Below are 56,489 nucleotides of genomic sequence, written 5' to 3'. Positions count from 1 at the left end.
CGAGCACCGCCTGGCCTGTGATGAAATCATAGACTGGCGCGTTGAGGGTAATGATCTCCGGAGCGCCGAGCTGGGTGAGCGAGGGCGCGGCATCCTTCACGATATAGCTCGCCTGAAGATTGAGCCGCTCGGTCACGCCCCAGGTAAAACCTGTGCTCCAGTTGGTCAGCGTGCCGAAATCGGACAAGTGATTGACCCCGGCCGTCAAGTTGAGCGTGAAGTCGCCCAGGAACGACCAGACGTCCTCGCGCCGGCTGGCCAGCGGGATACCCAGCGTAATCCCGGCATTCAGATTGCCGCGAGTGACGTCTGTATCCAGACCCAGATTGCGCGTGTCCTCGCTCTGGATGCGGCTCCAGTCGTACCCAGCGTCGAGAGTGGCGGAAATCTCACCAGCGGGCAGCCGGATCGGCCGCCCGATCGCGGTTACTTTGAGCGTTGCGTTATCCGTTTTGCTGACAGCCTCGTCGAATCTAGCATCCGCGACGTCAGGCAAATCGCCGGTCAGGTCGAACAGGCCTGCTGCGGCACCTTCCAAGAGGTCGTCCGTATCGACCCGGCGATCGATCCGGTTGACCAGTCGTGCGTGGCTGGCGTCCACCGTTCCGGTCAGCTGCCAGTCCCCGGCGTAGGTGTTGAGTGTGGCGCCGGCGGCGAGCGTGTCGGTGCGGGCCCAGCGCTCCAGCGGATCGCCGAAGCTGCGCAACACTGCCACGTCCGGGGCATCAGGATCGATCAGCGAGACGGTATTCAGCCCTGACAACGCGAGGCTGTCGCTCCGTTCGATCGTGCCGTTGAGGCTGAGCGACCCGCCGCTTTCTCCGATAGACCGAGTCCAGTTCGCAGTCAGTTCGTAATCCGCACTGTCGGCAACGAGGCTGCGATAAGCCGCTGGATCGGGGTCGGTGATCACGGTCGGAACACTGCCTTCCGCCTGGACAACGCCCCGTTCGGCTTCCGTCAGCAAGCTGGAATCGCTCAGTTCCAGGTTCAGGTTCAGGCGGCTCGGCCCCGCGATCCGCAACAACGTGGCCTCGATTTCCTTGGTCGAGTAGCCGCCTTCCGCCGGCTGGCCGTACTCCAGCTCGATCTCCCGGCTGGCGTACTGGTCCTTCAGGATGAAGTTGATCACACGCTGGTCGGGCGGGAAGCCGTAGCGCTGCGCCACCGTTTCCGGCAGCACCTCCACGCGCCGGATCGCTTCCGGCGGGTAGGAGCGCATCTCCCGAAAGCTGGACACGCGCACGCCGTTGACCAGGAAAGCCGGAGGACCGCTGCCGCGCCCGCTTCCGCTTCCCGTCTGCGGCGCGAGCGCCGCCACGAGATCGGCGAGCGATCCCGCGCCGTACGAAGCGATCTGTTCTTCATCCAGCTCAAGGATCGGCGGTTCGGGCGCATCCACCTGCCCGCGCATCTTCTGCGCGATGACCACGATCTCGTTCAGAGTTTCGTCGGGTGCGGGCGCCTCGCTCCCTTCACCGGGGACGGGGGTCTCCGGCTCGGCATCCTGGGCATAGGCTGGCATCGCAAGGCCAAGGGCGAGCGCGGCAAGGCTGGTAAAACGATAAGGGCGCACGGTCATTCCTCGGTTTCTTCGGCTTGACCGGAGCTTTGCTACGGTGCGGCGACCGCGAGCAAGCCGCAGATGGTAACAAAGTGTCGCAAGTGTATCGGACATGTCGCCGCATACACTGCTAGGGGGACGACCAGTGCGGCTGCCTCGCGCGGGAGGCTTCCCTTTTTGTCCCGCCGCCGCTATGGCGCGCGGCAATGCAGAAATCGTCTCGGATATTGAACTAGATGGCCAAAGAAGAACTCCTCGAAATGCGCGGCAAGGTGGTCGAACTGCTGCCTAACGCTATGTTCCGGGTCGAGCTCGAAAACGGTCATGAAATCCTTGGCCATACTGCCGGGAAAATGCGGAAGAACCGCATTCGCGTGCTGGTGGGCGATGAAGTCCTCGTGGAACTCACGCCCTACGATCTGACAAAGGGCCGGATCACCTATCGCTTCATGCCAGGCCGGGGCGGCCCGGGTCCGTCCTGATCGGGTGGGCGTGACTACGCCCTCTCTCATCCTCGCTTCCGCGAGTCCCCGAAGGCGCGAACTCCTTGCGCGGCTGGGGATTGAGCCTGCGCGCATCATCGCGGCGGATATCGACGAAACCCCTCGCAAGGGTGAGCTGCCGCGCGCCTACGCCCAGCGCATGGCGCGTGAAAAGGCTGAGGCTGTCGCAGGCGGGGAAGCGCACGTTCTTGCCGGAGATACTGTCGTCGCGGTCGGCCGCCGCATCCTGCCCAAAGCGGAGGATGAAGCCACTGCGCGCCAGTGTCTCGAACTTCTATCGGGCCGCCGTCACAGGGTGTTTTCGGCCATCGCCCTGCGCGCGCCGGATGGAACGGTGCGCGAGCGCCTGAGCGAGACGCAGCTGCGGTTCAAGCGTTTGTCCGAAGAAGAGATCCACGCCTACCTTGCTTCCGGCGAATGGCACGGCAAGGCAGGCGGCTATGCGATCCAGGGCAGCGCCGAAGGCCTGATCGCCTGGTTGCAAGGCAGCCATTCCGGCGTCGTTGGCCTGCCCTTGTTCGAAACGCGTGCCCTTCTGAAAAGCGCGGGTTTCCCGATTGCCTGAGTGGCTGGTGGAACGCGGGATCGGCGAAGACCGCGCGATCCTGCTCGATGGCGAAACGATACTCGCCGCCCGGCTTGACTGGCCCGAGGGACTGAAGACCGGGCTGATTGAGGACGCGCGGCTTGTCTCGCGCACTGCCGGATCTCCCCGGGCAACCGCCCGCTTCGCCAGCGGGGAGGAGGCGCTGGTCAGTCGCCTGCCACGCACGGCCAGCGAAGGGGCGACGATCCGGCTCAAGGTTACGCGCCCGGCCGTGGCCGAAAGCGGCCGCATCAAGCTTGCCCATGCGCGCCCGACGGATGAGCCGGTGCGTCCTGCTCCCACCGTGGCGGAAAGCCTGCGGGCGGACGGGGCCGAGGCGCAAATTGTGCGCCGCTTTCCAGTGGCCGGTTGGGAAGACGTGCTGGCCGATGCTTTCACTCGGCAGACCGCCTTTGCCGGAGGATCGCTGCTGCTCAGCCCGACTCCGGCGATGACGCTGATCGACATCGACGGGGCGCTGCCACCAGCTGCGCTCGCGTCAGCGGCGGTCAGGCCGATTGCCGACTTGCTGCGGCGGCTGGACATCGGCGGTTCGATCGGGATCGATTTCCCCACTCTTCCCGCAAAAGCGGATCGGCGCGCAGTGGACGAGGCGCTGGAGGATGCGCTTACCGGCTGGCCGCACGAACGCACGGCGATGAACGGCTTCGGCTTCGTCCAGCTGGTCACCCGGCTTGAACGGGTATCGATTCTTCATCGGGTGGCACAAGCGCCGACCGGTGCGGCCGCTCGCCTGCTGCTGCGGCGCGCCGAAGCGTTGGAGGGCGCAGGCGCGATACTGCTGACCGCACATCCCGCGGTGCAGGCCAGGATCACGCCCGAATGGCAGGACGAACTTTCCCGCCGCACGGGCCGTGAGATTCGTTGGGCGACAGACCTCGGGCTTGCCATCGAGGCCGGGCACGCCCAACTGATCGAACGATGAGCAAGTCCCGCCCCTGCCCGATCTGCCGGAAACCCCGCAGTGAGGAATTCACCCCTTTCTGTTCCTCGCGCTGCCGCGACCGCGATCTCGCGCAGTGGTTCAACGAGGGATATGCGGTGCCCGGGCCCCCGGCGAGCGAAAGCGACCTTGCGCCCGAAGAATGATCGTGCGCCCGCAGCAATGATTAGGCCTTGCCAAGCGCGGCAGGCTTGGCCATAGGCGCATCCCAGCCGCTCACCGGACCTTTCGCAGGACCGGTTTCGATAGCGACGCCCGGGTAGCTCAGTTGGTAGAGCATGCGACTGAAAATCGCAGTGTCGGCGGTTCGAATCCGTCCCCGGGCACCATCTCCTTGGCCCCACACCCTTCCTCCGGTTGGCACAGGGCTGCAGCGGGTTGTATCACCGCCTGATGACCAAACCGGCTGCCTCCCCCATCGACAAGAGCTTCTGCCAGGCGTGCACCGTTCGGAAACGAGCGATCTGCGCCGATCTGGATGAGCAGGAGATCGCGGCGCTGAATTCCATCGGGCGGCAGCGCAAGCTTTCGGCCGGCGAACAGCTCTTGTGGGAAGGCGAGGACGCGGTCCTGGTCGCCAACGTGATCGACGGGGTGCTGAAGCTCTGGACCGGTACGGCCGACGGCCGGCAGCAGATCGTCGGCCTCGTCTACGCCTCGGATTTCATCGGCCGCCCGTTCGGCGCAACGACGCCGTACGGTGTCGAAGCGCTGAGCGAGGCGAACGTCTGCGTCTTTTCCCGCAAGGAATTCGACACCTTCGCCCGCGAGCATCCGCGGCTGGAGCACAAGCTGCTGGAACGCACGCTGGCCGAGCTGGACCGGACCCGCAAGTGGATGCTGCTGCTCGGCCGCAAGAACGCCGAGGAGAAGCTCGCCACGTTCCTGATCGACATGTCGGAGCGGCTGGTTGAGCCAGGCAGCAATCCGTTGTCGGGAGAGCCGCTGACGCAGTTCGAGCTGCCTTTCTCCCGTCAGCAGATTGCCGACGTGCTGGGCCTCACAATCGAGACGGTCAGCCGCAACTTCGCCCGGTTCAAGCGCGAAGGCGTGATCGACCTGCCTTCTCGCCGCGAGGTCCACATCCTGGACCGGGCGGCGCTGGAGGCGATGGCCGGCTGAACGGCCTCTGGCGTGAGTGCATCAGATCGGCCACCCCACTTCCCTGTGCTGCGCTTCTCGAGTTAGCCGGTAAGTTCAACCCGTTAGAAGTTTCCCTGACGGCATAATCGTGCCGCCTCCGTACTTTACCGGAGGCCGCCATTTGATCCCGGTCAATGTTTGCTGCGACGCAAAGTCGCACAGCGGTTCCATCGAGTTCCAAGGGAAGGGACACTCAATGGATACCGTAGTTTCGCGCGCGGGCCTGTGGCTCGCGTTGCTGCTGCTCGCGTTTGCGGGAGCAGCGCTAGCCCATGATGGCGGGTTCGCCGTCCACATGGGCATCGTTGCGTTTGCCGCCCTTGTCGGCTTGTGGTGGACGGTCGGCAGTGCCGACTACGCCGGCATTGCCCAGGGCATCCTGCGCACCCCCACCGATCCTTCGCGCTATGACGACGATCCGGTTCGCTGGGGAATGATCGCCACCGTCTTCTGGGCCGTCATCGGCTTGGTCGCCGGATTGCTCATCGCGCTGCAGCTCGCCTATCCGCTGCTCAACCTCGAGCCGTGGTTCAACTTCGGTCGCTTGCGGCCGCTGCATACGTCGGGCGTGATTTTCGCTTTCGGAGGCAATGTGCTGATCGCCACGTCGTTCTACGTGGTCCAGCGCACGTGCCGGGCGAGGCTTGCCTTCCCTGGCCTCGCCCGTTTCGTTTTCTGGGGCTACCAGATGTTCATCGTCCTGGCGGCGAGCGGATATCTTCTGGGGGTGACCCAGAGCCGGGAATACGCCGAGCCCGAATGGTACGTCGATCTCTGGCTGACAATCGTCTGGGTGGCTTACCTAGTCGTGTTCGTCGGCACCCTCGCCCGCCGGGCGGAACCGCACATCTACGTCGCCAACTGGTTCTACCTGTCCTTCATCCTGACGATCGCGATGCTGCACATCGTCAACAACCTTGCGGTGCCTGTGTCGATCGTCGGGTCGCAGTCCTATCCGGTGTTTGCCGGGGTGCAGGATGCGCTGACCCAGTGGTGGTACGGCCATAACGCGGTCGCGTTCTTCCTGACCGTGCCGTTCCTCGCAATGATGTACTACTTCGTGCCGAAGCAGGCTGAACGGCCGATCTACAGCTATCGCCTGTCGATCCTGCACTTCTGGTCGATCATCTTCCTCTACATCTGGGCCGGGCCGCACCACCTGCTCTACACCGCCCTGCCCGACTGGGCGCAGACGCTGGGCGTGGTGTTCTCCATCATGCTGTGGATGCCGAGCTGGGGCGGGATGATCAACGGCCTGATGACGCTGAACGGCGCATGGGACAAGGTCCGCACCGATCCGATCATCCGCCTGATGGTCATGGCGCTCGCGTTCTATGGCATGGCGACCTTCGAAGGTCCGATGCTGAGCATCAAGGCCGTCAATTCCCTGTCGCACTACACGGACTGGACCGTCGGCCACGTCCATGCAGGCGCCCTGGGCTGGAACGGGATGATCTCCTTCGCGGCGGTCTACTACCTCGTGCCCCGGCTGTGGCAGCGGGAACGGCTCTACAGCCTGCGCTGGGTGAACTGGCACTTCTGGCTCGCGACCGTGGGGATCGTCTTCTACGCCGCCGCAATGTGGGTCGCGGGCGTCATGCAGGGCCTGATGTGGCGCGAATACGGGCCTGACGGATACCTGGTGAACAGCTTCGTCGAAACGGTCGTCGCGCTTCACCCGCTCTATCTGCTGCGCGCCGTCGGCGGCTCGCTCTACCTGATCGGCGCTCTCTTCATGGTCGCCAACGTCTGGCTGACGATCCTTGGAAAACAGCGCGTCGAAGCGCCGATGAACGAAGCGGCTCACGACCCCGCGGCCGATCGCCCGATCGTCGCCGTCCCGGCCGAGTAGGAATTGCCATGAGCACCTTTACGGAAAACCACAAGAAGCTGGAGCGGAACGTCACGCTCCTCGGCATCGGCGCCTTCATCGCGGTTGCGATCGGCGGCGTGGTGGAAATCGCGCCCCTCTTCTGGATCGACAACACGATCGAGAAGGTGGAGGGGATGCGCCCCTACACCCCGCTGGAGCAAGTCGGGCGCGACATCTACGTGCGGGAAGGCTGCTATGCCTGCCACAGCCAGATGATCCGCCCATTCCGGGACGAAGTGGAACGGTACGGCCACTACAGTCTTGCCGCGGAATCGATGTACGACCACCCGTTCCAGTGGGGGTCGAAGCGCACCGGGCCGGACCTTGCCCGCGTGGGCCAGCGCTATTCCGACGAATGGCACGTCCAGCACTTGAAGGATCCCCGCTCCGTCGTCCCCGAAAGCGTAATGCCGCCCTACTCCTTCCTGGCGGATGCGGACATCGACGTGTCCCGGATCGGGGAAAAGCTGAAGGCGCTGCGTGCCGTCGGGGTGCCTTATTCGGAACGGGACATCGAGCGGGCGCTGATCGACATCAAGGCGCAGGCCAATCCCGAGGTCGATGCCGAGGACTTCGCGGAACGCTATCCGAAGGCGCAGATCCGCGACTTCGACGGCGATCCCAACCGCCTGACCGAAATGGACGCGATGGTCGCCTACATGCAGATGCTCGGCACCCTGGTCGATGTGAACAGCGTCGCCGCGCAGGAGGAACTGGCCGCGGAGAAAGGCCGGTGAGCGAGCACTCCACCTACGACATGCTGCGGCACATCGCGGACAGCTGGGGGCTGCTGGCGATGGTCATCGTGTTCCTGGTGCTGATCGCCTGGCCGTTCCGGCCGGGCGCCCACGACCACAACGACAATGCGGCCAACGTGATTTTCAAGGACGAGAACGATGGCGATTGAGCGCCCGAAGAAGCCGGCCGGTAAACGGATCGACGAGCCGACCGGCACCGAAACCGTCGGCCATGAGTGGGACGGGATCGAGGAACTCGACACCCCGATGCCGCGCTGGTGGCTGTGGACCTTCTACGCCACGATCGTCTTTTCCATCGGCTACGTCATCGCCTACCCGGCCTGGCCGATGATCCGCGAAGGCACGCACGGGGTGCTCGGCTGGACCAGTCGGGGGGAACTGGCGCGAGAGGTAGCGAGGGCCGAGGAGGAAAAGGGCCCGCTGCGCGACGCGATTTCCCCGCTTCCGATCGAAACCCTGCCCTCGCGTCCGGAACTGATGCGTGCGGCGGTGGCCGGCGGGCGGGCGGCGTTCAAGGTCAACTGCGTCCAGTGCCACGGAGCCGGAGCCGCGGGCAGCAGCGGCTACCCCAATCTGAATGACGACGAGTGGCTTTGGGGCGGAGACTTGCGGGCAATCGAGGTTACGCTGCTCAACGGCATTCGCCAGCCCGCGGACGACGCAACCCGGACCAGCCTGATGCCCGCGTTCGGCCGCGACGGCATTCTGACGCCGGCCCGGATCGATCAGGTCGCCGACCATGTGCTGAGCCTTTCCGGCAAAGCGCAGGGTGATGTGGCGGGCGCGCAGCTTTTCCTGGACAACTGCGCTGTCTGCCACGGGATGAACGGAGCTGGAAACCGGGAGTTCGGCGCGCCGAACCTTGCCGATGCCATCTGGCTTTTCGGCGGGACGAAGGAAGAAGTCGTCCAGCAGATCAGCACTCCGCGCCACGGTGTGATGCCGGCGTGGAGCCACCGTCTCGACCCGGTCACCATCAAGATGCTGGCCGCCTATGTCCACTCGCTTGGGGGAGGCGAGGACTTCGTGGAGGTCGCCGCGGACCCGGCGGTGCAAGTCGATGAACGACCTTAGCAAAGCCCGGCAGCCCCGTGCGGTGGACCGCATAGACACCCGCCCGCCCGCGCCCGCTTCCGCCACGTCGCGGGCAGCGGGAGCGCCGGGCGGCGGTCCGCAGCTGTTCGAGAAGCGCAAGGCCGTCCACCCGCAGAAGATCGACGGCCGGTTTCGCCGCTTCAAGTGGCTGATGATGCTCATCACGCTCGGCATCTACTACGCCACGCCGTGGATCCGGTGGGACCGCGGCCCCTACGCGCCTGACCAGGCGGTGCTGATCGATCTCGCCCATCGGCGGTTCTACATGTTCGGCATCGAGATCTGGCCGCACGAATTCTACTTCGTGGCCGGGCTTCTGGTGATGGCCGGCATTGGGCTGTTCCTGGTGACCAGCGCGGTCGGCCGCGCCTGGTGCGGCTATTCCTGCCCGCAGACCGTCTGGACCGACTTGTTTCAGCACGTCGACCGCTTCGTCGATGGAGACAGGAATGCGCAGATGCGGCTGGCGAAGGCGCCCTGGGGTCCGAAGAAGATCGCGAAAAGATCGCTCAAGTGGACGATCTATCTCGTGATCGCCTTCTGGACCGGCGGCGCCTGGATCATGTATTTCGCCGATGCGCCCACGCTGGTGCGCGATTTCTGGTCGGGGGAGGCCGCCGCTTCCGCCTACATCACCGTCGCGATCCTGACCGCCACGACCTTTACGCTGGGCGGCTTCATGCGGGAACAGGTGTGCATCTACATGTGCCCGTGGCCGCGCATCCAGTCGGCGATGATGGATGAGAAGTCGCTGACCGTCACCTACAAGGACTGGCGGGGCGAGCCCCGCGCCAGCCTGAAGAAATCGCAGGCGAAACCGGACTTGTTCGGTGCCTGCATCGATTGCAACCAGTGCGTGTCCGTATGCCCGACGGGCATCGATATCCGCGAAGGGCCGCAAGTCGGCTGCATTACCTGCGGCTTGTGCATCGATGCCTGCGACCGCGTGATGGACGAAGTCGGCCGTCCGCGCGGGTTGATCGACTACGCAACGCTGGAGGACTGCGACCGGGAGAAGACGGGCGCCGCGGCCCGGCCGCCGTGGAAGGCGCTGCTGCGCCCACGTACGGCGGTCTATTTCCTCGCATGGGGCGGTATTGGCTCCGGACTGCTGTTCGCGCTCGGCACCCGTTCGCATCTGGACATTTCGGTGGCTCAGGACCGCAATCCGCCCTTCATGCTGATGAGCGACGGATCGGTGCGCAATGCCTACACCATCAAGCTGCGCAACATGGAAAGCCGCCCGCGCGCGATGCGGATCGCGCTGGAAGGGCTCCCTTCCGCCACCATGTGGACCGACGAAATCGGACGCGAGGATGCCGCGCGCGCCCTCACCCGCACGATCCCCGCCGACAGGGCGCAGCCGCTGCGCGTCTACGTGATCGCCCCGCCTGAAACCCGCGAACAGGACTTTGCCTTCTCCGTCACATCACTGGACGAACAGGCAGAGGCCGACAGCAGCCAGGCGCGCTTCAATGCGCCGGAGGACTAACCATGGCCCAGCGTTCCCAACCTTTCACCGGACGGCACATGGCCGCTGTTCTGGTCACGTTTTTCGGCATCGTCATCGCGGTGAACTTCACCATGGCGCGTTTCGCCACCGCCACCTTCGGCGGGATCGTGGTCGAAAACTCCTACGTCGCGAGCCAGGAATTCAATCGCTGGCTCGATGAAGCGGAGGCCGAGCGTGCGCTTGGCTGGGACGCGCTGACCGCCTGGCGGCCGGACGGGCGGCTCGCCGTCGCCTTGTCCGGAGTTCCCGAAGGCGCCGAGGTGACCGGCGTCGCCCGCCACCCTCTGGGCCGCATGCCCGACCATGCCTTCACGTTCGTCTCCACCGGCAAGGACCAGGTCCTGTCGCGGGAAGTTCTGCCGGACGGACGCTGGCTGCTTCGCCTTGAAGTCGTCTCCGCAGGCAAGACCTGGCGGCGTGAGGAGGAACTGCGGTGAACGCGCTGACCAGCCCCCTCACCGACCAGACGGTCCGCACCGTGCTGCTGGTGCCGGGGATGCACTGCGCCGGATGCATGGGCAAGGTCGAGCGCGGCCTAGGCGCCGTCCCCGGCGTACTTGAGGCGCGGGTAAACTTGTCCGCCCGCACTGCCACCATCGGCCACTCGCCCGATCTCGATACCCGCGAGCTCGTGACGGCGCTGGAGAGTCTGGGGTTCGAAACGCAAGTCCGGCAGGACGAACTCGCGAAGCCGGTTTCCGCCGCTCGCCCGCTGCTCGCCCCTTTTGCGGTCGCCGGGTTCGCGGCGATGAACGTGATGCTGCTGTCGGTCAGCGTCTGGTCGGGGGCCGATGGTTCCACCCGGTCGCTGTTTCACTGGCTTTCCGCGCTGATCGGGGTTCCGGCGATCGCCTTTGCCGGTCAGCCGTTCTTCCGTTCGGCGTTGCAGGCCCTGCGCCGGAAACGGACGAACATGGACGTGCCGATTTCGATCGGCGTGATCGTCGCCACCGGACTCAGCCTCTACGAAACCGCGACCGGAGGGCATGACGCCTGGTTCGACGGCGCACTGATGCTGCTTACCTTCCTGCTTGCCGGGCGTGTGCTCGACGCCATGATGCGGGACCGCGCGCGGGCGGGCGTCGATGCACTGCTTAGCCAGGCGGCACAGGGCGCGACCGTGATCGGACTGGACGGCTCGCTGACCTGGCTAAAGGCCGGTGAGCTTGCCCCGGGAATGGTGATGCGCGTCGCCGCGGGGGAGCGGCTTGCGGCCGATGGGGAGATCATCGCCGGGCACAGCCGGTTCGACCAATCGCTGCTGACCGGCGAATCCGCGCCTGTAGCCATGGGTGCCGGAGACATGGCGCTCGCGGGGACGCTCAACCTCGATGCGCCGGTGGATGTGCGGGTATCCCACACTGGGCAGGATACCACCCTGGCTGAGATCGCCCGGCTGATGGAAGCGGCGAGCCAGAACCGCTCCCGCTATGTGCGGATAGCAGACCGGGCGGCGCGGCTTTACGCACCGGCAGTCCACACGCTTGCGGCCGTGACGGTGATCGGTTGGCTGCTGGCGGGGGCAAGCCTCTACCAGGCGCTGGTCATCGGCGTCGCGGTGCTGATCATCACGTGCCCCTGCGCGCTCGGCCTCGCCGTGCCGGTCGCCCAAGTGGTGGTGAGCGGCGCCCTGCTCCGCGCCGGGATCATGGTGAAGGACGGCTCCGCGCTGGAACGGCTGGCGATGATCGACCGCGCTTTGCTCGACAAGACGGGGACCCTGACGCTCGGCCGTCCGGTGCCGGACGAAGCCGCGCTGGCCGCGTTGAACCCTGACGAAGCGGGGATTGCCCTCGCCCTTGCATCCCACAGCCGCCATCCACTGTCTCGCGCGCTCGCCGATGCGCTGGCGCGGAAGGGACACCGCGCGGCCACGCTCAGCGGGGTGTCGGAGGAACCGGGAACCGGCGTGTTCGGGTGCTGGCGCGGCGTGGACGTTGCCCTGCGGCGGCCGGAAAGCGCCAACGGGATCGCAGTCGCGCTGACGATCGGCGGGCTGCCTACGCGCCTTATCTTGTATGTCGACCGCCTGCGGCAAGACGCTGGAGAAGCGCTGGCCCGCCTGCGTGCACTCAAGGTTGAGGCGACGATGCTGTCGGGCGACAATCCGGCGGCGGTGGCGGAAGTCGCCCGAACGCTGGGTCTGACCGCCCAGGCGAGCGCCACCCCCGCCGAAAAGCAGGACACGATCTTTCGCCTGCAAAAGGGCGGCCGCAAGGTGCTGATGGTGGGAGACGGGCTTAACGACGCCCCGGCGCTCGCTGCCGCCGATGCCTCGATCGCCCCCGGATCCGCGAGCGACGTAGGCATCCAGGCGGCGGACCTGGTGTTCGTGTCCGAATCGCTGCTTGCGCTCCCCCGGGCGGTTTCCGCCTCACGCGCCACGATGCGAGTCGTGCGGCAGAACTTCGGGCTTGCGATCGGATACAACCTGCTGGCCGTCCCGCTGGCGATGGCCGGGCTGGTGACGCCGCTGGTCGCCGCTGTCGCCATGTCGGTCAGTTCGCTGGTCGTGATCGCCAACTCCCTGCGACTGACGAGGGCCGCAAAATGAACGGCATCCTGTTCCTTATACCAGCCGCGCTCGGCCTGGGCCTGATTGGCCTCGCCGGGTTCTTCTGGGCCGTGCGCGATGGGCAATTCGACGATCCTGAAGGCGCAGCGAACCGTATCCTGATCGATGAGCAGGATCGATGAGCCCCGGCCTTGCCCTGATGGCCTCGGTCGCGCTGATCCCTGCGATGGCGGGTCCGTTACAGGCGCAAAGTCATGCGCTGACTCTGGCCTTGTGCGGTGGCGGTGTGATCCCGCTCGACCAGCCGGTGCCCGGCAGCGGCAATGCACCGTGCTGCGCGAAAGGCTGCCACACGAGCAGCAGCCGCAAGCGGTTTGACCGAACGCAATGATTTACCTCGCGAATCAAGCGAAGCAGCCTGTCATGTGGACCTATCACCCTGAACTGCTCGCCACACCGGTGCCGCGGTACACGAGCTTTCCCACCGCCGCGGAATTCCATTCCCGCATCGTTCCCGCCGATCTCGCCAACGCGATCGAGGCTGCCGAAGGCGACGTCTCGCTTTACCTGCATATCCCGTTCTGTGAGCGGATCTGCTGGTACTGCGGGTGTAACACCGGGGCCGCCAACCGGCACCAGCGGCTGAGCAGCTACCTCGATGCCCTGCATCGGGAAATCACATTGGTCGCGGAACGGCTTCCGGCCTCCGCACGGATCCGGCGGATCGCATTCGGCGGCGGCAGCCCGAACGCAATCGCTCCGCACGACTTTGTCCGCCTGTTCGATTCGCTGGTTCTGAACTTCGCGATCGACAACCCGACCGTCTCGATCGAGCTCGATCCCCGCACGCTATCAGGCGGGTGGGAGACGGTGATCGGCGCCGTCGGAGCGACGCACGCCAGCCTTGGCGTGCAAACCTTCTCGCAGCGCCTTCAGGAGGCGATTGGGCGCGTCCAGCCGATCGGCATGATCGAAAGCAGCGTCCAGCTGCTGCGCGAGGCGGGGATCACATCCTTGAACTTCGATCTGATGTACGGCTTGCCGGGACAGAGCGAAAATGATCTGGCGGAGACGCTCGACCGGGCAACCGCGTTCGGTGCGGATCGGATCGCCTTGTTCGGCTATGCCCACGTACCGCACCTGATACCGCGCCAGCGGCGGATCGACGCCACTGCCTTGCCCGACCAGCAGCAGCGGTTTGCCATGGCGGAACAGGGATACCGCCAGCTGGTGCAAGCAGAGTACCAGCCGATCGGCTTCGACCATTTCGCCCTGCCTCAAGACCCTCTGGCACAGGCGGCACAGACCGGACAGCTGCGCCGAAACTTCCAGGGCTTTACCGACGATCAGGCTCCGGTTCTGATTGGCCTCGGCGCATCAGCGATCAGCAAGTTTCCGGGCGTACTGGTGCAGAACGAGAAGAACTCCGGCCGCTACCGCATGCTGCTGTCCCAGGACATGCTGCCGGCTGCTCACGGGATCGAGCGCTCCGCGGACGACCAGCGCCGGGGCGAGGTGATCGAGCAGCTGCTGTGCCAGGGCCGCGCCCCGGTGAACGGCGATCTCCTGGCTCAGACAGCTGACCGGCTGGAGCCGTTCATGCGGGAAGGTTTGTGCAGAATAGAAGACGGGCAGCTTCAACTTGCCCCGTCTGCCGTGCCCTATGCGCGCAGCATCGCCGCGCAATTCGATCCTTATCGCCAGCACTCCCCGCGCCGTTTCAGCTCGGCTGTGTAGGCTCAACCGACAGGAAAACCACTCCTATGCCACTCTGGCTCTATGCCGCGCTGCTAGGCCTTTGCGCCGTTACCACATTGATCGCAGGAATCTGGCTGCTGCTCCACTTGCGCGACGTCGCACGAATGTTCCGGCGGCACGAGGAGATCACGCCGGGACCGGGCCCACGCCGCGCATCATCGGGCGCGGTGTGGGTCGCGCTGGCGTTGTTCAACGCCGGCTGGATCGGCGCCGTCGTGCTGTGGGTATTCTCGAACACCGAGCGCGCGCAGGGCGTGGTCCACGCGGCGGTCTGAAACGAGAAGGGCGGGATCACCCGATCCCGCCCTTCCGCATTTCAACTGTATGCGCGGATCAGAAGATCCGGGCCGCCACTTCCGCCGGCGCGTCGAGCATCTTTTCCAGCTCGTCGTCCAGCTTCAGCAGGGTCAGCGAGGCGCCGGCCATTTCAAGGCTGGTGCAGTATTCGCCGACATAGTTGCGGACGATGGTGTAGCCCGCTTCCTCGCAGCGCCGTGCCGCACGGTTGTACAGGACATACAGCTCGCTGATCGGCGTGCCGCCAAGGCCGTTGACCATCACAGCAACGCGGTCACCCTTGCTGAAGGGCCCGTCGCCGGAAACGGCTTCGAACATCTCGTCGAGGATCTCGTTCGCAGGCTTGGTCTTGTCGCGGCGGCGGCCCGGCTCACCATGAATGCCGACGCCGACTTCCATCTCGTCCACGGCGATGTCGAAGATCGGCGTGCCCTTGACCGGGGGAATGCACGAGCTGAGCGCCACGCCCATCGTGCGGACCTGACCGTTCACCTTCTTCGCCACTTCCAGCACTTCATCGAGGCTCTTGCCGAGGTCAGCCGCGGCGCCGCAGGCCTTGATGACGAAGAAGTTGCCGGCAACGCCCCGGCGGCCGATGGTGTAGGAGCTGTCCTTCACCGCAACGTCGTCATCGATGATGAACGACTTGACGTTGACGCCTTCAGCCTGGGCCATCTCCACGGCCATGTCCCAGTTCATCCGGTCGCCCTGATAGTTGTTGATCAGGACGAGCACGCCCGCGTCGGACGCCAGCTGCTTGATGCATTCGTAGCAGGCGTCGACCGGCGGGGCGGCGAAGACCGCGCCCTGCACCGCACCGTCGAGCATGCCCGGGCCGACGGCCATGGCGTGCGCGGGTTCGTGCCCGCTGCCCGAACCCTGAACGACCGACACCTTGCCGGCGACCGGGCGGTCCTTGCGCTTGATCAGCTGGAATTCGGGCTGGTGCTCCAGCAGGTTCGGGTTGGCGGCGGCGACGCCTGCCATCATTTCCGGCACGAAGTCGTTGGGGTTGTTGACGAACTTTCTCATTGGCTTGCCTCTCCGTTTCGCTTCAGACGCTGCGCTGCGTCAGTTCCTTGGCTTGCGGCGTACGCTCCACGCCGAATTGCTCGCACCAGTCCTGCAGGATGCAGGCAATCGCGACCATGCCCGGGTCGGGCGTGCCGGTCGCCCGCTCCCCGACGAAGGACTGGCGTCCCCGCCGCGGCTGGAGGGCCTTGGCTTCTTCCATCTTCCGTTCGGCAACCTCGGCCGCGTCCCGAAGCGCGACAGCCGGGCTGCTGCCCTTCTCCGCGTGTTCCTTCAGCTTCTCATGGATCGGGATCAGGGAGTCGAGCAGCGTCTTGTCGCCGAGATCGGCGCCGCCACGGGCCTTGATCCCTTCGATCGCCGCGCCGACCATCTGTTCAAGGTCGGCAAGGCCGATTTCCTGCTTTTCCTTGGTCAGCATCGCGGCGCGCATGAACCCGGTGCCCCAGATCGGGCCTGAGCATCCGCCAACATTCTTGGTGATGATCATGCTGATCTTCAGCAGCATGTTGCCGATCGAGCTCTTGTCGATTTCCGGCAAGTCGGCATCGATCAGGCGAAAGCCCGACGCCAGCGACGCGCCGAAATCGCCGTCCCCGGCAATGCCGTCGAGGTCGGAAAAGTACTGCTGGTTGGCCAGAACCGTGTCGGCGGTGGTCTTGATCGCCCGCTCCACGTTGCCGATGGTGATATCGCTCATGTGCTACTCCCTCAAGCGGCTTTCTTGCGCGCCGCGAGCTGTTCGAGATCTTGCAGGGTGACGGTGGCGTTCGGCTCGTCCCCCAGTTCGGGCACGACCTTTGCCGCCTCGCTGAAATCTTCGTCCTTGGTATAGGTGCTGGTGGTGATCAGGCACGGCAGCCCGGCCCCGGTCGCGGCGAGCAAGCCGTTGCGGCTGTCCTCGATCACGATGCACTCGTCCACCGGCAGGCCCAGCGACTGCTTGGCCAGTTCATAGATTTCAGGGTCGGGCTTCTTCTTCTTCACGACGTCGCCGGCGTGAACGAACTCGAACTTCGCCTTCCGCTCGCGCCCGAAAAGATCGAGCACAGCGTCGATGAACTTCGCGTTCGACGTGGTGCAGACGCCAAGCCGGACCCCCGCCGCACTCGCCTCGTCGATGATGCGGAGGATCCCCGGGCGCACCGGCAGTTCGCTGACGATGCCGGCGGTGATCGCCGTCTTGCGCTGGTGCAGCGCCGCGATCAGTTCGTCCCTCGTTTCGCTGCGTCCTTCGGGCCAGCCGTATTCATCGAAATACGCCCGCATGCGTTCCTTGCCGCCGGCGACCAGCAGCAGCTTGCCGTACAGCGGAACGTCCCATTCGGCATCGATTCCGAATTCCTCGAACGCGCGGTTGAATCCCACGCGGTGCGCGTCACGTTCCGTATCGACGAGCACGCCGTCGCAATCGAAAATGATGGCTTTCAGCATTCTTCGCGTCCCCCTCAGGCAGCCTTGGAAAGGTAGGCCGGGGCGCGGTTCTCGCCGCCGAACTTGGCGATGAAGCTGCTGAAGAGCAGCTTGCAGGCCTGATACTGGGCGTCGATCACACGCAGCGGTTCGAAGTCCTTCGGGTTTTCCATGTGGTACTTCACGAAGCTTTCAACGAACACGTGTTTGAGGTTCGTGGAGATGTTGATTTTCGCTGCCCCGCGCTCGATTGCCTTGCGGAACACTTCGTCCGACAGCCCGGTGCCGCCGTGCAGCGCCATCGGGGTCTTCGTCAGCTTGTTGATCGCCTCGATCCGGTCGAAATCGACCTTGGGGTCACCGTGGTAGAAGCCGTGCGCCGTGCCGACCGCGCAAGCGAACGCCGACAGGTCCAGCGCGTCGCAGAACTTCTGCGCATCCTCAGGATCGGTCAGGACCGATTCCTCTTCAGCCACGACCATGTCGTCCTCGACGCCCATGATCTGGCCCAGTTCGGCTTCCATGCCGACGCCGTACTTGTCGGCGATGTCGCGCACGCGCTTCGACATTTCGAGGTTCTCTTCGAAAGGAAGCTCGGACGCGTCGATCATGATCGAGGTCCAGCCCGCCTTGGCGCAAGCCTCGATCATCTCGAGATCCTTGCAGTGATCGAGATGGAGCACGACCGGCACCGGCGAATCCTCAGCCGCGGTACGAACCCAGCTGACGATTTCCTTGTGGCTGTAGAACTTGATGGTCTTGGCGCTGGTCTGGCAGATCACCGGCGCGTTCAGTTCCTCGGCCGCCTTCACCATGGCCTTGGTGGAACCGTAGTCCACGAGGTTGAACGCAGCGACAGCGTATCCGTTTTCCATCGCATCGCGCAGCAGCGGCTTCATGTTCACCAGGGGCATCGTGATAATCCTCCAGAATATTGGCGCGTCACGCGCGCTCTCGAATCGCCGTCGGGGGGCCTTATAGGTTGACTTTGCCCTGAATGTCTCGCCCCGAAGCGGAACCGTTTCCCCATGCTCCCAATCGGCAGATTTGGGAAGCCTGTCTCGTTGTTCAGGTTGCCAAACCCGACATTTTTCCGCTCCGGGCCGTGATTGCAGCTTCTGCCCGGACAAGATCAACCGGACGGTCGATGTCGATCAGCATCGGATCGGGTGCATCCAGGAGGACAAGCGCAGGATCGGCGGCGAGGACCGGCGCTGCCCCTCGCTCACCATCCAGGATCGCAAGCTCCGGGAACAGGCGACGCGGGATAAGCGCGGGAACCCCCGGGCCGCCGCCGGGGTACCGCGTTGCGGCGGGCGCCGGGCTTTCCGATACCTTCCGCAGGAACTCCGGGTCCAGCAGCGGCATATCAGCCAGCAGGACCAGCATGCCTTCGGCCCTGTTTGCGATGGCCGCGCGCGCGGCGAGCGAGAGAGAACTGCCAAGTCCCGCTTCCGGCGCCGGGTTGACGATCCGCTGCCATTCGGGATGTGCCACAAGGAACTGCGGGGCATCCGGACCGGTGACCGCCATTCCCGCAGGCAAGCCCGACTGCGCGACGGCGTCGATCACCCATTCTCCGACCCTGCGGCCGCCGCACATGGCGTCGAGCTTCCCTCCGCCGAACCGCCGGGCCTGGCCGGCAGCCAGCATTATGGTCAGGAGTGGTGCCATCGATTACCCTGTGTATTCGCCACGCAACTATTCACACATGAACTAATTGCCCCTTGACCCTTCTCTTGCTACGCATCGGGAAAGGGCGGCCAAGCCCTTACCACGTTGGAGGGGTTGAATGAGAGTCCGCATCGCCCTGACGCTTGGCGCCGCGATGATCGTTTCGGCGGCGCAGGCGCAGGATCCGATCGATCCGGCCGACTGGCCGCGTTATGCGCGGGACTTGTCCGGCACCCGCTATTCTCCGCTGACTGACATCACCCCGCAGAACGTCGACCAGCTGGAACAAGCCTGGTCGTTCCAGCTGCGGCCGGAAGGCGGTGCGGCGCTTCTGGGTGGCACGGTACCGATCGTGATCGCCGGGACGATGTACCTTCCGCTGGGCAACGCCGTCGTCGCGCTGGAAGCGCACAGCGGCAAGGAGATCTGGCGCCACCCGGTGACCGAAGGAGTCGTGCGGCGCGGCGTCTCCTGGTGGCCGGGCGACGAAGCCCATCCCCCGCGCATCTTCTACAACAACGGTTCCGTGCTGGTGGCGCTCGATTCCGCTACCGGCCAGCCAGTTGAGAGCTTCGGTGACAACGGCGCGCTGAAGTACGGCGGGACGCCCTACAACTATCCGCCGACCGTCTACCGCAACACACTGGTGATCGGGGCGAACACGCAGGAAATGCCGATCGGCGAGCCGGGCAACTCGCGCGCGTTCGACGCCGTCACCGGCAAGAAGCTGTGGGAGTTCAGCACCGTCCCGCAACCTGGCGAAACAGGGCACGAGACCTGGCTCGATGACGGGTGGAAGGGCCGGTCCGGCAACAACATGTGGATCTGGTACACCACGGCCGATCCGGAAACGAATACGCTCTACATGCCGATCGGCGGTCCCTCGCCGAACTATTACGGCGGTGACCGTCCCGGCGCGAACCTGTTTGGTAATTCGCTGGTGGCGGTGGACGCCGATACCGGCAAGCTGAAGTGGTACTTCCAGACGATCCACCACGATCTGTGGGATTGGGACCTGCCGCCCCCGCCTGTGCTGGTAGACATTCAGAAAGACGGCAAGACCATCCCCGCCTTGTCGCAGACCGGCAAGAACGGGCTGATGTACATTCTCAATCGCGAAACGGGAGAGCCGGTGTTCGGGGTCGAGGAACGCCCGGTGGCTGCCGCCGACGTTCCGGGGGAATGGTATTCGCCCACCCAGCCGTTCCCGGTGAAGCCGGAGCAGCTCTCCCGCGGGGTGTGGAACCGGGACGATGTTGTCAGCGCAAGCGACACCACGCCCGAACACGCGCAAGCCTGCCGCGATCTGCTCGCCTCCTATGGCGGCACGTTCTACAATGCCGGCTCGTTCACTCCGTTCTTCCTTCATGAGGAAGGCGACAAGCCGTTCGCGTCCATCAACATGCCGCACAACGGCGGATCGAACTGGGGCGGCAGCGCGGCCGACCCAGCGAAGGGCCTGGTGTTCGTCAACACCAGCGAAGGCGGTAGCATCGGCTGGATCGAGAAACGCGATCCGAAAGGGGACTACGGGCGCGGCACCACCAATTCCAACCAGTTGTACGATCGGGGCAGCCTGCAAGGACCGGGAGCCTATTCCTCCTTCAGCGCCAGCTACACCGAAAAGGATGGCCGCAAGGTCACCCTTCCCTGCATCAAGCCGCCATGGGGACGCCTGATCGCGGTAGATGCCAACACCGGGGAAATCGCCTGGGCTAGCACTCTGGGGATCACTCCGGAACTGCCGGAAGGCAAGCAGAAGACCGGCGCGCTCAACACCTTTGGCGGGCCGATGGTGACGGCTGGCGGGCTGGTCTTCATCGGGGCGACGGGGGACCAGCGGTTTCGCGCCTTCGATGCGGCGACAGGCAAGGAAGTCTGGACGAAAACGCTCGACAACAGCCCGCAGACGGTCCCGATCAGCTACCGCGGGAAGGATGGGCGGCAGTACATCGCGGTCGTTGCCGCCGGGTCCGGTTTCGGTCCTCCACGAAGGGGACCGGATGGCCGACCGATTCATGATGAGGCACTGATCGCCTTCGCACTGCCTGACTAACACCAACGGGAGAGATTATCATGCCGCGGACAGTACCCATCGGGCTCGGCATGGTCACGGCCGCCCTTGCAGGCTGCGCTGGGCCGGAGACCCCGGTCAGTTCCGCCGAAGGCGTCGTGCGGACGCCGGAGGGGGCGATAATGCAGGTCGACCACGATCTTGCATACAAGCCCGGCGAGCTGTCCCGGGAACAACTGACAAGCTCCACCCGCAGCCTCTTCACGCAAGATGCGGCCAATGTCTTCCGCCGGTTCCCGCGGGACAGGACCGAACCGATGGTGAAGTTCTACACCGAAGCGCTGGCGCTGCGGTCCCTAAGCCCGATCCAGCTGACTTCATCGCAGCAGATGCTTTTGACGGGGGTCGGCAAAGGTCAGATCAAGCTGTCCGCGGGGCAGCAGGGCAATCGCAAATACGATTTATCGGGCGGCGTGAAGAGCGGCACGGGTATTCGCTACTTCATGCTCAGCTATCCGGATCGGCAGACAGTGATCGACCGCTTCGCCGCGGCAGGCTTTCCTGCGCCGCGGTTCGTCGATCAGGGCGATGGAACCCAGGCTGCGCTGGTGACCGACCCGGGTGGTTTTCCGCTCCAGATCGTGATCCGGCCCGGCGCGAAGGACCATTCGGATGATGGGGTCGGGGTCGGGATCAACGCGTCCGACCTTGAGGAAAGCCGCGCCTTCTACCGCGAATTCGTGGGACTGGACGAACTTCCGCCCGTCACGGACCGGCTGCTGGGGATCACCAAGCATCCTTACCGGCACGGCGAAACGACGCTTTATCTCTACCACACCGGTGACACGCTGCCGGCGGATAACGGCAGCGCCGGGATCCAGTATGTCGTCAGCGACTCGCCGCTTGTGGATGCCAAGGCAAAGGCGCGGAACATTCCCGTGGAGACTCCGCTGAACAAACTTGGCGGGTTTGACCTGGTGACCGTCTGGCTGAACGATCCCGACGGGGTGACGAACTATTACGCCCAGGTCGGCCCGAACAGCCGCACGGCGCAAACCGCGCAGAACCAGCGCTAGACACGAAAAAGGGGCACGCCGGCGGCGCGCCCCTTCCTGTTGTCCGATAGGGATTACTTGTGCGCGGCGACGATGTAGTCGGCCAGCGCGGCAATCTCTTCTTCGCTCAGCTGCCCGCCGAAGCCGGGCATTGCGCCGGCACCGTTGGTGACGCGATCGATCACGAGATCGCGAGTGAGCGCGCTGTTGCCGTCGAGAGCCGGACCGACATGGCCTTGTGCGCCGGCATCCTCGAGGACGTGGCAGGCGTTGCACGACCAATCCTGGAACAGCTGGCGACCCGCTTCCATGTCGACTTCACCCGCGGGAGCTTCAGCCTTTGCCTGCTCAAGCTCAGGAGCCTGCGCCTGGGCAGCGAACTGGCTGAGCGGAACCGCTGACAAGGCGAGGCCAAGCGCCGCGATCCCGACCTTGGACATCTTGCCCGCGAAAACCTTCGAACCCTTGTTGCGCAAATCCATGTATCCACCCGTTTCCTGCGTTGCTGGTGCTCTTGTGCCCAGCGCCTAAACTGTCAACCCGCCTCGTTGACTTTTTCCGATCCGCCGTCTGGCGGCAAGCGGAACAAAGCCCGGTACGAAATGCACTTTGGGACAAACTCAATTTACGAGGGCTGAACGCACCGGCAACGCTCCAAAAATTGCGAGCAGCCGTCAGGCGCAGCGCACAGGAAAGCGGCCGGCTGCCCTCCCCCTGAGATCACCTCATCCCGTGCAAAAGTTCGCTCCGACGCCCACAAAAGCGGATTTTGTCAAATTCAGGCACATTTGCCCCTTGTTGTCGCCGCCCTTTACGGGATAGATTGCCCGCGCTGGCGAGACGGAGTCAACGAATGACCGTCCGCAGCCGGCAGGATCGTGTCCCTGGGGGAGAGTTAGTAGTGAATCAGTCGCCGCAATCCTATTGTGTTTCGCACCGGGCGAAAAGCCGCGGGCGATTCCGGCTTGCCGCGGCGGGCGTTGCGCTGGCCCTTTCCCTTTCCGCCTGTGCCCAGCAGCCAGGCACCCTCGCGTCGGCTTCTGCCGGTGCGGCCGATACCCTGGCGTTCGGCAACTACGACTTCAAGACCTGGGGCAGCTATCTCAGTGGCCCGGATTCCTCGCAGTATTCGTCGCTCGACCAGATCACCAAGGCGAACGTCTCGCAGCTGCAGCTCGCCTGGACCTTTCCGACCGGCGAAGGCCAGCCGCCTCATTTCAACCCGGTCGTCGTGCATGACACGATGTACCTCCTCAACAACAACGCGCTCGTCGCGCTCGATCCTGCCAGCGGCACTGTGCGCTGGCAGCGCAAGTACGAAGGTCGCACCGGACAGCGCGGCCTGAACTACTGGGAAAGCGAGGACGGCATCGACCGGCGGCTGTTCTTCATGATGGACGGCAAGCTGACCGCCGTGTCGGCCGTGACCGGGGAGCCGATCGCCACCTTTGGACAGGCCGGCGGGGTTGACCTGCGCAAGGGCCTGCCCGGCGACATCAGCAAGGTCCGCGCACTGCAGACGGATAACCCCGGCCGGATATTCGAAGACACGATCATCATGTCCCTGCCGGCCGGTGCCTATGACTACGCGTCTGCCCCGGCCAACATTCACGCTTACGACGTACGAACGGGCGCGCTGAAGTGGACGTTCAACACGGTCCCGCAGAAGGGCGAGTTCGGCTACGAAACCTGGCCGGAGACCGATCACGAGCAATTCGGCGGCGTCCACAACTGGTCGGAATCGACGGTCGACCCGGAGACGGGCATCATCTTCATCCCCACCGGTACGGCGCGGTACGACTTTTACGGCGGCAACCGTGCGGGGGACAACCTGTTCTCCAACACGCTGCTCGCGCTCGACGCGCGGACGGGCAAGCGCCTGTGGCACTTCCAGACGATCCACCACGATCTGTGGGACTTCGACATCCCGCAGGCGCCGAAGCTGCTGACGCTTCGCAAGGACGGCAAGATCATCCCGGTCGTGATCCAAGCAACCAAGCAGGGGTACATCTACGTGTTCGATCGCCGGACCGGCGCGCCGATCTGGCCGATCGAGGAACGGCCCGTGCCCGCGTCCGACGTGCCGGGCGAAAAGCCGTCTCCCACGCAGCCGATCCCGACTTGGCCGGAACCGTTCGCCCGCCAGACCTTCACCGAAGCCCAGATCAATCCTTACGTTTCCCCGGAAGATCAGGCGAAGCTGCGCGAGATCCTCAAGACAGCGCGCAACGACGGATTGTTCACCCCGCCAAGCCTGCAAGGCTCGATCTCCATGCCCGGCCACAACGGCGGCGCCAACTGGGGCAGCTCGGCGGTCGATCCTTTTCAGCAGCGGTTCTTCGTCGTTTCCAAGCAGATGCCGACGCTCGACACGCTGGTGCTGGACAAGCGGCCTGAAGCGCTCGCGGCGATGCCCAATGGCGGCGGCGACGTGCAGCCTTACAAGTCGGCGGTCAACTTCATGCTGCAGAGCAACGGCCTTCCGGCGATCAATCCGCCGTGGTCGCTGATCACGGCCTATGACATGAACACCGGCAAGAAGCTGTGGGAACTGCCCAACGGCGAAGTCACTGCACTGGTGGAAAAGGGCATCCGGAACACCGGCAGCACCGCGCCGCGCGGTGGTCCGGTTGCAACCGGCGGCGACTTGCTGTTCGTAGGCACTTCGTCGGATCGCAAGCTCCGCGCCCGTGATCAGGCCACCGGCGAAGTACTGTGGGAGTACGACCTTCCGGCCGCGTCGGAAGGCGTTCCCGCCGTATACGAGGCGAATGGCCGCCAGTACGTCGTTATCGCGGTCGGCGGCGACGGCCTGTTCGCCCCGCAACTCGGCCAGTCGAAGCCGGGGCCCAGCCAGTACATGGCCTTCGCCTTGCCGGAAGGCGCTGCGCTGGAAAGAGGACAACAGTGAGGGACCGCGAAAATCCGGCGGCGCTGCCGCCGGAAACGCAGGACACGGAAACCAGAGCATGGGCGGGCTGCATGTCCGCCACCACATCAGCGGGCCGGCACGTCCGCGCACAGGAGCACACGCAATGAAATCCCGTTCCAATACGCTCAGAACCATCGGCGCCTCGGCGCTTGCGCTCGCCGCAATGTGCGGCACCATCGGTCTGGCCCCCGCCAGCGCACAGGTCAGCCAGGATGTCCAGGCGAGCCAGGAGTTCCCCTACAGCGATCGGCTCGACTACCTCCCGCCGGTTCCGACCAATTTTGAGCCGAAAAAGACCGAGTGGGGCGATCCCGATTTCCGCGGCATGTGGCCGATCGACAGCATCGGCGGTCTGCCGCTGCAGCGGACCGAGGCCCAGGGCAACCGTGTCTGGCTGACGGACGAGGAATTCGCCGACCGCGAAGCTCGCATGGAGCGTTCGCGCGGCGCGGCGCAGGCCGAGACCGAGAACAACAAGCTGGGCCTCGGCAACTGGGTCGAGATGACCGGCGCCGGTCGCCGCACCTCCCTGCTGGTCAGCCCGCTGAACGGCCGCCTGCCGGAGCTAACGCCTGAGGGCAAGCGGCTCCAGGCGGCGGGTCGCTCAAGCTGGGTCGAAGGCCAGAGCTTTGACTGGGTCACCGACTTCGACAGCTGGGATCGCTGCATCAGCCGCGGTTTTCCCGCCTCGATGCTGCCGTTCCGCTACAACAACGGCATCCGCATCTGGCAGGCGCCCGGCTATTTCGTGCTCGACCTTGAGATGATCCACGATTCCCGGATCATTCCGATCGGCGACAAAGTGGCGCCGCTGCCCGACCAGGTTAAGAAGTGGATGGGCTCCAGCCGCGGCCACTGGGAAGGCAACACCTTCGTCATCGAAACGACCAACATCGTCGCCGGCGACAGTGCGAGCGACGACTACCTGAAGCGCGCTGCCTCCCCGCTCAACATGGCGACGATCGGCGCCCCGCCGAACAACACGATCCCGATGAGCGAGCAAGCCAAGGTGGTGGAGCGGCTGACCATGGTCGACGAGGACACGATCACCTACGAGATGACCTATTCCGATCCCGTGTACTGGACCGCGCCGTGGACCGTCCGCGCCGACTGGGAGCGTAATTCGGAATACGAGTTCTTCGAGTACGCCTGCAACGAAGGCAACGTGCAGCTGCGCAACTACGTCAACTCCTCGCGCGCCATGCGGGCGCAGGGTACCGAGGCGCAGCCGGCAGGCAGCGAGTAACCTCCTGTTTCATCGGATCGCGCGTGAACCCGCGCGATCCGGTAGAAGCGCAACAGGACGTGAAGGGGCAGTTCGGCACAAGACCGCGCGAACCGGGTCAACCTGACCGTAGGGGAATGCCAGCGAACGCGCGGTGGCCGGATAGAGGGAGCAGAGGATGAGATCGGGTCCCGGACTTCGGGCTGTCTGTATCTCCGCGCGTGCGCCTGCCGCACTGGCGACAAACCGGCCGAAGCTTCCTTCAATCGCCACTTGTACACAACGCGGGGCTCGCAGCGCATGCTGCGGGCCCCTTTCTTTCAGATGACCGCCGTTGCGGTCCGAAAGCGGGACACAGACGAACGATGAAACTCAAAACTCGCGCCCTTTGCGCTGCCCTTACCGCAACCCTGATCGCCACGGGCGCCTGCACGCCGCAGACGATCGCGAGCGCTCCCAACCCAGCATCTCTGCTGGACAACCCCGTCCGCACCGACAAGGGGCTGGTCTCCGGCGTTCCGGGAGCAGTCGACGGAGTGACCGTGTTCAAGGGCATTCCCTTCGCCGCGCCGCCTGTCGGCAACTTGCGGTGGAAGATGCCGCAGCCTGCCAGCGCCTGGCAGGGCGTTCGCCCGGGCGACACGTTCGGCAACGTCTGTATCCAGCCGCCTGGCGAAGGCCGGGTCAATCCGGCCACCGACTTCCCGGATTCTCCGTCGATGTCGGAGGATTGCCTCTATCTCAACGTCTGGACTCCGGCAGACAGCGGAAGCGAGAAGTTGCCGGTGATGGTCTGGCTCTATGGCGGGGCCTACAACGAAGGGGCCGGATCCTCGCCCTTCAGCTATGGCGACAACCTAGCCGCGAAGGATGTGGTCCTTGTCACCTTCAACTACCGGGTCGGCTCCCTTGGTTTCCTGTCGCATCCGGAGCTTAACGCAGAGTCGCCGCACAACGCCTCGGGCAACCAGGCCCTCGGCGATGCAGTCGCCGCGCTGCAGTGGGTGAAGAACAACATTGCTGCATTCGGCGGCGATCCGAACAACGTGACCATCTTCGGGGAATCCGCCGGGGCGGCGATGGATGCCGGACTGGTTGGGTCGCCTGTCGCCGACGGTTTGTTTGAGCGGGCCATTTCCGAAAGCGGCGGCTGGATGGGCCTTGGTATCGCCAAGATGGTCGCGCGCGAAGATGCCGAGAAGCGCACCCTTGAAGCTGCGCAGAAGATCGGCGCCACGTCTCTGGCTGAATTGCGTGCGCTTCCGGCGAAGGAAGTGTTCAACCAGATCCGCGGCCAAGGTATGATCGTCGACGGGTGGATCATCCCTGAGGACTTGTCCAAGACCTTCGCCGAAGGGCGGCAGAACAAGGTGGACGTCCTGGTTGGCTCAAATGCCGAAGAAGGTTCCTTCACCGCCGCCTTCGGTCCGCCGATGACGCTGGAAAACTGGACCAAGACGGCTGCGCAACGCTGGGGCGACCTGGCGGAACTCGGTCTGGCTGCTTATCCGGCGAACGATGATGCCGCTGCCAAACTGGTGGCGATGGAGCCGTTCTCCGACACGCTTGCCTGGCACATGCGCCTGTTCGCAGAAAGCCAGGCCCGGGTCGGACAGGATGCGTGGCTCTACTGGTTCAAGCACCGGCCGCCGTACGATCCCGGCGCACCCGATCTTGGCGCGGCGCACACGGCCGAAATCCCGTACGTGTTCGACAACCTCGCGGCCCCGCGCACCTTCCCCGGGCAGAGCTCGGTCAAGCTGATGGCCGGCAATCCACGGGAAGAGGCTCTGGCCGATCTCGTCTCTTCGTACTGGGTCAACTTCGCCCGGACCGGCAACCCGAACGGCGCGGGCTTGCCCGAATGGCCGCGGGTCGATGCTCTGGGGCCGACGGAGGTGATGGTCCTCGATGCCGATGGAAGGTCCGGCCGGGGCGAGTGGATCAGCCAGCCGCGGATCGATCTGTACAAGCGGATGTACCAGCGCGATGTGGCGGGACCGCTTTCGCTGGCGGGTCCCGGCGGGGCCAAGTAGCTTCCCCTTTCTCGAGACAAAAGAAAGGCCCCGTTCCGCGAAGGAACGGGGCCTTTTCGTTGGCACTGTCGTGCGCGTATCAGACGTAGAACATGCCCAGCGTGAAGCCGATCGCACGGCCGAAGAACACCACCAGAACCCAGAAGATCAGCGAGAGCAGTCCTGCAATCTTCCCGCCCAGCGGGACTGCGGTTTCGGAATCCCAGGTAGATACCGTCCGCCAGGTAAACACATGGAAAATAGCCATATTGAGCCCGGCCAAGACCAGCAGGATCATCTTGATCTGAAAATAGGGATTGATGACGTACGTGGTCGATTTGCTGACGAACAGCAGCCCGCCGGTGATCGCCGCGCCCACGAAGCCGACCCAGGTCCAGGGCAACGTGTCGCGCGACATTTCCGTGACCGCGGTCTGGTTGGACGCCAGGCCCAGCAACCGCAGGTCCATGATGGCCACTGTGCCGACAACCGTGACCAGAAAGATCACGTGCAGGGTTTCCAGCGTTGGAAACGCCCAGGAGTTGGTGGCGACGAATTCGCCGACGGCAGAGGTTTCAAGGCTCCGCCAGAGTGATTCGAGAATCATGATTTCCCCCTTAAACCGGCGCGTAAGCGATGAAGCGGCCGCAATAGATCACGAAGCACCACAGGATGAGCAAGGCGATCGCCCCGCCCTTCACCGCAGAGCTTGCAACCCAGGGCGAAGGCGCCGCAGCAGCGCTGCGGATCGTGCGCGTCTGAAACCAGATGCTGAGCACGATCAGCACGACGATGGCCACCATCTTGATCCAGAACCACGGATTGATCAGCTCGCGCACGGGTTCGCCGATGATCATGAGGATGCCGCTGATGGCCAGGAACAGAAGTCCCCACCAGGCCCATGGCAGGTATCGCCTGCTGTTCTGCGCAATGGTGCGCGATCCGCCGGCGATGCCGAAGATGCGCAGGCTGAACATGAACGTCGCGCTGAACGCTGCCGCGATTGAAAGAATGTGGATCGTCTGGAAGATCGGGATCGACCAGAAGTTAGTAACGATCCAGAAGCTGAGCGACGTGTCTGAAATCGAGAGCGCAAACTCCGTCAGCCATGTACCGCGCAACCACTCGGTAAAATTGTACAGCAAGTCGGATAGCGACATCGCAAGTGATCCCTTCATTTTGGGCGCTGCGCCTTGGCGCGCCCTCCCCGTTTCTTAGCGTTCGTGTTCGCTTCGAACCCCGCTACTCCTCCCGCTTTGAGCAGCCAAGTGGCGGTTCCGTCTCGAAGCGGATCAAACGCTCAAATTCTTTGTTCCCCAAGTCCAACAGTCAAAAGTCCGCGCCGGCAGAGCGGCCCTGCCCCTGCGCTCCACGGGCGCGCGAACAGACGAGTCGCACGCGCCGGACAACGCAGCCGGTAGCCGGCGCGAACGGCGGAACAGTGCCGGTCTGAAGCCGAACAGCCTCCCCCGCAGCGTCCTGTCCCACGAGCCGCGCCTTGCGCAGGCAACTAAACATTGCCAAAACTACGGCCCCTGTCTAGGACAGAATCAATCTGTGTCTAGGACAGAATCAACAAGAGGCTTACCCGCGGTGCGGCGGGCCTTGAGAAAACGGGTGGGGATAGAGGATGCGGGCAGCTGCACGGCTTGGATTTCCGGCAATCATGGCTATCGCCGTGGGGGCCTGCGCCAGCACGCAGACTGCGCCTCTCGGAGTGCTGCCTGAAGCTTCGGTACCGGCGCTCGCTGCGGCCGCCGTCCTGCCGGAAGGCGACTGGCGGACTATCAATCGCGACCTTGCGGCCACTCGCTATTCTCCGCTGAACGAGATCAACCGTGCCAATGTCGCGGGCTTGCAGCAGGTCTGGGCCTACCCGATGAGGGGGTACAACACCGCGGTTCCACTGGTGATCGACGGCGTGATGTACTTCCCTGCCGGGAACCGCGTGATCGCTTTGGACGCGGCAAGTGGCCAGGAAATCTGGACGTTCGAGCAGCCGCGCGATGCGGACAATCCGCGCAACACCATCTCGGGCCGCGGCGTCGGATACTGGCCGGGCGACGCGCAGCACGCGCCGCGCATCGTGGTGATGATCGGGTCGGGCCTGCTCCAGCTTGACGCCGCCACCGGGCAGCCGGTGCAGGCGTTCGGCGAAGGCGGGTACATTGACGTGGGCGTACCCTACGGCGGAACCCCGACGATCTACGACAACGTGGCAATCATTGGCGCGGCGACGATGGAAAACCCGATCGGCCCACCGGGCAATCCGCGCGCGTTCGATCTCCTTACCGGCGCGAAGCTGTGGGAATTCCAGACAGTCCCGCAGGAAGGCCAGCCCTACAACGAAACATGGGGCAATGGGTGGAAAGGCCGGTCGGGGGCCAACATGTGGGCCTTCATGGCTCCGGTGGATACCCAGCGCGGGATCGCCTATCTTCCGATCAGCAGTGCTGCCCCCAACTACTGGCGCGGCGATGCGCCGGGTTCGAACCTGTTCAGCAACTCGCTGGTCGCGGTCGATGCCAAGACGGGCAAGTACTTGTGGCACTTCCAGACCGTGCACCACGATTTGTGGGATGCGGACATGCCCAGCGCCGGATCGCTGATCAACGTGACGATCGATGGCGAAACGAAGCCGATCATCGCCCACGTCGGCAAGACCAGCTACTTCTTCGAACTGAACCGCGTCACTGGGGAACCGGTGCTGCCGGTGGAGGAGCGTCCTGTCCCCCGAGGTGACGTCCCGGGTGAATACTACCATCCGACGCAGCCCTTCCCGGTCAAGACGCCGCCGCTCAGCCGCGTGTCGATGACGAAGGCGGATATGGTGACTGCCCAGGATACCACGGCCGAGCATGCCGCCGCCTGCCAGGCGATGTGGGACAAAGCGGGTGGGTTCTACAACGTCGGCCCGTTCACGCCCTTCCTGTTTCAGGAGCGGGGCGCTCCGCCTCGTTCCACGATCCAGTTGCCAGGCGGCATCGGCGGCGTGAACTGGGGCGGCCCGGCCGCCGATCCGACCACGGGCATGGTCTATGTCAACGCGCACGACACGTCGCTTGTCGGCTGGGTCGAAAAGGTTGAGCCCGGCGTCCAGTACAGCTTCGATGCGACGGAAACGGCCGAGTACGACCGGGCGAGCGTCGACGGAAAGGGACCGTTCTTCTCCTTCTCCGCGCCGATCAGCGGGAAGTACGATGAAAAGGCTCGCCCGGTCGGACCGACGGCTCCATGCTACAAGGGCCCCTGGGCGCGCCTTACCGCAGTCGATGCCAATACGGGCGAGATCAAGTGGGCCGTGCCGCTCGGGCTGGTGGAAGGCTTGCCGGAAGACCGCCAGCTTCAGGGGGACACCGGCAGCGCCGGGCCGACCGTGACAGCGGGTGGCCTCGTGTTCGTGGGCGCGACCAACGACAAGCGGTTCCGCGCCTTTGACGCGACCACGGGCAAACAGCTGTGGGAAGCCCGGCTGGACAACAGCGCCAACGCCAACCCGATGAGCTATCGGGCGCGCAGCGGAAAACAGTATGTCGCCATCAATGCCGGCGGCACCATGATAGCCTATGCGCTTCCTGGACAGGGAAGCTAACGAGGAGGGATGCGGGGAATGAACAGGTTTTTGACAGCTGCCGCGGGTGTGGCTTTTCTTTTGACGGGCACTTCAGCCATGGCGCAGCAGGCGGGGAATGCTCCGGCTGCCACGCAACAACCGCAGCGGCCGGATCGCATTGCCGGCCGCCCGAACATCAACGGGATCTGGCAGGTAATGAACACTGCCAACTACGATCTTGAGCCGCATTCCGCGCAGACGGCACCTTCGCCGGGTGCGGAACGCGAAATGGGCGCGATTGCAGCGATCCCGGCCGGGCGAGGTGTCGTGGAAGGCGGTCTCATCCCCTACCTTCCCGAAGCACGGGAGCGGCGCGAAGAAAACCGTACCCGGGCACCGCAGTACGATCCCGAAGCGGCTTGCTACCTGCCTGGTATTCCCCGGGCCACTTACATGGATTATCCTTTCCAGATCATCCAGGGCGGCAACGACGACATTCTGATGGCCTATGAATATCACGGTGCGAACCGTGCCATTCAGATGGGAGACATCGGGATTCCGGCAATAGATACCTGGATGGGTACTTCGTACGGTACCTGGGAAGGAGACACTCTGGTGGTCACCACCTTGTCGCAGAGTCCCGGAGACATGATCGCCCCTGGTGGCGGCACTTACCCGGGCGTGACTTGGCTGGACCGCACGGGCAACTACCTGACCAACACGGCTACGGTGGTTGAACGGTTCACCCCGATCGGCAACGCCCACATGCAGTACGAAGCAACGATCAGCGATCCGTCGGTGTATTCAAGGCCCTGGAAGATGTCGATGGTTCTCTATCGGCACATCGAACCGAACGCGGAACTGATGGAATTCAACTGCGTACCGTTCGCCGACATGCTGCTCTACGGAGATCTTCTGGACAGCCGGCCTACACCACAACAATGAATGCGGAATACCGCATCGTTACAAGAACTGCACAAGGAGTAACTACCATGCGTATGAAAACCTGGCGTACTGCCGTGATCGGCGCCGTTCTGGCGACAACGGGCGCGGGTGCGGCTTACGCCCACCACTCGTTCGCCGCCGAATTCGATCGCAACAAGCAGGTCCTGATCGAAGGCAAGGTCGTGAAGTTCGAATGGGTAAATCCCCATTCCTGGATTCACATCGACCGCGTGAACCCGCGCACCGGCAAGCACGAGATCTGGCGCGTTGAAGGCGGTGCACCGAGCGCGCTGCTCCGCCGTGGCTGGAACCGGAACTCGCTGCCGCCGGGCACCGACATCGCTGTGCAGGCCTTCGCCGCACGCGACGGCGATACCCGCGCCAGCGCCGCTGAGATCAGCTTCCCGAACGGCCAGAAGCTCTCGCTCGGCAATCCAACGACCGAAGCGGTCGCCGCAGCGGCTGCGCGCGCAAAGCGGCAGTAAGAACTTCATCCCGGCAGGCCAGCCTGCCGGGATGACAAGCTTAAAAGGCCGCTTTCGAGCGGCCTTTTTTGTGCCCGGCACATGGACGGATAACGGGGCCGCAGCATCTGGACCGGCGGATTCTGGTCCACACGATTTACCCTTGCCCTCCCTTCGCCTCCCGGCATTCTCCTGACAGGGAGAAAAACAGGAATGCACGAGAGAGCGCAGGTTTCGGGCGCGCGCAGCTGGTGGGCGGTTGCCGTCTTCACCGTCGCGCTAATGTTCAATTATCTCGACCGGCAGATATTGACCCTGCTGGTGACTCCAATCAAGGCGGATCTTGGAGTCAGCGACACCCAGATCAGCCTGCTGGTCGGCTTCGCCTTCGTCGTGTTCTACGTGCTGGCGGGCATTCCAATTGCGCGGCTGGTGGACCGGGGCCCGCGCAAATGGATCGTGGGTTTTGGAATCGCGCTCTGGAGCCTGATGACCGCAGCCTGCGGGTTGGCGCAGAATTTCACTCAGCTCGTGATGGCCCGGATGGCGGTCGGCATCGGAGAAAGCTGCAACGCGCCCGCGACGTATTCGATGACATCGGACTTGTTTCCGCGGGACAAACTTGCCCAGCCAATCTCGGTTATCGGCATCGGGACGGTAGCGGGGAGCGGCGTCGCGCTGCTGGTGGGCGGGTGGTTGATCGGCTGGCTGACGGAAATTGGCCCGCAGACGTTTCCCCTTCTGGGCACCCTGCGCCCCTGGCAGATGACTTTCCTGATCGTGGGCCTCCCGGGCGTGCTGTGGGCCCTGGTGCTGGTCGCCACCGTGCCGGAACCGCCGCGACGCGAAGCTCCCGGCGCGAAGACGCCCAGCTTCCTTGACGTGATCGCCTTTCTCTGGGGCCTTCGCGCCACCTACGTCCCGATGTTCATCGCCAACGGGGTGAAGGCGATGCTGAGCTTCGGCATCACCGTCTGGTCACCCGCGTTCTTCGAACGGGAGTTTGGCTACGCCCCGGGCGAACCAGGACCGACGCTGGGCATCATCTCCCTGATCGTCTCCCCGATCGGGCTGGTGCTGGGCGGGTGGCTGGCGACCCGGATGGCGCGCAAGGGGATCAAGGACGCGAACATGCGGATCGTCTTCCTGGTCACGATTCCGCTGATCCCGATTGCGGTAGTTTACCCGCTCCTACCCAAGGCCTGGATGGCTTTCACGTTCGTAGGCCTGGCCCTGTTCCTCGGCTCGCTCGGCTCGGGCCCGGCAAACGCAGCGATCCAGTCAGTTACGCCGGGCCGCATGCGTGGGACGACCACCGCGATCTACATCGCGATCTACAACGTGCTCGGCTACGGGCTTGGGCCGCTCGTCGTCGCCTTGTTCAGCGACAACATCTATGGGCCGCAGCAGCTGGGGCTGGCGATGGCCACGTCCTTCATCATTCTAGGCCCACTGGGCCTGCTGTTCGCGTGGCTGGCGCTGAAGCCCTACCATCACGCCGTCGAGGCGGCCGAAGCCAGGGGAGAGTGAACGCGCAGGCAAGGAACTGCCGCGCCTCCGGAGGCTTGTGAAAGAAACCCCAGCGGAAAGGACACCCATGGCTCGCATCCTCGTGCTCTACTATTCCTCCTATGGCCATATTGCAGCAATGGCCGAAGCCGTCGCTGAAGGGGTACGCGAAGCGGGGCACGATTGCGAAATCCGGCATGTTCCTGAAACCGCTCCGAAGGAAGTCGCCGAAGCAGCGGGCTTCCGCAAAATGGAAGGGCACCGGCAAATCGACGGGCCGGAAGAACTGGCCGACTTTGACGGAATCGTTGTCGGCGCCCCGACCCGCTTCGGCCGGATGCCGAGCCAGATGGCTGCTTTCTGGGACCGCGCCGGCGGCTTGTGGGCCAGCGGCAAGCTGATCGGAAAGGTTGGCGCAGCCTTCACCTCCACCGCTGCGCAGCACGGCGGGCAGGAGACGACCTTGTTCTCCATCCTCACGAACCTGCTGCACATGGGCATGACCATCGTCGGGCTGGACTACGGCTATGGCGAGCAGAACGGCGTGGATGAGGTCAAGGGCGGCGCGCCTTATGGCGCGACTACCATCGCCGGCGGCGACGGATCGAGAATGCCGAGCGAAGCCGATCTCGGCGGTGCGCGGTACCTGGGGCGCCGGGTGGCGGAAACCGCGGCGCGTCTGGCCGGCTGACCGCCGCGCCATCCATCCCCTGCGCCAGCTTCAGAAGGCCTGGCTCACCCCCACTTTCGCCGTAAAGCCAAGTGGGCTGGCTGTCAGCGGGTCGTAGTTCTGGTCCAGCCGCGCGAACGGCGGATCGGTGTCGAACAGGTTGGTCAGGGCAACCGACAGGATCGTGCGGGTCGGCAGCGACCAGCGCCAGCTTGCGTCAAGCGTAGTGAAGCTGCCGACCTGCTTTCCACCGGTTACCGCGGCGCAGGCGAGCACCGCGCAGTTCGGCCCGAACACGTCCGCGCCGCGCTGATCCGTAGTGCCGTCGATGTAGTTCACCTGCAGGCGCAGGGCGTGCGGTCCGAACAGGCCCTGCACCCATCCGTAACCCTTCCACTGCGGCAGTGGGTAAGCAGTCGTCTGGTAATTCAGCTTGCCGACCGCATCGAAGGCGGGCTGGACCATGATCCCTTCCACCACCACGTCCCCGACTTCGTATTCGATCACGTAGGTGCCGGAAACGCCCGTCTGCACAACTGCTGCGCCAAGATCCGCTTCGTAGCTAGCCTGGAAATCGAGCCCGCTGGTCCGGACATCCGCTGAATTGAAGGTATAGCTCCGCAACCGCTGGACGTTGGATGCGCCGCAGATCCCGCCAGAAAACGTGAAGCGCGTCTGCAGGCCGGCGTAGGCCGGGTCGCCGCAATTGGCCGACCCGGTCGCGCCAAACAGGGCGGCTACGATGCCGTTGACTGGCTCGTTCTCGATCCCGCCGGAAAAGTCGTAGCGCCACCAGTCAAGGCTCGCCCGGAATCGTCCCCGGTCGATCAGCAGCCCGGCATTGTACGTCGTTGCGCTTTCGGGATCGAGGTCCCGATTGCCGAGCGTGTCCACCGCACGGAAGGCCCCGCCGATGAAGGTCAGGATGACGAGATCGCTCAGCGTGCTTTGCGGCGGCGGCCCCCGAAATGTCGTGCCAACCCCGCCACGGACGGAAAGCCAGTCGGTCAGTTCAGCACTGATCCGCGCCTGCGGATCAAAGGTGGAGCCGACCCCGGCACCGTAATCCTCATACCTTGCCGCGATCTGCGCGGTGATTCGATCGGTGATCGGCAGCTGCGCTTCTGCGAACACCGCCCAGACGTCGCTCGCCACGTCGACGTTCCGATTGGAACCCAGAAAGCCGACCGGCCCAACTTCGGGATTGCAGGTGGCGGCCGGGTTCAGCACCGATCCGGGACAGGGATAGACATCGAGATTGTTGGTCGCGCCGTACTCGCGAACATACCTGTCGTCGCGATACTGCCCGCCAAGCGCAAAGCGCACCGCGCCGCCCGGAAGCTGCACCCCGCTTTCGCCTGAAAGGACGAGGTTGCCGACCCACTGCCGGATATTCGCCCGGCGCTGGATGATGGTGAAGAAATCGTCAACCGTAGAGGCATCGTTGATCAGACCGGCACCGGGGGCAAGACCGAAGCCGAAGGGGTTGCTCGCGCCCGCATACTCAGGGTTAGCCTGGCCGGTAACAACGTTGGCTTGCGTCGCCGTGGAGAACGGGTTGAAGAATTGGCAGCCATCGGTGCCCGCCAGCGCGGCAAGCTGGGCCTGAGTCAGCCCCGCACGCGACTGGGGGGTGGCGTAAGCGCAGTTCTCTCCCCCAAACCCGGCGAGCGCGTTCTGGAAAAGATCGACGAAATTGTCACCGCCTTCGAAGTAGCGGTCGTACTCAGAAAAGGTCACACCGCCGGTCAGGGTCAGCGCCGGGGCAAGATCGTAGGCCAGTTCGCCCGTGACCTGATAAAGGTCAGAATTGCGCGGCAGCTTGGCCGCCATGCGGCTGTTGTCGAACAGCGGATTTCCGCCCAGCAGCAACGGGCGGAACCGAACCGGGTAAGCAAGCGCGGAGGATTGCGGGTTGCCGGCCGCATCCGCATCGCAGCCCGCCGCCGCACCGTAGCGCCGGCAATAGTCGATCAGCGCCGGGGCGTAGCTCGGGATCACGAACAGTCCGCTCCCGCCAAACGCCGCATTTCCCGATGGGGCTATGGTCGGTAAATAGCTCGGGCTGGTTGTAAGCACCGTATCCGTGTGCCCGTAAAGTCCGGTCAGCCGCAGGCCAAGGCGATCGCTGAGCGGGAGTTCGATATCTGCAAACAGCTGAAACCGATCCTCCGGCTCAACGATGTTGCTGAAGGCCAGGTAGTTCGTGTTGCACAAGTCCGCGGTCGATCCGGGGAGCGAACGGAAGCCGCCCAACGCCTCACACCCTTCATCCGCATCGAAGCGAATTCCGCCTGTCGAGCCGTTGAAGTCAAAGTTGCCCGGGCTGCCGCCGCCGGAAAAGCCGCCTTGCGGGTTCACGCCATAAGGCTGCAGCGCCCAGTCGCGGTCGGTCACCGCCAGTTCGCTGCGATGCTGGTATCCACCCGCAACGAACACCCGCGCCGGGCCGAGATCCCCGCCCCAGCTCAGGGCGCCCGTCCAGTCTCCGTCCGAACCCCGGACGTACCGGTAATCGCCCGATGCCAGAAAGCCGTCCTGGTCGGTGCGGGTGATGAAGTTCACCACCCCGGCGATCGCGTCGGAACCATAGGTCGCGGCTGCACCGTCCTTCAGGATCTCGATCCGGTCGATCGCGCCCCACGGGATCAGGTTGATGTCCACTGTCGGCACGTTGCCCCCGCCCGTCGCGGCCAGGCGATTGCCGTTCAGCAGCACCAGTGTGCGTTGGGGGCCCAACCCGCGCAAGTTGATCGAGGCCGTGCCTTCGTTGAACTGGCTGCGAGTGTCGAATTGCGCCGCATCGCCCAGAACCCCGGCCGAGCCGGGCAGAAGCTTGATCAGGTCCACCGCTGTCGGAGAGCCTTGCAGCGCCAGGTCTTCGGCGGTGATCACCTCAACCGGCGCGGGCGCCTGCTCCACTGCGCCGCGGATCAGCGTGCCGGTGACGACGATCTGCCCTTCGTCCGCCACTGCGGCCTGCGCCGCTGCCGGCGCGCTCAACAGCATGGCCGCGAGCGCCGCAGGCGCGGCCCCGGCGCGATACAGGTGTGCCTTCATTGGAGTCCCATCCGTTTTGCCGGCCGTTTGAGAGCAAGCGGCGGAAGCGTCAATCGCTGAGCAACTACAAGCCCGGTTTGCGGGGCGCGGTCACAGCGTCCGCATCCAGCACTGCATCGGCTTGGCGCATTCCGCGGCGTCCCCGTGCTCCTTCCACGAAAGGTGGGTGACGAGGCCCGAGACCTTCCCATAACCTCGCTTGCGCCAGAACTCATCCAGCGGACGGTACGCAAGTGGGCGGGCAGGATGATCCGGGCCGCGCACCACGGCTGCAAAACAGGCGTGGGTCGCCCCGGCGGCGCGCGCTGCCGCCTCCCGACGATCGAAGAAGGCATGGCCGATCCCCCTTCCGCGATAATCCGGCAGGAGTACGCTTTCTCCGAAATAGAACAGCCTGGCGGTGTCGAGCCCGCGCGCCTCGAAGGGTGCGCGGAATTCCGCCTTCTGCCCCGCCATCGGCGAAGCGGTGGCGATCCCGACCAGCCGCTGTCCGTCAAAGGCGCCGATCAGCACGCTGCCAGGCTCGCCCGCAAAGTCACGCAGGTAAGATTCCTCGTAGTCGGTATCGCCATCATAGAGATACGGGAATTCGGCGAAGACGGCGATGCGCAAGGCGGCGACCTCGCTCAGCAGCGGCGCGATCTCCTTGCCGGAAAGGGTGCAGGTTTCGATAGCCATGACGCTGCGCGCTATCACAGGCGCAGGGCGGTGCAATTGCCTTCATGGCGCTTTCATTCTATAGCTCCATGAAACGCCCCGGCCCCGTGCGTTGCCGCTTCTTTTCAGGAAGGCGGATGCACCGCCGGGGCGCTGCGTTTGAAGCTCGAGCAGGAACCGCTTATGTCCCGTCGCCGCCAGATCTACGAAGGCAAGGCCAAGATCCTTTATGAAGGGCCCGAGCCGGGCACGATCATCCAGTACTTCAAGGACGATGCGACGGCCTTCAACGCCCAGAAGAAGGGCACGATCAACGGCAAGGGGGTGATCAACAACCGCATCTCCGAGCACGTGTTCACCCGTCTTTCGCATATCGGCATTCCGACGCACTTCATTCGCCGGCTGAACATGCGCGAACAGCTGGTCCGCCAGGTGGAGATCATCCCGATCGAGGTCGTGGTCCGCAACGTCGCCGCCGGATCGCTGTCCAAGCGCCTGGGGATCGAGGAAGGGGAGCCGCTGCCCCACACCCTGATCGAATACTACTTCAAGGACGATGCCCTTGGCGATCCGCTGATCGCCGAAGAGCATATCGCCTGCTTCGGCTGGGCGAACAACGAAGAGATGCAGGACATCTCCTCGATGGCGATCCGCATCAACGACTTCATGTGCGGGATGTTCGCCGCGATCGATATCCGGCTGATCGACTTCAAGCTGGAGTTCGGCCGCTTGTGGGACGGCGATTACAGCCGCGTGATCCTGGCGGACGAGATCAGCCCTGACGGCTGCCGTCTGTGGGACATGAAGACGAACGAAAAACTGGACAAGGACCGCTTCCGCCGCGACCTTGGCGGAGAGGAAGAAGCGTACCAGGAAGTCGCGCGCCGGCTTGGTCTCTTGCAGAACGACGACAATGCCGGCGAAGTGTTCGACATTGCCCATCACCGCTCCCGGCTCCGGAACAAGCCGAAAAAGTAGACGGCAGTAATTGCGGCTCAGAACAGGCAATCCGGGGCAAGACATTGCCTGTTAAGCCCCGGTGAGCCAGAACGGCTGCATGAAATCTCTTCGTTTCTTCCCAGTGCTGCTTCTGTTGTCGGCTTCCGGCGTTCCTTACGCCGCGCAGGCGCAGATCGCGGCCGTTTCCGTCCCGCCCAGCACGGCTTCCAGCGACACGCCCTGGGCGTTCGAGCGCAGCGACTTGCCGGTGGACCCGAGCTTCCGGTTCGGCAGGCTCGACAACGGAATGCGGTTCATCATCCGGCCCAACGGCACGCCGCGCGGGCAGGCAGTCGTGCAGTTGTGGATCGATGCCGGTTCCCTGGCCGAAGCGGAGGAAGAACGCGGGCTGGCCCACTTCATCGAACACATGGCCTTCAACGGATCGACTAATATTCCGGAAGGCGAGATGGTCCGGCTGCTGGAGCGCGAAGGCCTTGCCTTTGGCGCCGACACCAACGCCGCGACCGGTTTCGAATCAACCGTCTACAAGCTGAACCTGCCGCGCAACGATCCTGACCTGCTGGATACGGCCCTGATGCTGATGCGTGAGACGGCCAGCGAGCTGACGTTCGCGCCCGAGGCGGTGGAACGCGAGAAGGGCGTGATCCTGTCGGAACGGCGCGTGCGCGATACCTATGAATATCGCAACCTGCTGGACCAGCTGCGCTTCTTCTATCCCGAAGCCCGTTTTCCCGACCGGCTGCCGATCGGTACGGCGGAAACCATCGCCGACGCCACGCCGGATCAGCTCCGCGACTTGTGGCAGCGGGCCTACCGGCCGGGCAACGCGGCGGTTGTCGTCGTGGGCGATTTCGACACCGACGAAGTGGAGCAGGCGATCCGCAAGCACTTTGGGGACTGGCAGGAGGGCTCAACCGTCAGCTTGCCTGACGCGGGCCCGGTCGATCCCGGCCACGCGGGCATGACGTCCGTCTACATCGACCCCGCCCTGCCCGAACGGATTACCGCCACCCGCAGCGGCCCGTGGCTGGACGAGGACGACACCGTTGAGAATCGGCGCGTGAACGTGCTGCGCCAGATAGGCTATGGGATCGTCAACCGCCGGCTGACGCGCCTCAGCCGCTCTGACGACCCGCCTTTCCGCAGCGCCGGCTTTGGCACCAGCGACGTGTTCGAGGAAGCCCGCAGCACGAACCTGATCGTCGATGCGGGCGAAGGGGAATGGGAGCAGGCGCTTGCTGCCGCCGTGCGGGAATACCGCCGTGCGTTCGCCTTCGGCTTTACCGAAGCGGAAGTGGCTGAGCAGATCGCCCGGCTGCGCACATCGCTGGAAAACGCGGCTGCGGGCGCCACTACCCGCTCCAACCGCAACTTTGTCAGCGCGGCGATCGCCCTGCTCGAGGATGAACAAGTCCCGACCACGCCGGAAAGCGCGCTTGAACGCTTCGTGGCGCTGGAGGATGCGATCACGCCCGATGCCGTGCTGGAGGCCTTGCGGGTTCAGGCGGTCCCCCTGCGGGATCCGCTGCTGCGCTTCGAAGGACGTACCGCGCCTGAAGGCGGGGCTGAGGCAGTGCGGGCCGCGTGGGATGCCGCATGGAACGCAGACGTCGAAAATCAGGACGGAGCGCTGCCCGGCGAATTCGCCTACACCGACTTCGGCCCGGCGGGCGAGATCGTTTCGGACACGGAAGAGCCGGTGCTGGGCATCCGCACGATCACTTTCGCCAACGGGCTGAAACTCAACCTCAAGCGCACCGATTTGCAGGAGGACCGGATTTCGGTCCAGCTCAACATCGATGGCGGCCTGCTGCTGAACACGAAGGACGATCCGCTTGCCACGGCCATGACGTCCGTCCTCCCGATGGGCGGCCTGGGCAAGCATTCCTATGACGAGCTGGACTCGATCCTTGCCGGACGCAGCGTCGGCTTCTCCATCGCGACGGACGACGATACCTTCCGGATGGCGGCCGGAACCACTCCGCGCGATCTGGAACTTCAGTTGCAAGTGCTTGCCGCCGCGGTGTCCGATCCGGGTTACCGCCCGCAGGGAGAAGCCCAGTACCGGCGGAACATTGAGAACTTTTTTGCCCGTCGCAACGCCACGCCAAACGATGCGCTGGGTAATGCCCTGGGCGGCATCGTATCCGACAACGATCCCCGCTTCACCTTGCAGCCGAAGGAAGACTACCTCGCCCTCGGCTTCTCCGATCTGCGGAACGAGATAGACGAGCGTCTGCGCGAGGGCGCGCTTGAGTTGGCGCTGGTGGGCGACATCGATGAGGATCGCGCGATCGACCTAATCGCACGAACTCTGGGTGCCCTGCCTGAACGGGAGCCGGACTTCCGCCAGTATGCGGACAACCGCCAGCGCAGCTTTACCGAGGACCGCGGCATTAGGGTTGTCCGTCACGGGGGCCCAGCCGATCAGGCGCTGCTGCGGATGACATGGCCGACGACCGACGACCGGGACTTCGAGGAAACCATCCGGCTCGAGCTGCTGCAGCGCATCGTGCAAGTCCGGTTGACCGACACCCTGCGCGAGGAGCTTGGCGAAACCTATTCTCCGGGGGTGAATTCCAGCCAGTCGCGAGTGTATGAGGGATACGGCACCTTCAACACCGCCGCCGCGGTCTCGGTGGACGATCTCGACCCAGCCCGCAACGCCATGCTGGAGACGATCCGCTCCCTGATCGAGGAGCCGGTCGACCAGGACGTGCTGCTGCGCGCCCGGCGCCCCCTGCTCGAAGCCTACGACAATGCCCTGAAGACCAACGGCGGCTGGATGGCTCTGGCCGATCGCGCACAAAGCGAGCCGCAAGACATCGAGCGCTTCACACGGGGCAAGGAACTGGTCGCAGCCATCACCCCCGAAGACATCCGCAGAGTGGCCTCGCGCTACCTGGATCCGGAGCAGCGGCTTGAAATCAACGTCCTACCGGAGAGGCCGCAGGATTGACCGCGTCGACGCCCCTGTATGAGTCTAGGGGCCGATCAGGTCAGTCTATTACGCCTTTTCCGACCTTGTAGCCGAGGAACAGCGCAATGAGCGTTCCGATCAAGGCGAGAACGAAGATGATGATGGCGATGTTGGCAAGTGTCCCGGCAAATCCGCTGAAGCCGAGAATAGCCGCGATTATGGCAATGATGCCCAAGGCGATGGCCCAACCGTACATAAGCGTTTCCCCTCGGTTGTTCTGTCGGAATAACCCACGGCCCGCCGGCATCGTTCCGCCGGACCGCTTGCCCCGACGCGCGGCAGAGGCCATATGCGCGGCTATCGGCAAGGTCGGTCCTGTTCGGCAGGTCCCAGCGTAAAGGCCCAGAGCTATGAAAGTCAGAATTCACGTCAACCTGAAGCCGGGCGTGCTCGATCCTCAAGGGCGCGCGGTGCACCACGCGTTGGAAGGGCTGGGTTTTTCCGGCGTCGAGGATGTGCGGATCGGCCGCCTGATCGAGCTTGAAGTGGCGGACGGCACCAGCGACGCTGCACTGGACGAAATGTGCCGCAAGCTGCTCGCCAACACGGTGATCGAGAATTACCGGATCGAGAAGCTGGCGGAGAAGGAGCCCGCGTGATGAACGCCTTTCGTGCTGCGGTAGTCACGTTCCCCGGCTCCAACTGCGACCGGGACATGGTCGTGGCGCTGGAAAAGGTCACAGGCCAAGCCCCCGTCCGTGTTTGGCACGGCGATGCCGACTTGCCGGAAAAGATTGACTTCATCGGCCTGCCCGGCGGGTTCTCTTACGGCGACTACTTGCGCTCGGGCGCGATGGCGGCGCGTTCCCCCGTGATGCGCGCGGTCGTCGATGCCGCGGACCGCGGCGTTCCGGTGCTGGGCATCTGCAACGGCTTCCAGGTGCTGACGGAGGCTGGTTTGCTGCCCGGCGCGCTGATGCGCAACGCCACGCAGCACTTCATCTGCCGCACCGTGTCGCTGAAGGTGGAAAACAACCGCTCGCTGTTCACCTCCGGCTACGAGGCCGGGCAAGTGATCCGGATCCCGGTGGCGCACCATGACGGCAACTATTTCGCCGATGAGGACACGCTCGACTGGCTGGAAGGCGAAGGCCGCGTGGCGTTCCGCTACTGTGAGACGACCAACGGATCGCGCCGCGACATCGCCGGCATCCTGAATGAGCGCGGCAACGTGCTCGGCATGATGCCGCACCCTGAACGGGCGGTCGAACCCGAACTCGGTGGAACCGACGGGCGCGCCCTCTTCGAAAGCGCGATGAAGGGCCTCATAGAGGCTGCGTGACCGTCTGCGTGGGATGACCACGATCCGGCCGCTCCTGCGGGAACGGCCGGACTCGGACCGCGTTGGCGATCCATGCCCAAGGACATGATCTCGGATTCGCCCGCCGATCCTCCGAAGCAGGCCAGCCCTGAATACCAGGAAGGCGAGCTGTCGCTCCGGCTTGGCAAGAGCGTGAGCCTGGACTTGCGTCTCAGGGTGACGTCGCCGGGCATCCTTTCGGTGGGCGCACTGGTGTCCTCTATCCTGCTGTCGACGGCCGCGCTGGTTGCCGTGGCCGTCCGCGAAGGCAAGCGGTAGCTCGACAGCCCGAAACGCACTAGCCGCGTGCGTGAGAAGGCCCCTGCACGACGATCAGGGACACTTCGGGTTTCGTACCGGCGGAGCGCTCGTCCGGGTCTGCCAGCTGCCATCCGGAGCTTGATACTTTTCACCTGGCGCGGTGCGAGCAACGGCAAGGCATCCGGCGGTAAAGGCATATTCCTGAAGCGTCGCACCGGCGGCTTGCGCCTTTTCGGCATAAAGCGCGCGCCGCTTGATGTTGATGTCATCGACCATCTTGCGCAAGCCAGGGGAGGCCCCGCCGACCACGCCGAGGTAACCATCGGTCTTCTCACCCACTTGCCCGCTCTGCCGTGCGGCCTCGTAGGCTGGATCCCGCTGCGCGAACGCCGGTGCCGCCAGGGAGCCGAGCGCGAGCGAAAGCGCGCCGGCGGCGAGCGCCAGCCGGATGGGTTTGCGGGTTCTGTCAGTCATCGGCATTCCCTTGGTTCCTCGTCGCGCGTGTCAGAAAATATCGGGGTTATTTTCGATCGTGTTCCCGGCATCTTCCGCAAGGCGGTAGATTACTTCCTGCTTGATGTTCACGTTCAGCTCGATGACGATCGGCTTGTCGGGCGCCTTCACGTTGATGCACCCACCGACGCTCGTCGCCATTACCATCGCCGCCGCAAGGCCGATCCTTCCCCTGTCCATACGCGCGCCATGCGCCGCGCGCGCACAAGTGGTCAACATCGCATCGATCATCGGCTGTTCTCGCTTTCGGAGGTCTGAATGGCTTCATCCGGCACGGCAGCGCCCCGCGTGCCCTCTGGGATCGGGCGCCCCTCGGCATCGATCAGCCCAAGTTCACGCGGGTCGCGGATGTAGGCCGGATCGTACATCGCCTTGATCGACGTGATCAGGCTGTAAAACGGCGCGCGGATGTTCACGTCGAACTGGAACGGCAGCTTCGCTATCCGCCGGGTGATGAAGTTGCGGCGCGTCCCGGCTCCCTGGCTGACGCCGTCGAAGCGCACCCGCGTAATGACTTCACCTGCCAGCGATCCGTCCAGCTGGATGCTCATCTTCCGGTAGTCTAGGGAGCGCAGGGCATCGAACGCGAAGTTCGCCATCGGGGACAAGTCTTCGTACGTGAGTTCCCCCACATAGGACAAGTTGCCGCCCGGCGGGCGCGACATGAGCACGCCGTTTTCCACCCGCCCGCCATTCTTGTCGAATACCAGCGGGATGGTTCCGTCAAAGATGCCGCTGGTGCTGAGATTGCCCAGTTCCATCCGCTGGACGAACAGGCCCGCATCCAGTCCTTCGACTTCCAGCACATAGCGACGCACCTCATCCGCGCCGAGAGTGAGCGTGACCGGATGCAGCCGCAGGATGCCCCCCGAAAACGGCCAGGTACCTCCGCGCAACGTCAGCTCACGGCCACCGGTCAACTGGATCGCGATTTCGCCGTTGCTGGCCTCTATCCCCGGATTGACCGACGCAATACGTACGACTTGTCCCGGAGCGGTGGTCAAGCCGAGCAAGTCGGTGAACACGATGGTGCCGGACGCGCCCTTCACGGGTCCGAACGGCGCCGCAAAGTCGAGAGCGCGACTGGAGAAGCGGCCGGAACTGGTTACTTCCGCCGCGTTCCAGTCGATCCGCCCGGTACCGGTCAACTCGCCCGCGACATTTGCCACCACGCCCAGCGCGAAGGAGGAGAGTTGCGCCGGCTGCAATTCCTCATCGAAGCGAAGGCCGTCGACCCGAAGATCGGCCTGCCCCGCGCCGGTCAGGAGGCTATGGCGCAACTCAGCGAGAACCACGCCGCGGCCGGTTTCCGGCGCACGCAGCAATGCCTCTGCCGCGACAAGGTTGTTTGCCAGCGCAAGCGTTGCGCCAGTTGCCACCAGCGGCTCGAATCGATCCTGCCCTCCCCTGTCTTCCAGGCGGAAGGCGCCATCGGTCAGCATCAGCGCTCCGTTTTCGTATCGCCATCCGCCGCTTGCCCGCAGGATATCGAGCGGTACGCCGTAGAGCGTCACGTCCGCCCCGGTGAATTCACCGCCGACAGTGTCTCCGATGCGGGCGGAGAGATCATCGACCGCAAAGCGCGCAGCAGTTTCCGCGGGGCCAAGCGCCACCCGCAGGTTCTGCGCGGAGACGAGCCCGGGCAGCGCAAAGGCAAGCGCGCCGGAAGATGCGCGGATCGGCGTTTCCCCAAGTCGTCCCGAAATCTCGAGCGCGGCGGTTTCCGCAGCAAGATCGAACCCGTCCGCGCCATAGCGCAGGATCGGCCGCCCGCGCGGCGCGCACAAGCGCAGGGTGCGCCGGTCGAGCGTGAGATTGGCATAGCTTAGGGAATTGAACCGCACATCGGTGCAGCCGCTCCACATCAGCAGTCCTTGTTGCGGACCCCAGCTCCCGGAGACCGGCAGAAGCAACTCTTCCGCCCGGCCGCCCGGCAGCGGCCCGCTCGCCTCGATTCGCCCGGAAAAGCCGAGTGTTCCGTTCGCGCCCTGCGCAATCTCCAGCTGCGGGACGCGCAGCTGGGCATCTCCGGCGCGGTATTCCGCCATGGTCAGGCGAAAGCGTGTGCTGCCGTCGGTGCCGCCTTCCATGCGGCCTGCGATGCGCGGCAGCCCCTTGCCCCCCGTGGTCAGATTGACCGAAAAACGCGGCAGTTCGGCCCCTCCGCCAAGTTGAAGACGCGACAGCGCCAGCAAGGTGGCCCCGCTGCTGCCGCGCAGCCGCGCCTGCGGAACTACCAGCGAAACGCTCCCCCCATTGCGGCGGACGATGTAGTCGGCAGCGAACGTACTGCCCGGCGCCTCCTTGTGCAGCGCACTGCGCACGCTGCCGATCAGCGGACTTAGCAGCGTCCCGCGTGTTCCTTCCGCAGCGCCGGCAAGACTGCGATCGAGTGCTGGCCCGGGTTGCAGGCCCGCACCCTGCGTTTCTCCGACAAGCTCGAACCGCTCAAAGCCGCGCCGGGCCCGCAGCGTTCCTTCAGCATGCAGCCGCGCCAGCGCTGCGTGCGGGGTGACAACATCGGCGGCCGCAAGGTCATAGCGCGCCGTCAGGCCCTGATCGCGCCAGGTGAACCGGGCGTCGCCCCGCGCACTCGCGGCACGGCTGCTCCCGAACCGGATGGCGCCGGAAGCAATCTCCCCTTGGCCTTCGACACCGTCGAACGTCCGGTCCCCGCGAGCGGCAAGGTCGATCTGCGCGTTGGACAGAAAAAGCCCGCTATCCTGGCAGCCAAGCCGCGCTACGGACAGAGGGCCGCGGAAGCGCGGTGCCTCGTCTTCGATGGCGACCCGCCCGGAAAACGCCGCCCGGGTCAGCTTGCATCCACCGAGCACGACTTCGGGCGCAACGGCAGCAAGTTGGCCGGAGAAACCGTCGCGCAGATTGCCGCGTCCGGTCAGGGTAAGACCGACCGGCCCGTGATCGGTGTCGAAGGCAGCTCGCCCGTTCACGATCCGCAGCGGAAGGTCGGGCAGCGCGAAGGGTTCCTTGCTGCCCGTGAAGATCAGCGGATCGAGCGCGCCGAAGCTCAGCGTGCCATCCCGAAAGCGGCCACGGAGGCGCGGATCATGAAGCTGCACTTCCTCGATAGTGGGATAGCCGAACCAGTGAAGGCGGATCAGCACCTCGGCGCGCTCTATCGTCAGATCGGGGTTGCGTGGATCGCCGACGACCACGTCCGTCAGCACCTGACGCCGGGGACCGACTTGTTCGACCGTGTAGGTCGCCCGCACCCCGCGCGAAGCGAGCGCGCGGCCGATAACGTTGTCGGCAATCGACTCGCGCCCGATCCAGGTAGATGCCATTGCTATTCCGAGCAGGATCAGCGGGACGAGCAGCACCCAGCGCCAGATCCGGCGCTTCGGCCGGACCCGGTCATCCGTTCCTTCGTCTGCTGGGTCCGCGTGCGCCATGTGTTCCAATCCGCTGCGGATTGGCACGGGCGAGGCCTTTTGGCAAAGGGACAAAGCCGCTTCGGGCGCAGTGCGCCCCTGCTTCCGACGTCAGAAATGGGACGCACTGTTTCGCCGCCGGGCCGTTCCGGTTCACCGCACCCGGCGGCATTCGTTCCGTTCTTCTAGAAATCCTTCCACTGATCGGCTTCGCCATCGGCCCCTATGCTGTTGGCGGCGGGCAGCGGTTTTACCGGGGAGAGATACGGCAGCGGCTTTGCAATCCGCGGTGCGGCCTTCGCCGCACGAGTGACAAGGGCCAGCGGTGCAACCTTGGGAGCAGCCTTGTGCAGCGCCGGCCTGGAATCGCCGATGTTGAACAGTGCGGCGCGCTGGGAAAGCGCCGAAACCTCATTCAGCAGGTTACCCACGGCAGCCGAGGCCTGCTCGACCATGGCGGCGTTCTGCTGGGTGGCTTCATCCATGCTGCCGATCGCCGTGCTGATCTGCGAAACCGAGTCCGACTGGGTCTTGTTGTCGGCTGCCAGCTTGCCCAGCAACTGATGGACTTCATGCACACCGCCCCTGATGTCGGAAAGGGCGCCATCTACCTTGTGCACCGCCTCTACCGCCGTGCCGATGTCGGCCTGCGTCACGGTCAACTGGTCGCGTGCGGACTTTGCCTCTTCCTCGGCACGTCGAGCGAGCGCGGAGACGAGGTCTGCGACGACCGCAAAGCCGCGCCCCGCATCTCCGGCCCTTCCCGCCTCGACTGCCGCGTTCATGGCCAGAACGCGTGTCTGGAAGGCAATCTTGTCGAGGCCTTCGATCACCGCATCGATGCCCTTGGCGCTGTCGCTGACGCGGCCCATCGCCTGGACGGCCTGCTCGGCAATGGCGCGACCGCTTTCGACTGCCGCGTTGGCTCCGCTGGCACGCTCCACCGTCATCTCCGAATCGCTGGCGGCTACCTTCAGGCTCTCATCGATTTGGACCAGCGAGGCGGACGTTTCCTCAAGGCTGGCGGCGCTGGTTCCCGTGCGCCGCGCCAGGTCGTCAGCCGCTTCCGCAATTTCCCGCGTGCCGGTGCCGATCGCCTCGGCGCTGTCGTTGACCGCGCCGACCATCTCCCGAAGGTGGCGGGTGGCGTCGTTCAAGTGCGTCTTGAGTTCCGCATAAGCTGGTGGGAAGTCGACGGTCACCATACCTGTGAGATCGCCCTGGGCAAGCTTGCGAAGCTGCTCGGCAAGTGCGGCGACCACCAGCGTCTGCTCCTCTACGCTGGTCTTCTGGGCCACGGCCGTGTCGCGAAAGGTCAGCATCGCCGTGGTCATGCGCCCAACGCAATCGGTGTAATCCATGAACTCGATCGGGCTGGTCAGGTCGCCAGCCGCCAATCCTTCCATGCGAACCACAGTGGAGACATACGGATGGGCGATCGCCTCCCGCGCCCAGAGCCCGAGCGCCAGCACGCCAAGGGTCGCGGCAAGGCCGATCGCGCCTCCGATCCAGCCACCGATGAACGCGCCAAGGGCCGCCAGCGCGGTGAAAGCGGTCGCCACGCCAACCGCAATCCGGAGCTTCAGACGTATCGGCGCGTACTTTTGGAACCAGTTCATCCGTGGTTTCTCCTTCTAACTCTCGAACACAGCAACCGGAATGCCGGCATAGCCGAACCGGTCGTGCCGCAAGGTCGTCGCGAGGCAGCGGGCGCACGACAGATGCGCCCGCGTCCAGAATCCCTGGAGCGAAACCATCGCGGCAGCGGACGTCGAACGGGCTTCCGCAGGAGCTTTTCAGCTGCTGCATCCGATAACATCGTCGAAAACGTCCAATCCTTCCGTGCCCCAGAAACCGGTGGCACATCTCTTGTAGCAAGCAGACGACCAATCCGGCGCCTGCCGCGCCGTTTATTTGGAGAAGGAAGTTACGCGGAGCGAAATGCACTTATTTAGACCAGGCTGATGTTCGAACGTGATCGGCGGAGGATAATCACTTGTACCTGGTCGCCTGCCGTGTCTTTGTTTGTTGCACGCATCGGCCTGTTGGGAGCAACCATTCCTTCATAGGATCCCGACTTACCTGGCTCGTCCCTCTGAGGGGTCGCCAGAAGGTTTGTAGATGGTGCCGGCCGAGACGCACGTGCTTGGGGACAGCTTCGGGTTCTGCTAGGCGGCGCAGCCATGCTCAATCTCACCGACATTACCGTGCGGCTTGGCGGCCGCACGATCATCGACAGCGCCACTGCGAAGCTGCCGCCGCGCGGCCGGATCGGCCTTGTGGGACGCAACGGCGCCGGCAAGACAACCCTGGTGCGCGTGATCACGGGGCTGATCGAGCCGGATACCGGATCGATTACCATGCCCCGCGGGACGACGCTGGGCTATCTCGCGCAGGAAGCTCCGACGGGTGAGGCCACGCCGTTCGAGACCGTGTTGGCGGCCGACGTTGAGCGAACGGCGCTGATGGCGGAAAGCGAAACATGCGAAGACCCGGACCGGATGGCCGATGTCTATGAGCGGCTGATCGCGATCGACGCCTACACGGCCCCCTCCCGCGCGGCGCAGATCCTGGTTGGCCTAGGCTTTGACGAGGAAGCGCAGCACAGGCCGCTCGACAGCTTTTCCGGGGGTTGGAAGATGCGCGTCGCGCTGGCGGGGCTGCTGTTCTCCCAGCCCGACTTCCTGCTGCTCGACGAGCCGTCGAACCACCTCGATCTTGAGGCGGTGCTGTGGCTGGAGGATTTCCTGAAAAGCTATCCGGCAACGATCCTTCTGGTCAGCCATGAACGTGACTTCCTCAACAGCGTGGTCGACCACATCCTCCATCTGGGGAGCGGGAAGCTGACGCTTTATCCCGGCGGGTACGATGCGTTCGAACGGCAACGGGCCGAACGTCAGGCCCAGCTGGCTTCCGCCAAGGCAAGGCAGCAGGCTGAACGCGAAAAGTTGCAGGACTACGTCGCGCGCAACTCTGCCCGGGCATCTACCGCCAAACAGGCCCAGTCCCGCGCCAAGATGCTGGCAAAGATGCAGCCGATCGCAGAGCTGATCGACGATCCCAGCCTGACCTTCGATTTCCCGGATCCGGACGAGTTGCGCCCGCCGCTGATCACGCTCGACATGGCAGCGGTCGGTTACGCTGAGACGCCGATCCTGAAGCGGCTCAACCTGCGGCTCGATCCCGATGACCGGGTGGCCCTGCTGGGACGCAACGGCAACGGCAAGACGACCCTCGCCCGCCTTCTCGCGGCGCAGTTGCCACCCATGGAAGGGGAGATGAACGCGAGCGGCCGGATGCGCGTGGGCTATTTCACCCAGTATCAGGTAGAAGAACTCGACCGCGAGGAGACGCCGCTTCAGCACATGACCTTGATGATGCAGGGCGCCAGCCAGTCCGCCGTGCGGGCGCAGCTGGGGCGCTTCGGCTTTCAGGGGCAGAAGGCGACGACGCAAGTCGGCAAGCTGTCGGGCGGAGAGCGCGCCCGGCTGGCCCTGGCGCTGATCACGCGCGACGCTCCGCACATGCTGATCCTGGACGAGCCGACCAACCACCTCGATGTCGATGCGCGTGAGGCCCTGATCCAGGCGCTCAACGCCTATACCGGAGCCGTGGTGATCGTCAGCCACGATCGCCACATGATCGAGATGACTGCCGACCGACTGGTGCTGGTCGATAATGGCACGGCGGGGGAGTTCGACGGATCGCTGGATGACTACATCGCCTTCGTGCTCAGCAAGGACAGCACAGGCACCAAGTCCTCCAAGGCCGAGAGGAAAAAGCAGCGCGAGGCCGCCAGCGAGACGCGCGAGAAGGAAAAGGAGCTGCGGCAGGCAGCCAAGGCTGCGGAAGCCGACCTGGCCAAGCTCACCGAGCAGCGGAACGCGATCGACGGGGCACTGACCGACCCCTCCGCCGCCACGGGCTGGCTGTCCCGGCTATCCACGAGCGAACTGATGAAGCGCCGGTCCGAACTCGATACCAGGCTGGCGGAAGCCGAAACAAGCTGGCTGGAGGCTAGCGAGGCGCTGGAGACCATCACAGCCTGACGCCCCAAAGCCAAGATTCTGATCGGAAGCCGGCACCGCTGCCGCCGGCGCACCCGCTCAATGGACCATGGCCTCCTGGCAGTTTTAGCCCTAACAATCAAACCCCTCCACGCGGGCGTCAGCTCGCTACGCACAAGACAACACGAGGATCTTCATGCCGGCTGGCTTCACCCAAACCGATGCGGTTGCACGCTTCTTCGACGCGGCACGCTCCATCGTCGGGGAGGATCGGGTCTTCACCGCCCCGATCGATCGGGCCGGCTATTCCGACCCAATGGCTTTTGACCCGGAGCGGCACCAGCCTTCCGGAGCGGTGGCGGCCGAGACTGTCGAGGAAATCCAGCAAATCCTGAAGACGGCGGCGCAGGAAGGCGTGCCGCTGTGGCCGATCAGCCGGGGCAAGAACTTCGGTTATGGCGGCGCCGCGCCGGTGCAGGCGGGCGCAGTGGTGCTGGACCTCTCGCGCATGAAGCGCATTCTCGAGATCAACGAAGACCTTGGCTATTGCGTGGTCGAGCCGGGCGTCAGCTTCTACGATCTGCACGATGCGCTGGCGGCCCGCGGCCATAGATTGTGGATGAGCGTCCCCGGCAACAGCTGGGGTAGCGTTGCCGGCAATGCGCTTGAACGCGGCGTCGGACCGCAGCCCTATGGTGATCATGCGGCGCAAATCTGCGGCTTGGAGGTCGTGTTGGCGGACGGTGCGCTGGTGCGCACCGGGGCTGGCGCGATGGAAGGCAATCCGGCCTGGCACGTGACCCGGAACAGCTATGGCCCCGGCTGGGACCAGATCTTCTGCCAGTCCAACTTCGGCGTCGTTACGCGGATGGGGCTGTGGCTGATGCCCGCCCCTGAGGCGACCATGACGCTGAGCCTGCAACTTCCCGAAGCCGACGATATCGAACGCGGCATCGGCCTGTTCGCGCCCTTGCGCCTGCGCGGCGTGATAGATCACGATGCGGCCTGGGTCTCCTATATCGGGATTGCGAGCTATGTGGGCCCGCGCTCGATGTTCTGGGACGGCGAAGGCCTGCTGCCGGAGAGCGTGGGCGCCAGGATCCGCGAACAGCTCAAGATCGGCTGGTGGAACGCGGAGGTCAATCTCTACGGGCCTGAGGAGGTCATTGCCGCGAAGGCGAAGATCGTTTCTGCCGCCGCGAAGAACGCCGCGGTTTCCGCTGGCGACTGGCGGACCTGGCGTCAGGGCGACGATTTCGGCCTCAGCCATGCCGGGATCCCCTCCACGCGCGATATGACGATGATCGGCTGGTACGGTGGACGCGGCGGGCACCTTGGGTTTTCGCCGGTCATGCCGTCCGACCCCGCGCTCGCGGCCGAGCAGTTTCGCCGGGCACGCAAGCGCTATGAGGAATTCGGCATCGACTACTACGGCGCCTTCGGCGTCGGCGGCCGCCAGACGGTGGCGGTGAACGAAATCCTCTACGATCGTGACAGCAAGGAACAGGAACGGCAGGTCCACGCCTTGTTCGAAACCCTGATCCGCGACACCCACCAAGCCGGTTTCGGGGAGTACCGCACCCATATCGACTACATGGACGCGGTGGCGGACACGTTCGACTTCAACGACCACGCGATGGGCCGCCTCAACGAAGCGCTGAAGGATACCCTCGACCCGAAGGGTATCCTCGCCCCCGGAAAGCAGGGCATCTGGCCAGCCCGTTTCCGCACCTGAAACGGGTGCGGAAACGGGGTTAGCTCACCGGGTCGTCCCCTCCCCGGCGCCGGACGTTACCGGCTGCCGGGCCGTTCTTTCGCGATCGTGCCGCGATGCATGACGAAATCGACATGCTCCAGCCGCGTTACGTCCTGAAGCGGCGATCCGGTCACCGCGATGATGTCTGCCGTCTTCCCGGGTGCGAGCGTGCCGATATCGTCGCGGCCGAGCAGATCGGCGGCGTCTACCGTAGCTGCGCGGATCACTTGGGCGGGCGTGAGGCCGTTCTGCACCAGAAGCGCGAACTCGGTGGCGTTGTCGCCATGCTTCGAAACGCCAGTGTCGGTGCCAAAGGCCACTTTCACTCCGGCGGCATAGGCGCGGCGGTGGTTTGCGGCCATTGCGGCGGCGGCTTCTTCTGCCTTGGCAACGGTGGCAGGCGGCAGGGCCCCGCCGCGCGCCTGCGCCAATGCGGCGACGGGAGCAATCTCGGTCGGCACGAGGTACGCGCCCTTGGCCTTGAACAGCGCAATCGTTTCATCGTCGAGGAACGTGCCATGCTCGATCGAGTCGACGCCCGCTTCCAGCGCTGCCTTCGTCCCTTCGGCCGCGTGGCTGTGCGCCGCTACCTTGCGACCCAGTGCATGCGCGGTTTCGACAATCGCGCGCATTTCCGCCGGCGTCATCGCCCGGCCAAGGCCGCCGCTTACGTTCGAGAGCACACCCCCGGTTGCAGCAAACTTGATGACACGCGCACCCAGGGCCACTTGCGCCCGCACGGCGCGGCGGCAATCGTCCGGACCATCGCACACGTTGAGATCGCCGGTGTGCACCATGTCGGCAAAGTCTTCCGCAAGGCCGTTGCCGGGATCGCCGTGCCCGCCGGTGACCGAGATCATCTTGCCGGCGTTGGAGATGGTCGGCCCTTCCACCAGCCCAGCATCGATCGCATCGCGCAGGGCGCGAACGCCGCGCGGATCGCCCCCCAGATCGCGCACCGAGGTAAAGCCCGCGGCAAGAGTCGTGCGGGCGTTGGCAACCGCCGTCATCTGATCGTCGAACCGGTCGCGGGTCATGGCCTCCAGCCGCGCGCGCATCGGATCGCCGCCGATACCCCAAAGGTGAACATGCATGTCCACCATTCCCGGCATTACGAATGCGTTCCTCAGATCGACCAGTTCCGCTCCCGCCTCGGGAGGAGAGAATCCGTCGCGGATCTCGATTACCTTGTCGCCGCGCACGATCACGGTGCTGTTGCCCCGCGGAGACTCTCCTGGCCGGTCCAGCAGCGCGCCTGCGTGAATGTAGGTGGTGGTGTGGGCTGCAGACTGCACCGGTGCAGTCTGCGCCAGCGCAGGCGTGGCAAGAACCGCCGCGAGCGCGGTCAGGCATGGCTTGATCATGAGTATGTTCCCTCCAGAAAAGCCATGCTTGCCGAAGCGCCGCCGTTCCGCAAGTCCGGGCGAACAGGATCCTTCGTAAGCGCCTGCGGGAACACGATTGTCCGGCGCGCGCGCGTCCGCTACGAACCTGCAACAAGAATTAAGAAGACGAGAGGGTGATATGAAAAGAAGCGCGCTGTTCGCATTGTTTCTCGCTAGCGGCCTGAGCACCGCGGTGGTTGCCCAGCAGCCGCCCGCGCCGGCCGCAGGCCCGCCCCGGGGCGCGGCGCCTGCCGGCCCGTCGCTGCCCGCGCCCGAACCGATCGAGCGCATCAGTGGGAACGTCTACAAGATCTTCGGCGGCGGCGGGAACACGCTGGTAGTCGTGGAGGACGCAGGCGTAACGCTGGTCGACACCAAGCTCCCGGGCAACGGGCAAGCCATCCTCGCTGAAGTCAGGAAGGTGACGGACAAGCCGATCACCACGATCATCGCGACGCACAGCCACCCGGATCATATCGGCAGCACCGATTTCATCCGGGCGCAATACCCGAACGTGCGGATCATCATGAGCGAGGGCACCGCGGCCGAGATGGTGGCCAATCCGCAGACCAATCCGGCGCTCCTGCCGACCGAGACCTACAAGGATCGACTTACGATCGGTCACGGCGATGAGCGGATCGAGCTGTACCATACCGGCGTCGGCCATACCGGCGGCGATACGTTCGTGGTGGTCCCGTCCGAAAAGCTGCTGTTCATGGGCGACGTGATGGCCTGGAACATGGCCCCATTCCTTCCCGCCGGCGGCGCGGCGGCAATCGCGGAGGAGACCGAGAGGCTGGTCGCCGCTGTGGAGCCTCTCGGTATCGAAACCGTCGTCGAAGGGCATGGTCACGTGAACGACTGGGCCGGGCTCCAGCGTCTGGCGCGCTTCAACCGGGCGCTCGTCACCGAGGCGAGGGCTGCGTACGATCGGGGGGACCCGCCCGGCGCGGCTGTGGCTGAGCTGCAGAAGAACCCGGACTTTGCGCCGCTGCTCGACACCCGCATCAAGAAGGGCCTCGAATACGGCAACACGCCGCTGGCGCGCGCGCACATGAACGTCAATGTCGCCTACGCCGAGTTCGCCGGCGAGCAGGCCGGTTTCGGGATCGCCAACGGTGCCCCCCTGCCCCTGACCGACAAGC

51 protein-coding genes and 1 tRNA gene (2 of these 52 cut by a window edge) are annotated in these 56,489 nt (G+C 64.7%); 35 read left to right on the top strand and 17 right to left on the bottom strand.

The window, feature by feature from the left end; all coding sequences use genetic code 11:
* Positions 1 to 1,576: the 5' portion of a TonB-dependent receptor gene (locus tag ELY13_RS11505; protein WP_241233669.1), read on the bottom strand. It extends 1,247 nt beyond the left edge of the window; only the first 1,576 of its 2,823 coding nucleotides appear in the window; its start codon is at positions 1,574 to 1,576; its stop codon lies beyond the left edge, outside the window.
* A gap of 224 nt (positions 1,577 to 1,800) precedes the next feature.
* Here ELY13_RS11505 and infA point away from each other — a divergent pair, with 224 nt between their 5' ends.
* The 17 genes from infA to ELY13_RS11420 all read left to right on the top strand — a co-directional run bounded on the left by infA (position 1,801) and on the right by ELY13_RS11420 (position 14,547).
* The gene (gene infA / locus ELY13_RS11500; RefSeq protein WP_126174063.1) at positions 1,801 to 2,046 is read left to right on the top strand and encodes a translation initiation factor IF-1; all 246 of its coding nucleotides are present in this window, start codon (positions 1,801 to 1,803) and stop codon (positions 2,044 to 2,046) included.
* Between the two features lie 10 nt (positions 2,047 to 2,056).
* The gene (locus ELY13_RS11495) at positions 2,057 to 2,632 is read left to right on the top strand and encodes a Maf family protein (protein ID WP_126174062.1); all 576 of its coding nucleotides are present in this window, start codon (positions 2,057 to 2,059) and stop codon (positions 2,630 to 2,632) included.
* Positions 2,625 to 3,599, top strand: a complete 975-nt coding sequence (locus ELY13_RS11490) for a ribonuclease E/G (RefSeq protein ID WP_126174061.1) — start codon at positions 2,625 to 2,627, stop codon at positions 3,597 to 3,599. Before ELY13_RS11495 ends, ELY13_RS11490 begins: the two co-directional genes overlap by 8 nt.
* Positions 3,596 to 3,763, top strand: a complete 168-nt coding sequence (locus ELY13_RS11485) for a DNA gyrase inhibitor YacG (protein WP_126174060.1) — start codon at positions 3,596 to 3,598, stop codon at positions 3,761 to 3,763. The genes ELY13_RS11490 and ELY13_RS11485 overlap by 4 nt, the downstream gene beginning before the upstream one ends.
* Before the next feature lie 107 nt (positions 3,764 to 3,870).
* Positions 3,871 to 3,946 (top strand) — tRNA-Phe (locus tag ELY13_RS11480).
* Positions 3,947 to 4,010: 64 nt separating this feature from the next.
* Positions 4,011 to 4,739: a Crp/Fnr family transcriptional regulator gene (locus tag ELY13_RS11475; RefSeq protein WP_126174059.1), complete on the top strand. Its 729-nt coding sequence runs from the start codon at positions 4,011 to 4,013 to the stop codon at positions 4,737 to 4,739.
* A 217-nt stretch (positions 4,740 to 4,956) separates the two neighbouring features.
* Positions 4,957 to 6,612 (top strand): cytochrome-c oxidase, cbb3-type subunit I, encoded by a 1,656-nt coding sequence (gene ccoN / locus ELY13_RS11470; protein ID WP_126174058.1) that lies wholly within the window; start codon positions 4,957 to 4,959, stop codon positions 6,610 to 6,612.
* Between the two features lie 8 nt (positions 6,613 to 6,620).
* On the top strand, positions 6,621 to 7,370 hold the full coding sequence (gene ccoO / locus ELY13_RS11465; RefSeq protein WP_206436046.1) for a cytochrome-c oxidase, cbb3-type subunit II: 750 nt from the start codon (positions 6,621 to 6,623) through the stop codon (positions 7,368 to 7,370).
* On the top strand, positions 7,367 to 7,540 hold the full coding sequence (locus ELY13_RS11460; protein ID WP_126174056.1) for a cbb3-type cytochrome c oxidase subunit 3: 174 nt from the start codon (positions 7,367 to 7,369) through the stop codon (positions 7,538 to 7,540). The genes ccoO and ELY13_RS11460 overlap by 4 nt, the downstream gene beginning before the upstream one ends.
* Entirely contained in the window at positions 7,530 to 8,465 is a 936-nt protein-coding gene (gene ccoP / locus ELY13_RS11455; protein WP_126174055.1) for a cytochrome-c oxidase, cbb3-type subunit III, read from the top strand. Before ELY13_RS11460 ends, ccoP begins: the two co-directional genes overlap by 11 nt.
* Entirely contained in the window at positions 8,452 to 9,978 is a 1,527-nt protein-coding gene (gene ccoG / locus ELY13_RS11450) for a cytochrome c oxidase accessory protein CcoG (RefSeq protein WP_126174054.1), read from the top strand. The genes ccoP and ccoG overlap by 14 nt, the downstream gene beginning before the upstream one ends.
* Positions 9,979 to 10,016: 38 nt before the next feature.
* Positions 10,017 to 10,436, top strand: coding sequence for a FixH family protein (locus ELY13_RS11445; RefSeq protein ID WP_241233668.1), 420 nt, complete (start codon positions 10,017 to 10,019; stop codon positions 10,434 to 10,436).
* On the top strand, positions 10,433 to 12,553 hold the full coding sequence (locus ELY13_RS11440; protein ID WP_277600655.1) for a heavy metal translocating P-type ATPase: 2,121 nt from the start codon (positions 10,433 to 10,435) through the stop codon (positions 12,551 to 12,553). The genes ELY13_RS11445 and ELY13_RS11440 overlap by 4 nt, the downstream gene beginning before the upstream one ends.
* Complete coding sequence (ccoS, locus tag ELY13_RS11435) at positions 12,550 to 12,696, top strand: cbb3-type cytochrome oxidase assembly protein CcoS (protein ID WP_126174052.1); 147 nt, start codon at positions 12,550 to 12,552, stop codon at positions 12,694 to 12,696. The genes ELY13_RS11440 and ccoS overlap by 4 nt, the downstream gene beginning before the upstream one ends.
* Positions 12,693 to 12,905: a hypothetical protein gene (locus ELY13_RS11430; protein ID WP_126174051.1), complete on the top strand. Its 213-nt coding sequence runs from the start codon at positions 12,693 to 12,695 to the stop codon at positions 12,903 to 12,905. The genes ccoS and ELY13_RS11430 overlap by 4 nt, the downstream gene beginning before the upstream one ends.
* A 32-nt stretch (positions 12,906 to 12,937) precedes the next feature.
* Complete coding sequence (gene hemN, locus ELY13_RS11425; protein WP_126174050.1) at positions 12,938 to 14,251, top strand: oxygen-independent coproporphyrinogen III oxidase; 1,314 nt, start codon at positions 12,938 to 12,940, stop codon at positions 14,249 to 14,251.
* A 26-nt stretch (positions 14,252 to 14,277) separates the two neighbouring features.
* Positions 14,278 to 14,547 carry a hypothetical protein gene (locus ELY13_RS11420; RefSeq protein ID WP_126174049.1) on the top strand — a complete coding sequence of 90 codons (270 nt, stop codon included), beginning with the start codon at positions 14,278 to 14,280 and terminating at the stop codon, positions 14,545 to 14,547.
* A 58-nt stretch (positions 14,548 to 14,605) separates the two neighbouring features.
* Here the strand turns inward: ELY13_RS11420 and dhaK are convergent, their stop codons facing one another.
* From dhaK to ELY13_RS11395, 5 genes are all read right to left on the bottom strand, one after another.
* On the bottom strand, positions 14,606 to 15,601 hold the full coding sequence (gene dhaK / locus ELY13_RS11415; protein ID WP_126174048.1) for a dihydroxyacetone kinase subunit DhaK: 996 nt from the start codon (positions 15,599 to 15,601) through the stop codon (positions 14,606 to 14,608).
* Positions 15,602 to 15,623: 22 nt separating this feature from the next.
* The gene (gene dhaL / locus ELY13_RS11410) at positions 15,624 to 16,301 is read right to left on the bottom strand and encodes a dihydroxyacetone kinase subunit DhaL (protein ID WP_126174047.1); all 678 of its coding nucleotides are present in this window, start codon (positions 16,299 to 16,301) and stop codon (positions 15,624 to 15,626) included.
* An 11-nt stretch (positions 16,302 to 16,312) separates the two neighbouring features.
* Positions 16,313 to 17,035 carry an HAD-IA family hydrolase gene (locus ELY13_RS11405; RefSeq protein WP_126174046.1) on the bottom strand — a complete coding sequence of 241 codons (723 nt, stop codon included), beginning with the start codon at positions 17,033 to 17,035 and terminating at the stop codon, positions 16,313 to 16,315.
* Positions 17,036 to 17,049: 14 nt separating this feature from the next.
* A complete protein-coding gene (locus tag ELY13_RS11400; protein ID WP_126174045.1) occupies positions 17,050 to 17,928 on the bottom strand; it encodes a class II fructose-bisphosphate aldolase in 879 nt (292 codons plus the stop codon).
* Positions 17,929 to 18,082: 154 nt separating this feature from the next.
* Complete coding sequence (locus ELY13_RS11395; protein ID WP_126174044.1) at positions 18,083 to 18,688, bottom strand: nucleotidyltransferase family protein; 606 nt, start codon at positions 18,686 to 18,688, stop codon at positions 18,083 to 18,085.
* Positions 18,689 to 18,806: 118 nt separating this feature from the next.
* Between ELY13_RS11395 and ELY13_RS11390 the strand changes: the two genes are divergently transcribed.
* The gene (locus ELY13_RS11390; protein ID WP_126174043.1) at positions 18,807 to 20,744 is read left to right on the top strand and encodes an outer membrane protein assembly factor BamB family protein; all 1,938 of its coding nucleotides are present in this window, start codon (positions 18,807 to 18,809) and stop codon (positions 20,742 to 20,744) included.
* A 20-nt stretch (positions 20,745 to 20,764) separates the two neighbouring features.
* Complete coding sequence (locus ELY13_RS11385) at positions 20,765 to 21,778, top strand: VOC family protein (RefSeq protein ID WP_126174042.1); 1,014 nt, start codon at positions 20,765 to 20,767, stop codon at positions 21,776 to 21,778.
* A 53-nt stretch (positions 21,779 to 21,831) separates the two neighbouring features.
* Here the strand turns inward: ELY13_RS11385 and ELY13_RS11380 are convergent, their stop codons facing one another.
* Entirely contained in the window at positions 21,832 to 22,239 is a 408-nt protein-coding gene (locus ELY13_RS11380; RefSeq protein ID WP_126174041.1) for a c-type cytochrome, read from the bottom strand.
* A 419-nt stretch (positions 22,240 to 22,658) separates the two neighbouring features.
* Between ELY13_RS11380 and ELY13_RS11375 the strand changes: the two genes are divergently transcribed.
* The 3 genes from ELY13_RS11375 to ELY13_RS11365 all read left to right on the top strand — a co-directional run bounded on the left by ELY13_RS11375 (position 22,659) and on the right by ELY13_RS11365 (position 27,950).
* Positions 22,659 to 24,668, top strand: coding sequence for a pyrroloquinoline quinone-dependent dehydrogenase (locus ELY13_RS11375; protein WP_164549781.1), 2,010 nt, complete (start codon positions 22,659 to 22,661; stop codon positions 24,666 to 24,668).
* A 124-nt stretch (positions 24,669 to 24,792) separates the two neighbouring features.
* Complete coding sequence (locus ELY13_RS11370) at positions 24,793 to 25,935, top strand: hypothetical protein (protein ID WP_126174039.1); 1,143 nt, start codon at positions 24,793 to 24,795, stop codon at positions 25,933 to 25,935.
* Positions 25,936 to 26,279: 344 nt separating this feature from the next.
* A complete protein-coding gene (locus ELY13_RS11365; RefSeq protein WP_126174038.1) occupies positions 26,280 to 27,950 on the top strand; it encodes a carboxylesterase/lipase family protein in 1,671 nt (556 codons plus the stop codon).
* A 79-nt stretch (positions 27,951 to 28,029) separates the two neighbouring features.
* Here ELY13_RS11365 and ELY13_RS11360 read toward each other — a convergent pair whose 3' ends face one another.
* Positions 28,030 to 28,536 carry a hypothetical protein gene (locus ELY13_RS11360; protein WP_126174037.1) on the bottom strand — a complete coding sequence of 169 codons (507 nt, stop codon included), beginning with the start codon at positions 28,534 to 28,536 and terminating at the stop codon, positions 28,030 to 28,032.
* Between the two features lie 10 nt (positions 28,537 to 28,546).
* Positions 28,547 to 29,107 (bottom strand): cation-translocating P-type ATPase, encoded by a 561-nt coding sequence (locus tag ELY13_RS11355; protein WP_126174036.1) that lies wholly within the window; start codon positions 29,105 to 29,107, stop codon positions 28,547 to 28,549.
* 488 nt (positions 29,108 to 29,595) lie between these two features.
* Here ELY13_RS11355 and ELY13_RS11350 point away from each other — a divergent pair, with 488 nt between their 5' ends.
* From ELY13_RS11350 to wrbA, 5 genes are all read left to right on the top strand, one after another.
* Positions 29,596 to 31,521 (top strand): outer membrane protein assembly factor BamB family protein, encoded by a 1,926-nt coding sequence (locus tag ELY13_RS11350; RefSeq protein ID WP_164549780.1) that lies wholly within the window; start codon positions 29,596 to 29,598, stop codon positions 31,519 to 31,521.
* 78 nt (positions 31,522 to 31,599) lie between these two features.
* Positions 31,600 to 32,427: a hypothetical protein gene (locus ELY13_RS11345; protein ID WP_126174034.1), complete on the top strand. Its 828-nt coding sequence runs from the start codon at positions 31,600 to 31,602 to the stop codon at positions 32,425 to 32,427.
* A gap of 47 nt (positions 32,428 to 32,474) precedes the next feature.
* Positions 32,475 to 32,912: a DUF6152 family protein gene (locus ELY13_RS11340; protein ID WP_126174033.1), complete on the top strand. Its 438-nt coding sequence runs from the start codon at positions 32,475 to 32,477 to the stop codon at positions 32,910 to 32,912.
* A 192-nt stretch (positions 32,913 to 33,104) separates the two neighbouring features.
* Positions 33,105 to 34,421, top strand: a complete 1,317-nt coding sequence (locus ELY13_RS11335; protein WP_126174032.1) for a spinster family MFS transporter — start codon at positions 33,105 to 33,107, stop codon at positions 34,419 to 34,421.
* A 67-nt stretch (positions 34,422 to 34,488) separates the two neighbouring features.
* The gene (wrbA, locus tag ELY13_RS11330) at positions 34,489 to 35,091 is read left to right on the top strand and encodes an NAD(P)H:quinone oxidoreductase (RefSeq protein WP_126174031.1); all 603 of its coding nucleotides are present in this window, start codon (positions 34,489 to 34,491) and stop codon (positions 35,089 to 35,091) included.
* Between the two features lie 30 nt (positions 35,092 to 35,121).
* Here wrbA and ELY13_RS11325 read toward each other — a convergent pair whose 3' ends face one another.
* On the bottom strand, positions 35,122 to 38,130 hold the full coding sequence (locus tag ELY13_RS11325; RefSeq protein ID WP_126174030.1) for a TonB-dependent receptor plug domain-containing protein: 3,009 nt from the start codon (positions 38,128 to 38,130) through the stop codon (positions 35,122 to 35,124).
* Positions 38,131 to 38,220: 90 nt separating this feature from the next.
* Positions 38,221 to 38,808, bottom strand: coding sequence for a GNAT family N-acetyltransferase (locus ELY13_RS11320; RefSeq protein ID WP_126174029.1), 588 nt, complete (start codon positions 38,806 to 38,808; stop codon positions 38,221 to 38,223).
* A 162-nt stretch (positions 38,809 to 38,970) separates the two neighbouring features.
* Between ELY13_RS11320 and purC the strand changes: the two genes are divergently transcribed.
* Positions 38,971 to 39,765, top strand: coding sequence for a phosphoribosylaminoimidazolesuccinocarboxamide synthase (gene purC, locus ELY13_RS11315; protein ID WP_126174028.1), 795 nt, complete (start codon positions 38,971 to 38,973; stop codon positions 39,763 to 39,765).
* A 79-nt stretch (positions 39,766 to 39,844) separates the two neighbouring features.
* Positions 39,845 to 42,709, top strand: a complete 2,865-nt coding sequence (locus ELY13_RS11310) for a M16 family metallopeptidase (RefSeq protein ID WP_126174027.1) — start codon at positions 39,845 to 39,847, stop codon at positions 42,707 to 42,709.
* Between the two features lie 40 nt (positions 42,710 to 42,749).
* Here the strand turns inward: ELY13_RS11310 and ELY13_RS11305 are convergent, their stop codons facing one another.
* A complete protein-coding gene (locus ELY13_RS11305) occupies positions 42,750 to 42,926 on the bottom strand; it encodes a DUF1328 family protein (protein WP_126174026.1) in 177 nt (58 codons plus the stop codon).
* A 154-nt stretch (positions 42,927 to 43,080) separates the two neighbouring features.
* Here ELY13_RS11305 and purS point away from each other — a divergent pair, with 154 nt between their 5' ends.
* From purS to ELY13_RS11290, 3 genes are all read left to right on the top strand, one after another.
* The gene (gene purS, locus ELY13_RS11300; protein WP_126174025.1) at positions 43,081 to 43,329 is read left to right on the top strand and encodes a phosphoribosylformylglycinamidine synthase subunit PurS; all 249 of its coding nucleotides are present in this window, start codon (positions 43,081 to 43,083) and stop codon (positions 43,327 to 43,329) included.
* Entirely contained in the window at positions 43,329 to 44,012 is a 684-nt protein-coding gene (gene purQ / locus ELY13_RS11295; RefSeq protein WP_126174024.1) for a phosphoribosylformylglycinamidine synthase subunit PurQ, read from the top strand. The genes purS and purQ overlap by 1 nt, the downstream gene beginning before the upstream one ends.
* A 72-nt stretch (positions 44,013 to 44,084) precedes the next feature.
* Complete coding sequence (locus ELY13_RS11290; RefSeq protein ID WP_126174023.1) at positions 44,085 to 44,309, top strand: hypothetical protein; 225 nt, start codon at positions 44,085 to 44,087, stop codon at positions 44,307 to 44,309.
* Positions 44,310 to 44,363: 54 nt separating this feature from the next.
* On the opposite strand, the gene ELY13_RS11285 is transcribed toward ELY13_RS11290, so the two are convergent.
* From ELY13_RS11285 to ELY13_RS11270, 4 genes are all read right to left on the bottom strand, one after another.
* On the bottom strand, positions 44,364 to 44,765 hold the full coding sequence (locus tag ELY13_RS11285; RefSeq protein WP_126174022.1) for a YdbL family probable chaperone protein: 402 nt from the start codon (positions 44,763 to 44,765) through the stop codon (positions 44,364 to 44,366).
* Positions 44,766 to 44,795: 30 nt separating this feature from the next.
* Positions 44,796 to 44,984, bottom strand: a complete 189-nt coding sequence (locus tag ELY13_RS11280) for a YnbE family lipoprotein (protein ID WP_126174021.1) — start codon at positions 44,982 to 44,984, stop codon at positions 44,796 to 44,798.
* 47 nt (positions 44,985 to 45,031) lie between these two features.
* Entirely contained in the window at positions 45,032 to 48,217 is a 3,186-nt protein-coding gene (locus ELY13_RS11275) for an intermembrane phospholipid transport YdbH family protein (RefSeq protein WP_126174020.1), read from the bottom strand.
* A gap of 164 nt (positions 48,218 to 48,381) precedes the next feature.
* Positions 48,382 to 49,815, bottom strand: coding sequence for a methyl-accepting chemotaxis protein (locus ELY13_RS11270; protein ID WP_126174019.1), 1,434 nt, complete (start codon positions 49,813 to 49,815; stop codon positions 48,382 to 48,384).
* Positions 49,816 to 50,379: 564 nt separating this feature from the next.
* On the opposite strand from ELY13_RS11270, the gene ELY13_RS11265 reads away from it, so the two are divergent.
* Both ELY13_RS11265 and ELY13_RS11260 read left to right on the top strand, forming a co-directional pair.
* Entirely contained in the window at positions 50,380 to 52,245 is a 1,866-nt protein-coding gene (locus tag ELY13_RS11265) for an ABC-F family ATP-binding cassette domain-containing protein (RefSeq protein WP_126174018.1), read from the top strand.
* A gap of 154 nt (positions 52,246 to 52,399) precedes the next feature.
* Positions 52,400 to 53,938, top strand: a complete 1,539-nt coding sequence (locus tag ELY13_RS11260) for an FAD-binding oxidoreductase (RefSeq protein ID WP_126174017.1) — start codon at positions 52,400 to 52,402, stop codon at positions 53,936 to 53,938.
* 56 nt (positions 53,939 to 53,994) lie between these two features.
* On the opposite strand, the gene ELY13_RS11255 is transcribed toward ELY13_RS11260, so the two are convergent.
* Positions 53,995 to 55,323 (bottom strand): amidohydrolase family protein, encoded by a 1,329-nt coding sequence (locus ELY13_RS11255; RefSeq protein WP_126174016.1) that lies wholly within the window; start codon positions 55,321 to 55,323, stop codon positions 53,995 to 53,997.
* Positions 55,324 to 55,483: 160 nt separating this feature from the next.
* On the opposite strand from ELY13_RS11255, the gene ELY13_RS11250 reads away from it, so the two are divergent.
* Positions 55,484 to 56,489, top strand: partial view of an MBL fold metallo-hydrolase gene (locus ELY13_RS11250; RefSeq protein ID WP_126174015.1) — the 5' portion only. 71 nt of this gene lie beyond the right edge of the window; the window shows 1,006 of its 1,077 coding nt (coding positions 1-1,006); its start codon is at positions 55,484 to 55,486; the stop codon falls past the right edge of the window.

It is taken from the genome of Altericroceibacterium xinjiangense (assembly GCF_003958635.1).
Taxonomy (GTDB): Bacteria; Pseudomonadota; Alphaproteobacteria; order Sphingomonadales; family Sphingomonadaceae; genus Altericroceibacterium_A; species Altericroceibacterium_A xinjiangense.
The sequence above is the reverse complement of the archived record's forward strand: the minus strand, read 5'-3'. Positions and strand labels throughout refer to the sequence as shown.

What these genes read in the sequence shown, in the direction of transcription:
- infA (WP_126174063.1), top strand. Translation starts at nt 1,801, where the DNA reads ATGGCCAAAGAAGAACTCCTCGAAATGCGCGGCAAGGTGGTCGAACTG.
- ELY13_RS11485 (WP_126174060.1), top strand. Translation starts at nt 3,596, where the DNA reads ATGAGCAAGTCCCGCCCCTGCCCGATCTGCCGGAAACCCCGCAGTGAG.
- ELY13_RS11475 (WP_126174059.1), top strand. Translation starts at nt 4,011, where the DNA reads ATGACCAAACCGGCTGCCTCCCCCATCGACAAGAGCTTCTGCCAGGCG.
- ccoN (WP_126174058.1), top strand. Translation starts at nt 4,957, where the DNA reads ATGGATACCGTAGTTTCGCGCGCGGGCCTGTGGCTCGCGTTGCTGCTG.
- ccoO (WP_206436046.1), top strand. Translation starts at nt 6,621, where the DNA reads ATGAGCACCTTTACGGAAAACCACAAGAAGCTGGAGCGGAACGTCACG.
- ccoP (WP_126174055.1), top strand. Translation starts at nt 7,530, where the DNA reads ATGGCGATTGAGCGCCCGAAGAAGCCGGCCGGTAAACGGATCGACGAG.
- ccoG (WP_126174054.1), top strand. Translation starts at nt 8,452, where the DNA reads ATGAACGACCTTAGCAAAGCCCGGCAGCCCCGTGCGGTGGACCGCATA.
- ELY13_RS11445 (WP_241233668.1), top strand. Translation starts at nt 10,017, where the DNA reads ATGGCCGCTGTTCTGGTCACGTTTTTCGGCATCGTCATCGCGGTGAAC.
- ccoS (WP_126174052.1), top strand. Translation starts at nt 12,550, where the DNA reads ATGAACGGCATCCTGTTCCTTATACCAGCCGCGCTCGGCCTGGGCCTG.
- ELY13_RS11430 (WP_126174051.1), top strand. Translation starts at nt 12,693, where the DNA reads ATGAGCCCCGGCCTTGCCCTGATGGCCTCGGTCGCGCTGATCCCTGCG.
- hemN (WP_126174050.1), top strand. Translation starts at nt 12,938, where the DNA reads ATGTGGACCTATCACCCTGAACTGCTCGCCACACCGGTGCCGCGGTAC.
- ELY13_RS11420 (WP_126174049.1), top strand. Translation starts at nt 14,278, where the DNA reads ATGCCACTCTGGCTCTATGCCGCGCTGCTAGGCCTTTGCGCCGTTACC.
- dhaK (WP_126174048.1), bottom strand. Translation starts at nt 15,601, where the DNA reads ATGAGAAAGTTCGTCAACAACCCCAACGACTTCGTGCCGGAAATGATG.
- dhaL (WP_126174047.1), bottom strand. Translation starts at nt 16,301, where the DNA reads ATGAGCGATATCACCATCGGCAACGTGGAGCGGGCGATCAAGACCACC.
- ELY13_RS11405 (WP_126174046.1), bottom strand. Translation starts at nt 17,035, where the DNA reads ATGCTGAAAGCCATCATTTTCGATTGCGACGGCGTGCTCGTCGATACG.
- ELY13_RS11400 (WP_126174045.1), bottom strand. Translation starts at nt 17,928, where the DNA reads ATGCCCCTGGTGAACATGAAGCCGCTGCTGCGCGATGCGATGGAAAAC.
- ELY13_RS11395 (WP_126174044.1), bottom strand. Translation starts at nt 18,688, where the DNA reads ATGGCACCACTCCTGACCATAATGCTGGCTGCCGGCCAGGCCCGGCGG.
- ELY13_RS11390 (WP_126174043.1), top strand. Translation starts at nt 18,807, where the DNA reads ATGAGAGTCCGCATCGCCCTGACGCTTGGCGCCGCGATGATCGTTTCG.
- ELY13_RS11385 (WP_126174042.1), top strand. Translation starts at nt 20,765, where the DNA reads ATGCCGCGGACAGTACCCATCGGGCTCGGCATGGTCACGGCCGCCCTT.
- ELY13_RS11380 (WP_126174041.1), bottom strand. Translation starts at nt 22,239, where the DNA reads ATGGATTTGCGCAACAAGGGTTCGAAGGTTTTCGCGGGCAAGATGTCC.
- ELY13_RS11370 (WP_126174039.1), top strand. Translation starts at nt 24,793, where the DNA reads ATGAAATCCCGTTCCAATACGCTCAGAACCATCGGCGCCTCGGCGCTT.
- ELY13_RS11365 (WP_126174038.1), top strand. Translation starts at nt 26,280, where the DNA reads ATGAAACTCAAAACTCGCGCCCTTTGCGCTGCCCTTACCGCAACCCTG.
- ELY13_RS11360 (WP_126174037.1), bottom strand. Translation starts at nt 28,536, where the DNA reads ATGATTCTCGAATCACTCTGGCGGAGCCTTGAAACCTCTGCCGTCGGC.
- ELY13_RS11355 (WP_126174036.1), bottom strand. Translation starts at nt 29,107, where the DNA reads ATGAAGGGATCACTTGCGATGTCGCTATCCGACTTGCTGTACAATTTT.
- ELY13_RS11350 (WP_164549780.1), top strand. Translation starts at nt 29,596, where the DNA reads ATGGCTATCGCCGTGGGGGCCTGCGCCAGCACGCAGACTGCGCCTCTC.
- ELY13_RS11345 (WP_126174034.1), top strand. Translation starts at nt 31,600, where the DNA reads ATGGCGCAGCAGGCGGGGAATGCTCCGGCTGCCACGCAACAACCGCAG.
- ELY13_RS11340 (WP_126174033.1), top strand. Translation starts at nt 32,475, where the DNA reads ATGCGTATGAAAACCTGGCGTACTGCCGTGATCGGCGCCGTTCTGGCG.
- ELY13_RS11335 (WP_126174032.1), top strand. Translation starts at nt 33,105, where the DNA reads ATGCACGAGAGAGCGCAGGTTTCGGGCGCGCGCAGCTGGTGGGCGGTT.
- wrbA (WP_126174031.1), top strand. Translation starts at nt 34,489, where the DNA reads ATGGCTCGCATCCTCGTGCTCTACTATTCCTCCTATGGCCATATTGCA.
- ELY13_RS11325 (WP_126174030.1), bottom strand. Translation starts at nt 38,130, where the DNA reads ATGAAGGCACACCTGTATCGCGCCGGGGCCGCGCCTGCGGCGCTCGCG.
- ELY13_RS11320 (WP_126174029.1), bottom strand. Translation starts at nt 38,808, where the DNA reads ATGGCTATCGAAACCTGCACCCTTTCCGGCAAGGAGATCGCGCCGCTG.
- purC (WP_126174028.1), top strand. Translation starts at nt 38,971, where the DNA reads ATGTCCCGTCGCCGCCAGATCTACGAAGGCAAGGCCAAGATCCTTTAT.
- ELY13_RS11310 (WP_126174027.1), top strand. Translation starts at nt 39,845, where the DNA reads ATGAAATCTCTTCGTTTCTTCCCAGTGCTGCTTCTGTTGTCGGCTTCC.
- ELY13_RS11305 (WP_126174026.1), bottom strand. Translation starts at nt 42,926, where the DNA reads ATGTACGGTTGGGCCATCGCCTTGGGCATCATTGCCATAATCGCGGCT.
- purS (WP_126174025.1), top strand. Translation starts at nt 43,081, where the DNA reads ATGAAAGTCAGAATTCACGTCAACCTGAAGCCGGGCGTGCTCGATCCT.
- purQ (WP_126174024.1), top strand. Translation starts at nt 43,329, where the DNA reads ATGAACGCCTTTCGTGCTGCGGTAGTCACGTTCCCCGGCTCCAACTGC.
- ELY13_RS11290 (WP_126174023.1), top strand. Translation starts at nt 44,085, where the DNA reads ATGCCCAAGGACATGATCTCGGATTCGCCCGCCGATCCTCCGAAGCAG.
- ELY13_RS11285 (WP_126174022.1), bottom strand. Translation starts at nt 44,765, where the DNA reads ATGACTGACAGAACCCGCAAACCCATCCGGCTGGCGCTCGCCGCCGGC.
- ELY13_RS11280 (WP_126174021.1), bottom strand. Translation starts at nt 44,984, where the DNA reads ATGGACAGGGGAAGGATCGGCCTTGCGGCGGCGATGGTAATGGCGACG.
- ELY13_RS11275 (WP_126174020.1), bottom strand. Translation starts at nt 48,217, where the DNA reads ATGGCGCACGCGGACCCAGCAGACGAAGGAACGGATGACCGGGTCCGG.
- ELY13_RS11270 (WP_126174019.1), bottom strand. Translation starts at nt 49,815, where the DNA reads ATGAACTGGTTCCAAAAGTACGCGCCGATACGTCTGAAGCTCCGGATT.
- ELY13_RS11265 (WP_126174018.1), top strand. Translation starts at nt 50,380, where the DNA reads ATGCTCAATCTCACCGACATTACCGTGCGGCTTGGCGGCCGCACGATC.
- ELY13_RS11260 (WP_126174017.1), top strand. Translation starts at nt 52,400, where the DNA reads ATGCCGGCTGGCTTCACCCAAACCGATGCGGTTGCACGCTTCTTCGAC.
- ELY13_RS11255 (WP_126174016.1), bottom strand. Translation starts at nt 55,323, where the DNA reads ATGATCAAGCCATGCCTGACCGCGCTCGCGGCGGTTCTTGCCACGCCT.